At 48.1% G+C, this 57,671-nt stretch carries 52 protein-coding genes and 16 tRNA genes (1 of these 68 running past the window's edge); 13 read left to right on the top strand and 55 right to left on the bottom strand.

The genetic code is table 11. The annotated features are described in order from the left end of the window. Positions 1–653: the 3' portion of a GerAB/ArcD/ProY family transporter gene (locus FHS16_RS24175; RefSeq protein WP_183568981.1), read on the top strand. Its footprint begins 448 nt before the window's first position; 653 of the gene's 1,101 nt are visible here — the last part of the coding sequence; its start codon lies beyond the left edge, outside the window; its stop codon occupies positions 651–653. On the opposite strand, the gene FHS16_RS24170 is transcribed toward FHS16_RS24175, so the two are convergent. The 9 genes from FHS16_RS24170 to FHS16_RS24130 form a co-directional block, all read right to left on the bottom strand. Then, positions 642–872 (bottom strand): hypothetical protein, encoded by a 231-nt coding sequence (locus FHS16_RS24170; protein ID WP_183568979.1) that lies wholly within the window; start codon positions 870–872, stop codon positions 642–644. The genes FHS16_RS24175 and FHS16_RS24170 overlap by 12 nt on opposite strands. Beyond that, on the bottom strand, positions 869–2,050 hold the full coding sequence (locus FHS16_RS24165) for a Ger(x)C family spore germination protein (RefSeq protein WP_246431940.1): 1,182 nt from the start codon (positions 2,048–2,050) through the stop codon (positions 869–871). Before FHS16_RS24165 ends, FHS16_RS24170 begins: the two co-directional genes overlap by 4 nt. A 39-nt stretch (positions 2,051–2,089) precedes the next feature. Next, positions 2,090–3,682, bottom strand: a complete 1,593-nt coding sequence (locus FHS16_RS24160) for a spore germination protein (protein WP_312891066.1) — start codon at positions 3,680–3,682, stop codon at positions 2,090–2,092. 326 nt (positions 3,683–4,008) lie between these two features. Continuing rightward, a complete protein-coding gene (locus tag FHS16_RS24155) occupies positions 4,009–5,172 on the bottom strand; it encodes a trans-sulfuration enzyme family protein (RefSeq protein ID WP_183568975.1) in 1,164 nt (387 codons plus the stop codon). Next, positions 5,169–5,996 carry a carbohydrate ABC transporter permease gene (locus FHS16_RS24150; RefSeq protein ID WP_183568973.1) on the bottom strand — a complete coding sequence of 276 codons (828 nt, stop codon included), beginning with the start codon at positions 5,994–5,996 and terminating at the stop codon, positions 5,169–5,171. The genes FHS16_RS24155 and FHS16_RS24150 overlap by 4 nt, the downstream gene beginning before the upstream one ends. Then, positions 5,996–6,937, bottom strand: coding sequence for a carbohydrate ABC transporter permease (locus tag FHS16_RS24145; protein WP_246431931.1), 942 nt, complete (start codon positions 6,935–6,937; stop codon positions 5,996–5,998). Before FHS16_RS24145 ends, FHS16_RS24150 begins: the two co-directional genes overlap by 1 nt. Positions 6,938–6,951: 14 nt before the next feature. Then, complete coding sequence (locus tag FHS16_RS24140) at positions 6,952–8,265, bottom strand: ABC transporter substrate-binding protein (RefSeq protein ID WP_183568969.1); 1,314 nt, start codon at positions 8,263–8,265, stop codon at positions 6,952–6,954. Positions 8,266–8,373: 108 nt separating this feature from the next. Beyond that, on the bottom strand, positions 8,374–9,051 hold the full coding sequence (locus tag FHS16_RS24135; RefSeq protein ID WP_183568967.1) for a FadR/GntR family transcriptional regulator: 678 nt from the start codon (positions 9,049–9,051) through the stop codon (positions 8,374–8,376). A gap of 314 nt (positions 9,052–9,365) precedes the next feature. Beyond that, the gene (locus tag FHS16_RS24130) at positions 9,366–10,721 is read right to left on the bottom strand and encodes a dipeptidase (protein ID WP_183568965.1); all 1,356 of its coding nucleotides are present in this window, start codon (positions 10,719–10,721) and stop codon (positions 9,366–9,368) included. Between the two features lie 686 nt (positions 10,722–11,407). Between FHS16_RS24130 and FHS16_RS32705 the strand changes: the two genes are divergently transcribed. Both FHS16_RS32705 and FHS16_RS24120 read left to right on the top strand, forming a co-directional pair. Then, complete coding sequence (locus tag FHS16_RS32705; protein ID WP_376769701.1) at positions 11,408–11,542, top strand: matrixin family metalloprotease; 135 nt, start codon at positions 11,408–11,410, stop codon at positions 11,540–11,542. Positions 11,543–11,557: 15 nt separating this feature from the next. Further along, positions 11,558–12,133 (top strand): hypothetical protein, encoded by a 576-nt coding sequence (locus FHS16_RS24120; protein WP_183568961.1) that lies wholly within the window; start codon positions 11,558–11,560, stop codon positions 12,131–12,133. 414 nt (positions 12,134–12,547) lie between these two features. Here FHS16_RS24120 and FHS16_RS24115 read toward each other — a convergent pair whose 3' ends face one another. Together FHS16_RS24115 and FHS16_RS24110 are read right to left on the bottom strand one after the other, a co-directional pair. Continuing rightward, entirely contained in the window at positions 12,548–13,369 is an 822-nt protein-coding gene (locus FHS16_RS24115) for a TrmH family RNA methyltransferase (RefSeq protein ID WP_183568959.1), read from the bottom strand. Positions 13,370–13,376: 7 nt separating this feature from the next. Next, on the bottom strand, positions 13,377–14,102 hold the full coding sequence (locus FHS16_RS24110) for a potassium channel family protein (RefSeq protein WP_221226466.1): 726 nt from the start codon (positions 14,100–14,102) through the stop codon (positions 13,377–13,379). 75 nt (positions 14,103–14,177) lie between these two features. Between FHS16_RS24110 and sspI the strand changes: the two genes are divergently transcribed. Beyond that, complete coding sequence (gene sspI / locus FHS16_RS24105; protein WP_183568956.1) at positions 14,178–14,411, top strand: small acid-soluble spore protein SspI; 234 nt, start codon at positions 14,178–14,180, stop codon at positions 14,409–14,411. Here the strand turns inward: sspI and FHS16_RS24100 are convergent. Both FHS16_RS24100 and FHS16_RS24095 read right to left on the bottom strand, forming a co-directional pair. Then, positions 14,405–15,610: an alpha-D-ribose 1-methylphosphonate 5-triphosphate diphosphatase gene (locus FHS16_RS24100; protein WP_183568954.1), complete on the bottom strand. Its 1,206-nt coding sequence runs from the start codon at positions 15,608–15,610 to the stop codon at positions 14,405–14,407. The genes sspI and FHS16_RS24100 overlap by 7 nt on opposite strands. Positions 15,611–15,796: 186 nt before the next feature. Further along, on the bottom strand, positions 15,797–16,354 hold the full coding sequence (locus FHS16_RS24095; protein ID WP_183568952.1) for a GbsR/MarR family transcriptional regulator: 558 nt from the start codon (positions 16,352–16,354) through the stop codon (positions 15,797–15,799). Positions 16,355–16,595: 241 nt separating this feature from the next. On the opposite strand from FHS16_RS24095, the gene FHS16_RS24090 reads away from it, so the two are divergent. The 3 genes from FHS16_RS24090 to FHS16_RS24080 all read left to right on the top strand — a co-directional run bounded on the left by FHS16_RS24090 (position 16,596) and on the right by FHS16_RS24080 (position 19,560). Beyond that, positions 16,596–17,804, top strand: a complete 1,209-nt coding sequence (locus tag FHS16_RS24090) for a quaternary amine ABC transporter ATP-binding protein (RefSeq protein WP_183568950.1) — start codon at positions 16,596–16,598, stop codon at positions 17,802–17,804. Further along, on the top strand, positions 17,791–18,627 hold the full coding sequence (locus FHS16_RS24085; protein ID WP_183568948.1) for an ABC transporter permease: 837 nt from the start codon (positions 17,791–17,793) through the stop codon (positions 18,625–18,627). The genes FHS16_RS24090 and FHS16_RS24085 overlap by 14 nt, the downstream gene beginning before the upstream one ends. A gap of 63 nt (positions 18,628–18,690) precedes the next feature. Next, the gene (locus tag FHS16_RS24080) at positions 18,691–19,560 is read left to right on the top strand and encodes a glycine betaine ABC transporter substrate-binding protein (RefSeq protein ID WP_246431930.1); all 870 of its coding nucleotides are present in this window, start codon (positions 18,691–18,693) and stop codon (positions 19,558–19,560) included. Between the two features lie 174 nt (positions 19,561–19,734). On the opposite strand, the gene FHS16_RS24075 is transcribed toward FHS16_RS24080, so the two are convergent. The 8 genes from FHS16_RS24075 to FHS16_RS24040 all read right to left on the bottom strand — a co-directional run bounded on the left by FHS16_RS24075 (position 19,735) and on the right by FHS16_RS24040 (position 29,769). Then, entirely contained in the window at positions 19,735–20,835 is a 1,101-nt protein-coding gene (locus tag FHS16_RS24075) for a Gfo/Idh/MocA family protein (protein ID WP_183568944.1), read from the bottom strand. A gap of 46 nt (positions 20,836–20,881) precedes the next feature. Then, on the bottom strand, positions 20,882–21,604 hold the full coding sequence (locus FHS16_RS24070) for a ThuA domain-containing protein (protein ID WP_183568942.1): 723 nt from the start codon (positions 21,602–21,604) through the stop codon (positions 20,882–20,884). A gap of 50 nt (positions 21,605–21,654) precedes the next feature. Next, a complete protein-coding gene (locus tag FHS16_RS24065; protein WP_183568941.1) occupies positions 21,655–22,818 on the bottom strand; it encodes a Gfo/Idh/MocA family protein in 1,164 nt (387 codons plus the stop codon). Between the two features lie 112 nt (positions 22,819–22,930). After that, positions 22,931–23,992 carry a LacI family DNA-binding transcriptional regulator gene (locus FHS16_RS24060; RefSeq protein WP_183568938.1) on the bottom strand — a complete coding sequence of 354 codons (1,062 nt, stop codon included), beginning with the start codon at positions 23,990–23,992 and terminating at the stop codon, positions 22,931–22,933. Positions 23,993–24,384: 392 nt separating this feature from the next. Next, positions 24,385–25,449: an undecaprenyldiphospho-muramoylpentapeptide beta-N-acetylglucosaminyltransferase gene (gene murG / locus FHS16_RS24055; protein ID WP_183568936.1), complete on the bottom strand. Its 1,065-nt coding sequence runs from the start codon at positions 25,447–25,449 to the stop codon at positions 24,385–24,387. Between the two features lie 164 nt (positions 25,450–25,613). Continuing rightward, on the bottom strand, positions 25,614–27,200 hold the full coding sequence (locus FHS16_RS24050) for a peptide chain release factor 3 (RefSeq protein ID WP_183568934.1): 1,587 nt from the start codon (positions 27,198–27,200) through the stop codon (positions 25,614–25,616). 40 nt (positions 27,201–27,240) lie between these two features. Beyond that, a complete protein-coding gene (gene zwf / locus FHS16_RS24045) occupies positions 27,241–28,797 on the bottom strand; it encodes a glucose-6-phosphate dehydrogenase (protein WP_183568932.1) in 1,557 nt (518 codons plus the stop codon). Between the two features lie 138 nt (positions 28,798–28,935). Next, complete coding sequence (locus tag FHS16_RS24040; RefSeq protein WP_183568929.1) at positions 28,936–29,769, bottom strand: YwmB family TATA-box binding protein; 834 nt, start codon at positions 29,767–29,769, stop codon at positions 28,936–28,938. Between the two features lie 105 nt (positions 29,770–29,874). Here FHS16_RS24040 and FHS16_RS24035 point away from each other — a divergent pair, with 105 nt between their 5' ends. Together FHS16_RS24035 and FHS16_RS24030 are read left to right on the top strand one after the other, a co-directional pair. Then, positions 29,875–30,243 carry a hypothetical protein gene (locus FHS16_RS24035; protein ID WP_183568928.1) on the top strand — a complete coding sequence of 123 codons (369 nt, stop codon included), beginning with the start codon at positions 29,875–29,877 and terminating at the stop codon, positions 30,241–30,243. A gap of 139 nt (positions 30,244–30,382) precedes the next feature. Further along, positions 30,383–31,069 carry a hypothetical protein gene (locus FHS16_RS24030; protein WP_183568926.1) on the top strand — a complete coding sequence of 229 codons (687 nt, stop codon included), beginning with the start codon at positions 30,383–30,385 and terminating at the stop codon, positions 31,067–31,069. Positions 31,070–31,572: 503 nt separating this feature from the next. On the opposite strand, the gene FHS16_RS24025 is transcribed toward FHS16_RS24030, so the two are convergent. Then, a complete protein-coding gene (locus FHS16_RS24025; RefSeq protein ID WP_246431929.1) occupies positions 31,573–32,925 on the bottom strand; it encodes a molybdopterin molybdotransferase MoeA in 1,353 nt (450 codons plus the stop codon). A gap of 203 nt (positions 32,926–33,128) precedes the next feature. On the opposite strand from FHS16_RS24025, the gene mobB reads away from it, so the two are divergent. Further along, positions 33,129–33,629: a molybdopterin-guanine dinucleotide biosynthesis protein B gene (mobB, locus tag FHS16_RS24020; RefSeq protein ID WP_183568924.1), complete on the top strand. Its 501-nt coding sequence runs from the start codon at positions 33,129–33,131 to the stop codon at positions 33,627–33,629. A gap of 6 nt (positions 33,630–33,635) precedes the next feature. Here mobB and FHS16_RS24015 read toward each other — a convergent pair whose 3' ends face one another. From FHS16_RS24015 to FHS16_RS23990, 6 genes are all read right to left on the bottom strand, one after another. Beyond that, a complete protein-coding gene (locus tag FHS16_RS24015) occupies positions 33,636–34,295 on the bottom strand; it encodes a response regulator transcription factor (protein ID WP_183568922.1) in 660 nt (219 codons plus the stop codon). A 48-nt stretch (positions 34,296–34,343) separates the two neighbouring features. Then, positions 34,344–35,345 (bottom strand): sensor histidine kinase, encoded by a 1,002-nt coding sequence (locus FHS16_RS24010; protein ID WP_183568920.1) that lies wholly within the window; start codon positions 35,343–35,345, stop codon positions 34,344–34,346. 150 nt (positions 35,346–35,495) lie between these two features. Then, the gene (locus FHS16_RS24005) at positions 35,496–36,203 is read right to left on the bottom strand and encodes a PspA/IM30 family protein (RefSeq protein WP_183568918.1); all 708 of its coding nucleotides are present in this window, start codon (positions 36,201–36,203) and stop codon (positions 35,496–35,498) included. A gap of 1 nt (position 36,204) precedes the next feature. Next, entirely contained in the window at positions 36,205–36,672 is a 468-nt protein-coding gene (locus FHS16_RS24000) for a PspC domain-containing protein (protein WP_183568916.1), read from the bottom strand. Continuing rightward, on the bottom strand, positions 36,660–37,346 hold the full coding sequence (locus tag FHS16_RS23995; RefSeq protein WP_183568913.1) for a PspA/IM30 family protein: 687 nt from the start codon (positions 37,344–37,346) through the stop codon (positions 36,660–36,662). Before FHS16_RS23995 ends, FHS16_RS24000 begins: the two co-directional genes overlap by 13 nt. 76 nt (positions 37,347–37,422) lie before the next feature. After that, a complete protein-coding gene (locus tag FHS16_RS23990; RefSeq protein WP_183568911.1) occupies positions 37,423–37,719 on the bottom strand; it encodes a LiaF transmembrane domain-containing protein in 297 nt (98 codons plus the stop codon). Between the two features lie 263 nt (positions 37,720–37,982). Between FHS16_RS23990 and FHS16_RS23985 the strand changes: the two genes are divergently transcribed. Beyond that, positions 37,983–38,531, top strand: a complete 549-nt coding sequence (locus tag FHS16_RS23985) for a C40 family peptidase (RefSeq protein ID WP_183568909.1) — start codon at positions 37,983–37,985, stop codon at positions 38,529–38,531. A gap of 60 nt (positions 38,532–38,591) precedes the next feature. Here FHS16_RS23985 and FHS16_RS23980 read toward each other — a convergent pair whose 3' ends face one another. The 6 genes from FHS16_RS23980 to FHS16_RS23955 all read right to left on the bottom strand — a co-directional run bounded on the left by FHS16_RS23980 (position 38,592) and on the right by FHS16_RS23955 (position 47,570). After that, positions 38,592–40,154, bottom strand: coding sequence for an ABC transporter substrate-binding protein (locus tag FHS16_RS23980; protein ID WP_183568907.1), 1,563 nt, complete (start codon positions 40,152–40,154; stop codon positions 38,592–38,594). A 352-nt stretch (positions 40,155–40,506) separates the two neighbouring features. Next, positions 40,507–42,054, bottom strand: a complete 1,548-nt coding sequence (locus FHS16_RS23975; RefSeq protein WP_183568905.1) for an ABC transporter substrate-binding protein — start codon at positions 42,052–42,054, stop codon at positions 40,507–40,509. A gap of 85 nt (positions 42,055–42,139) precedes the next feature. Then, positions 42,140–43,078, bottom strand: a complete 939-nt coding sequence (locus FHS16_RS23970) for a carbohydrate ABC transporter permease (protein WP_183568903.1) — start codon at positions 43,076–43,078, stop codon at positions 42,140–42,142. 37 nt (positions 43,079–43,115) lie between these two features. Continuing rightward, positions 43,116–44,093 (bottom strand): ABC transporter permease, encoded by a 978-nt coding sequence (locus FHS16_RS23965; RefSeq protein WP_183568901.1) that lies wholly within the window; start codon positions 44,091–44,093, stop codon positions 43,116–43,118. Positions 44,094–44,212: 119 nt separating this feature from the next. Further along, the gene (locus FHS16_RS23960; RefSeq protein ID WP_183568900.1) at positions 44,213–45,826 is read right to left on the bottom strand and encodes a helix-turn-helix domain-containing protein; all 1,614 of its coding nucleotides are present in this window, start codon (positions 45,824–45,826) and stop codon (positions 44,213–44,215) included. Then, positions 45,819–47,570 (bottom strand): sensor histidine kinase, encoded by a 1,752-nt coding sequence (locus tag FHS16_RS23955; protein ID WP_183568898.1) that lies wholly within the window; start codon positions 47,568–47,570, stop codon positions 45,819–45,821. The genes FHS16_RS23960 and FHS16_RS23955 overlap by 8 nt, the downstream gene beginning before the upstream one ends. 302 nt (positions 47,571–47,872) lie before the next feature. Here FHS16_RS23955 and FHS16_RS23950 point away from each other — a divergent pair, with 302 nt between their 5' ends. Together FHS16_RS23950 and FHS16_RS23945 are read left to right on the top strand one after the other, a co-directional pair. Next, positions 47,873–51,016, top strand: coding sequence for a rhamnogalacturonan lyase family protein (locus FHS16_RS23950; protein ID WP_183568896.1), 3,144 nt, complete (start codon positions 47,873–47,875; stop codon positions 51,014–51,016). A 96-nt stretch (positions 51,017–51,112) separates the two neighbouring features. Continuing rightward, positions 51,113–52,159, top strand: a complete 1,047-nt coding sequence (locus FHS16_RS23945) for an S-layer homology domain-containing protein (protein WP_183568893.1) — start codon at positions 51,113–51,115, stop codon at positions 52,157–52,159. Between the two features lie 57 nt (positions 52,160–52,216). Here FHS16_RS23945 and FHS16_RS23940 read toward each other — a convergent pair whose 3' ends face one another. The 21 genes from FHS16_RS23940 to FHS16_RS23840 all read right to left on the bottom strand — a co-directional run bounded on the left by FHS16_RS23940 (position 52,217) and on the right by FHS16_RS23840 (position 57,480). Next, positions 52,217–52,975, bottom strand: a complete 759-nt coding sequence (locus FHS16_RS23940; protein ID WP_183568891.1) for a hypothetical protein — start codon at positions 52,973–52,975, stop codon at positions 52,217–52,219. Beyond that, on the bottom strand, positions 52,972–53,670 hold the full coding sequence (locus FHS16_RS23935; protein ID WP_183568889.1) for an ABC transporter ATP-binding protein: 699 nt from the start codon (positions 53,668–53,670) through the stop codon (positions 52,972–52,974). The genes FHS16_RS23940 and FHS16_RS23935 overlap by 4 nt, the downstream gene beginning before the upstream one ends. Before the next feature lie 13 nt (positions 53,671–53,683). After that, a complete protein-coding gene (locus FHS16_RS23930) occupies positions 53,684–54,058 on the bottom strand; it encodes a GntR family transcriptional regulator (RefSeq protein WP_183568887.1) in 375 nt (124 codons plus the stop codon). 47 nt (positions 54,059–54,105) lie between these two features. Continuing rightward, a complete protein-coding gene (locus FHS16_RS23925) occupies positions 54,106–54,864 on the bottom strand; it encodes an ABC transporter permease (protein WP_183568885.1) in 759 nt (252 codons plus the stop codon). Further along, positions 54,857–55,810 (bottom strand): ABC transporter ATP-binding protein, encoded by a 954-nt coding sequence (locus FHS16_RS23920; RefSeq protein WP_183568883.1) that lies wholly within the window; start codon positions 55,808–55,810, stop codon positions 54,857–54,859. Before FHS16_RS23920 ends, FHS16_RS23925 begins: the two co-directional genes overlap by 8 nt. 148 nt (positions 55,811–55,958) lie before the next feature. Next, positions 55,959–56,037, bottom strand: a tRNA-Leu gene (locus FHS16_RS23915). Between the two features lie 13 nt (positions 56,038–56,050). Next, a tRNA-Arg gene (locus FHS16_RS23910) sits at positions 56,051–56,127 on the bottom strand. 24 nt (positions 56,128–56,151) lie between these two features. Beyond that, positions 56,152–56,225, bottom strand: a tRNA-Cys gene (locus FHS16_RS23905). A 7-nt stretch (positions 56,226–56,232) separates the two neighbouring features. Then, a tRNA-Gly gene (locus tag FHS16_RS23900) sits at positions 56,233–56,307 on the bottom strand. Positions 56,308–56,314: 7 nt separating this feature from the next. Further along, positions 56,315–56,389 (bottom strand) — tRNA-Gln (locus FHS16_RS23895). A gap of 26 nt (positions 56,390–56,415) precedes the next feature. Further along, positions 56,416–56,491 (bottom strand) — tRNA-His (locus FHS16_RS23890). Between the two features lie 18 nt (positions 56,492–56,509). Then, positions 56,510–56,583: transfer RNA gene (locus FHS16_RS23885), tRNA-Trp, on the bottom strand. Positions 56,584–56,592: 9 nt separating this feature from the next. Next, positions 56,593–56,677, bottom strand: a tRNA-Tyr gene (locus tag FHS16_RS23880). Positions 56,678–56,680: 3 nt separating this feature from the next. Next, a tRNA-Thr gene (locus FHS16_RS23875) sits at positions 56,681–56,756 on the bottom strand. A gap of 33 nt (positions 56,757–56,789) precedes the next feature. Continuing rightward, positions 56,790–56,865 (bottom strand) — tRNA-Phe (locus tag FHS16_RS23870). 14 nt (positions 56,866–56,879) lie between these two features. Beyond that, positions 56,880–56,956: transfer RNA gene (locus tag FHS16_RS23865), tRNA-Asp, on the bottom strand. A gap of 39 nt (positions 56,957–56,995) precedes the next feature. After that, positions 56,996–57,072: transfer RNA gene (locus FHS16_RS23860), tRNA-Met, on the bottom strand. Between the two features lie 15 nt (positions 57,073–57,087). Continuing rightward, positions 57,088–57,163: transfer RNA gene (locus tag FHS16_RS23855), tRNA-Val, on the bottom strand. A 67-nt stretch (positions 57,164–57,230) separates the two neighbouring features. Continuing rightward, positions 57,231–57,305, bottom strand: a tRNA-Glu gene (locus FHS16_RS23850). 4 nt (positions 57,306–57,309) lie between these two features. Continuing rightward, positions 57,310–57,400 (bottom strand) — tRNA-Ser (locus tag FHS16_RS23845). Between the two features lie 4 nt (positions 57,401–57,404). Further along, positions 57,405–57,480: transfer RNA gene (locus tag FHS16_RS23840), tRNA-Asn, on the bottom strand. Positions 57,481–57,671 lie beyond the last annotated feature (191 nt).

Genomic DNA, 57,671 nt, shown 5'->3' with positions numbered 1-57,671 from the left:
TTATCATCTTGTTTTTTTTGATCCCTCTATTAATTCTGTCGGCCGTGCAAGGAGACGCCAATCAACTAAAGCCTATTTTAGGAGAAGGCATGATCCCCGTATTGCAAGGTTCTGTGAGCCCAGCAGGCGGATTTATGAATCAACTCTTTATCCTCGGATGGCTCCTGCCTTACTTGAATCAACCTCAAAAGGCTCGCAAAGCTTCGTTAATTGCGCTCGCCAGTATTTCCGTGCTTATTATCACTGTTATTTTGCTAACGATTACAGTCCTCGGTCCGTTGACGGGCAAACTGACCTATTCCTTCTTAAGCGTGATCCAATATATCGGTATTGCCGGCTCTTTTGAACGCCTGGAAGCACTCGCTGTATCCATTTGGGTGTTGGGATGTTTTGTAAAGGTATCGGTGTCTTTGTTTATTTTATGCTTGTGCGCAAGCCAGCTTTTCGGACTCCGAAATTACAGAGATATCGTATTGCCCATATCGCTGTTGTCCCTCATAGGCTCAGCATGGATATTCAAAAACGCATCGGAGCTTCTGAACTATCTCGCTTTTACTTTCCCGCTCTTGGCTTTTTTCAATCAAAGTCTTTTACCGTTGTCACTGCTAATGATCGATACCATAAAAAGAAAAACGCGCCAATCACTGCTTTAATAGCATTTTTCCGATAGGCTCCAATATCATTTTGGCTGGTTCCGTAAAGCTTGGCAGATCCATTCGTGCGAGTAATAGAGAACCCAATATAGCGGATACGCCCAATAAACTACCGTAAACCGCTGCTTCCTTGTTTTTTTCCTGGCTTGCCAGGGCTTTGATGCGAATAACGGACCATACTGCCAATCCAAGTAAATACCCCGCTATTTCTATGATCATTTTATGGTCTCCTTATCTTTCAATTGCAGAGGAGGACCTGCCATCCCAGCTCCATTAATGCTTAGCCTTACATCGATCGAAATATCTACCATGGGATACTTGCTGTCCCATTGATCCTTCAACGCTTTCCACGCCTTCGGCTTATTCCGGTGTATTTCTTGACCGAAACCGGTACTGTCTACTTTGTATCGCTTTTGGATCTTGGTTAATGCTTTCCTGATTTGTAGCTCAAGCGATTTCTCCAAAGCATGCTGTACAAGCAGAAGATTCTGAGGCCGGCTAATATCCAAACGGGTATTATTTTCGACAAAGCTTCCTTGCCCATGCAATTGAAGGTTGACTTTGATTTTATCCCCGCTTACCTCCGACGTGATTTTTCGCTCTGCATGAGACAAAACGATCCCCACCGTTCCACCACGATCAGGTAACGCGGCGTTGATTCTGCCTAACCTCATTCGATTCGTTGCCCACATCAATCCGCTCGTTTCTGCATCATCTAGAAAACCGATTAATTTTAAGTCTTTAAAAACAGCCGTACCGGTCAGATTGAATATTTTATTTTTGTTTCCTTTTGTGACTTCGGAAGCACTCTCAGGTTCTATGACTCCCATGACTGGACTGATGCCATCACTTGATGCTGCTATAAAAAAGTCTCGCAAAGTAACCGCCAAGCCGCTTCCCGATATTTCCATCTCCTTCACTGCTTCTGTTGGTACTTGTTCAAAAGGATATTTCGTTAGGAGAACGTCCTGGCCTCTCCCCCCTTTTACGATCATGATATAGGTTTTCAATCGTTGACGCGGATCGTGGCTGAAAACATCGAGAACATCATCAATCCCATGCCTGCCTAACGATTCACCTATAAAAATCACGCTGCGATGGGCGGTGAACAACCTGCGGGAGCTTTTATTTTGAATTTTATGAAAAGCCTCATTGGCATTCTTCCCAGTGGCTGATAAGACAAAAAACTTATCCTGCTGACCGCTCCCTCCGCCCCCAGTACCGCCTTGACTGGAAGAAGGGATGGCAATCTGTAACGATAATAAATATTCCCCCTCATCAGATAAATCAAATGCCGCGCCCAAAATAAACGCAAGGTCATTGATTTCTGTGCGGTCCCAACAGCCGCTTGTGATCAATACGGTGAATAATAGCCCGATGCACAGAAATGGTTTCATACTCAAGTCCATATCCCTTTCTTCATCACTTCGAAATGCCTAATTGTTCTCCGACGGCTGTTTCCCTTGGGATGGGCCAGGTTTCTGGCCTGCCGGCTCACGAACCGGATTGCTCATTCCCGTCGCATGCGGACGGCCTGTTTTGGCCCATATCGGCGCTCGGATGATGACATCCTTCAAACTCGCGAGGGTAAGTGGGGCGACGGGCGTAAAATAGGGAACGCCAAATGAACGAAGCATTGCAACATGCAGCAGAATGCCCAGAAACCCAAGTACAATGCCATAAAGTCCAAGCGTGCCCGCCAAAAAAAGCATCGGAAATCGAAGCAGCCTGATTCCGTTCGCAAAGCTGTAACGCGGAATCGTAAATGCCGCGATACCCGTGATCGATACGATGATGACGACAGGAGCAGATATGATTCCCGCTTCCACGGCAGCCTGTCCAATGACCAACGCACCTACAATGCTGACTGCCTGCCCAATTTGTTTCGGCAATCGAATCCCTGCCTCCCGCAACGCCTCAAATATGATTTCCATTAACAGGGCTTCAATCAGTGCCGGAAACGGGACAGCTTCTCTGGAGGACGCAAGGCTTAGGACGAGATTAGTCGGAATCATTTCCTGATGGAAGGTCGTTACCGCAACGTATAGGGGTGGAGCAAATATCGCGATGGCCGTAAATAGAAATCTAACCCACCGTACAAATGTTGCGATGGGCCAGCGCACATAATAATCTTCGCTTGCCTGAAGCCCGGTCCAAAATGTCATAGGAGCAATTAATGCAAATGGGCTGGTATCCACTAGAATGGCTACTTTCCCTTCCAATAGCTCTGCAGCTACAACATCAGGCCGCTCCGTGCTGTGCAAGAGAGGAAAAGGAGAATAAGGACTATCCTCGATAAATTCTTCAATGTAGGCTGAATCAAGAATTCCGTCAATTTGAATGCGCGATACCCTTTTTCGAACTTCCTCAATGAGTGATTCAGAAGCGATGCCAACGATATACGTGAGGATGACTTCCGTTTGGGAAAGCTCCCCAATCGTAATGGATTCCATTTTCAGCCTCGATGATTTAAGTCTGCTCCGTATTAACCCTATATTTGTTGAAATATTCTCGATGAATCCATCTCTCGGACCGCGAATGACAGGTTCAGAGGAAGGCTCTTCTAAGCTTCGCTGTTTATTGCCGTTAACCTTAACCATCATCGCATTGCTGTCCGCTCTCGTAAGAACGATAGCATGGCCTTTTAGCACATGACGAACAATGTCGGTTACATTGGATGACAAATTCGTTGATGCTGCAGAGATGATCTGATCATCCAACTCCTCTGCTTGCGTATCGAATTCTTGCTGTTTTGACGTATTGGAAATCAAAGGTTTCAATATATGTTCGTCAACTATCTGTTCGTCAACTAAACTTTCGAGGAATATGACAAGCCACAGCGCTTGTTCAGCCATCCCAATTTTACGAAATACGATATCGGAGCTGTTGTGGAAAATACGTCTAAAAATCAATTCATTTTGCTCTAAATCCAAAGTCAGCCTGGGGCTCTCTTCATCTTCAGAATGATAATCCTCCGGTATAGTTGGATACTCTGGCTCTTTGTGCATCCATTTCCTAAACCTTTTCACTGATTAGACCTCCCCACGAAAGAACGATACCTATATCTTCCCATTATTCGGAAATAATATGCTATCGCTAGCGAAGGCCATAGTCACAGGCAGGCGGATAAGCTATTTATCAACTCGTATAAGCAAAAAAGCAGCTGACCTATGTAGGATAAATAGTATTGCAAACAATGAAAAGCGATTAACGTGTAGGAATTATATCGTACCCAGGGAGCTTAATAAAAAGAGCAGGCCACCGCAGCGCCCGCTCATCTCTCATCCCATTATGTTAGTTAACTGTTGTTGCCTGAAAAAGCCGCCGATACATGTTACTGTGAGCAATACTGAATCTAATCTTTCAATTGCTCCCAAGCCTGTTCGATATCGGCAACGAGCTCCCGCGGGTCTTCTATGCCGACATATAATCTGACGATCGCGACCGGCTTATTACCGGCTTTGTCGTCGTTCGTATGGCGATTGACCGTAACCAAGCTTTCGAATCCGCCCCAACTTACACCGATTTTGAAATACTTCAGCCGGTTTGCCCAATCCTTCATTCGTTCAGTGGATTCATTCGACAGAAAGGAGAACAAGCTGCTGGCCCCCGACATCTGGCGCCGCCCCAGTTCATGCTGCGGATGGGAGGAGAAGCCCGGATGGTTGACGCGGGTGACAAAGCTTAGCTTGGCGATATGCTCAGCGACATAAAGTCCGCTCTCTTCATGCCGTTGCATGCGCAGCGGCAGCGTCCGAATGCCTTTCGCTACGAGCGCGGCCGATTGCGGAGTCATAATGCCGCCGAGCAGCATATACTCATTATTCGCAATCCGATCTACAAGCTCCTTCGAGCCCAGCACGACGCCGCCGATACAATCGCTGTGTCCGCCGATATATTTAGTGATGGAATGCACCACTAGATCAATACCCAACGTGGTCGGGTTTTGAAAGCATGGTGTTGCCCAAGTATTATCGATAATGGTTACGGCGCCTATGCTATGGGCTAACTCCGCGCAATGCTTTAGGTCCTGCAGTTCAAAGTACAACGTCGTAGGACTCTCCAAATAGAACAGCTTCGTATTGGGACGCACGGCACTGCGCCACTCTTCATTCGAGCTACCGTTGATAAACGTGGTTTCCACGCCGAACCGGCTCATATAAGAGCCGAGAAACTCCTTAGTCGGACCGTATGCTTGATTAACGCAGATGACATGATCGCCTTGCGAAACAACGGACATAATGGCCGAGGAAATGGCAGCCATACCCGATGCAAAACATTTGGCGGATTCGGCTTCTTCCAAATCCGCCAGTTTCATCTCCAAATATTGAACCGTCGGGTTGTTCCCGCGCGAGTAGATGTGATGGTTTTGCTGCGCTTTCATCGCTTCGTCGAACTGTTCGTAGCTCGGAAAGGCAAACAGGCTGTTCTGATAAATCGGTACATGTATAGCGCCATGATGTCTAGCATCCAGCGGATCGTAAGCTGCTTTGGTGAATTTATTCTCTAGTTTGCTCATCCTTTTTCTGCTCCTTGCGTCAAACCTTCCACAATGAATCGTTGTGCGAAAGCAAATAATAAAATGGTTGGAATGATCGATAATACCGCTCCGGCCGACATTGCTCCCCAATCCACGTCAAATTTCAGGATAAATGAGTTCATCGCAACCGGCAGTGTCTTAAGCGCGTCATTATCGATGAACATGACCGCCAGAAACAGCTCATTCCAGTTTTGAACGAAAGCGAATATAAATGTCGAAGCGATCCCCGGCAACATGACCGGAATAATGATTCTCACCAATGCCGTCCACCTCGAGCATCCGTCGATCATCGCTGCTTCTTCCAGACTAGACGGGATTCGCTCGAAGAAACCGCGAAGCATGATGGTTGAGAAAGGGATAAGGCCAACGGTGTACATAAGAACGAGCGAAATCCGGTTATTGATTAACCCCATATTGCTCATCATTAAATATAGCGGAGCAAGGGCAACAAAGCCGGGAAGCATTTGCGTTGCAAAGAATGCAAGCATGATTTGCCTATGTCCCCGAAATTTAAAGCGGGCGAGCACGTAAGCGCTTAATATAGCGATAACGAGCACGATTATCGCCGAAGTAATGGCTACCAGCAAGCTGTTGCCGATGTAAATGTGGAACTTTGATATTTTGAAAATATGAATGTAATTGTCCAATGTAAGTCTTTCAGGCCAATATTTCAGCGGAAATGAGAATATATCCTTCTGCGGCTTGAGCGATGTGATGACGATCCAATACAGCGGGAAAACCATGACCAGCAAATAAATGGCCAGATAAATAACTTTGGACATTCCGAATAGTCGCAGCTTCATTAGAAATCCCCCGCTTTCTCCGCCTTGGTGACTGATAGGAAGAAGATCGTGTAGAGCAGCAAAATAACGATCATAATGATTCCGATGGCAGAGGCCGCTCCGTAATCTCCTGCATAAATAATTTTATCCAGCATCAATGAAGAGAGAATATGCGTGCTGCCTGCAGGTCCCCCGTTCGTCAATCCGTATATAATCGTCGGATCGTTGAATATCCAAATCGCCCTTAACAGCGTGGTCGCAATGATCGTCGGCATAATATAAGGCAGCGTGACATTCCACAGCTTGCGGAAGCTGCTTGCGCCATCCATAACCGCCGCTTCATAAAGCTCGGAAGGCACGGATTGCAAAGCTGCCAAAAGCATAATGGCGAAAAACGCCACACCATACCATACGTTGGCGATAATGACGGATGTCATCGCCCATTTCGGATCCGACAGAAAGCCGATTCGCTCATGAATAATACCTAGTTGGAGCAAAATATCGTTTATGACGCCGATCTGAGAGTTGAACATCCACTTCCATATCATTCCTATCAGGAAGCCGGACAACGCCCAAGAATAAAACACGAAGCCTTGGTAAATCCCCCGCCCTTTGAACGGCTTCTTGAGCAGAAGCGCAAGCGTAAACCCGAATAAAAATTGAAAAATGAGCGAGAAGAATACCCAGTAGGCGCTATTCTGCATAGCCATTAAAAATTTAGGGTCGCTAAAGGCATTCTTAAAGTTTCCCAGCCCGATGAAATGGACATTTCTCAAATCGAAAAGCTTATAATCCTGGAAAGCCATAATGATGCCTTTAAGGAACGGGTAATAGGTGAACGCCAGCACAAGCAGTAAGGCGGGAATCAACCCAGATAGAATAAACACCTTTTGTTTTTTCATTTCCGCACCGCCTTTCGTGGATAAAGTATGATGGGCGGCAACAATTTCGCCACCCATCATACCTATGCACCTTATTATTTTAATTTCGCTTTCTGATCAACCCAGTATTCGTCCCATTTCTTAAGCGTATCGTCAAGGCCTGAACTGCCGAGCAGCAGCGATTGTCCAGATTCCATCGCAACTTGGCCCCATTGTGCGTTGCCTGGGTATTGGAACGCAGGCTTGAAGTTCACGAACACATCCGGATTGTTGGACATTTCAATAAGCGTTTTGTACGGACCGGTTTTGAAAAACTCGTCTTCCGCAGCACTGGAATGGATCGGAATCAATCCGTAATCCTTGGAGAACGCCGTGTTTGCGTCAGGGCTTGAGAGGAATTCAATCAGCTTCCAAGCTTCTTCCTTATGCTCGGAATGGGTTGCGATTCCCCAGCCAGCTCCGCCAGCTGCGAACAGCGCTTTGCCAGTCGGCCCAGTTACGAGTGGAGCCGTTGCCCAAGTGCCTTCGGTCATCTTCTCCTGCAAAGATTGGATAACGTCTGGATCCTGCAGAAGAATGCCGGTTACGCCTGAAGTGAAAGCCTGTACTTGCTCTTGGAAGCCCCAGTTGATTGAATCCGGAGGCGAAGCGTCTTTGTAGAGCTTTAGGTAAAGCTCCATGCCTGCTTTCGCTTCAGGCGTGGAATAAACCGTTGCGCCGTCTTTCGTGAACATGGAATCCTCCAGGTTCACTTTGTCTCCGTTGTAAGCAAGAATGATAGCGTCCGTAGTGCCCGTGGAGCCCGCGCCGCCGCGGAAAGAGAAACCGAAACGGTTTTTGGCAGGATCCGTTAATTTCTTCGAAACTTCATACAGTTCCTCCCAAGTTGTCGGAGGATTTAGACCCGCCTCTTTCAGCCAGTCCGAACGGTAGAACATTTGTCTTTCATAGAGGCCGTTTGGTACAAAATACAGTTTGTCGCCTATCGAGCCGACCGACTTGGATACGGCGCTCACCGTAGCGAAATCGCTCCACTTGTCCGTGTAAGCGTTAAGCGGTTCGAGATACTCGTTGTTCACATACTCGGCAACGTTCAAATCCCGTGCTTCCAGAACGTCAATCTGTTCATTGGATGCGAGCATTGTTCTGATTTTATTGTCCGCCTGATCAAATGGCGGCGAGATAAATTCTACTTTAATGTTCGGATTGGCCTCCTCGAATTTGGTGACCAGTGCTTGAATCAATTCGGTTCTCTTGGGACTTGTCAAACTTTCAATCATGCGAAGCGTGATCTTCTCGCCGTCCGTTTTTCCGCCTTCATCTTCGTTCTTACTGCTGCATCCCGCCAACAGACCGATCGTCAATACGGCACATAACAGCAAAGCCAACACTTTATTGCGCGTTCTCATCGATTAAAATCCCCCTTTAAATCACATGTATCACACAGTCATCCTGTCTGATAGGTAGATTATATTGAAAGCGCTTTATCTTGTCAACACATAATAAAGCGCTCCTTATTAAAAGCTTTTGATCTTTTCTTCGATGCAATCCATCATTTTGTTAAACTCCTCCAGCGCTCCTGCCGTATCATGGGCGGCAACAGCAACGAACATCGTGCGATGATAAGGATACGTCTCGTCGAAAAGCTGTTTTTCGCCTAGCGGCTCATTGAAAAACTTCTCGTATAATCCAGAGAAGGAATCCATCACGGTTTCGAGAATCGGATTATGGGCGGCTTTGATGATGTACCGGTGGAAAGCAAGATCAATCTGAGACGTATCCTTGCTGCTCTCCTTCAAAGCCTGATACCGCTCAAGACATAGCTCCAATTCCTTGATTTGGGCCACCGTAATGTTTTTAGATGCCAGCTCCACCGCCTTGCCTTCCAGCGCTCTGCGAATGTCAAGCGTGTTCAGCAAGTATTGGCGCTCCCGCTCGATTTTAACTTTCCCCGTAAAGCGGAACGTGTCGACATCCCGGACAAAAATGCCCTTGCCGTTTTCCACGCGAACGATATCAATGGCCTCCAAGTATCGCAAAGCTTCCCGCAGCGAGGATCGGCCGACGCCGAACATTTGTGTCATTTCCTCAACGGACGGAAGCTTGTCTCCTTCTTGAAGGTTCTTCTCCTGAATATAATTTTGAATTTCCTGGGATACCAATTCATGCACAAGTAATTTTTGAATTTTCGCCATAGCCTTCTTCCCACTCCTCACCTTACTACCTGTCCGATAGGTTAACCTAAAAGTAAATCTTAAGATACTGTTCTAGGAATGTCAATTGAGGAATCACGCAAACCGCTAAGTTGGAATCCTTTTTCTCATTACCAGCAATAGTGAATTCGTTACGAGAATTAAGCAATAGCCAAATATGGCTTGGATTTCGGTCTTTGCATAGCTGCTCAAGAAATCTTAACTGCATACAACTATATGTGTCGAATACTATATTTCATTGAACAGCCTGCTGGTCAAAAAAAATCGCGAAGCCGGCTGCTTCGCGATTTCCATGCCTATAAACGCTTCAGGAACGATACGATCGTCAGAAGCCCTTTATCGAAATTTTCCAGATTAAAATGTTCATTCGGCGCATGCAGATTCTCGTCCGGAAGACCGAAGCCCATCATCACGACAGGAGCCGCCAGTTCGCGGGAGAAGGTTTCGACGATCGGAATTGAACCGCCGTCTTTCGTAAACAGCGCTCGCGTGCCGTAAACATCTTCATAAGCATCCGCTGCCAGCTGCAGCATTCGGTCGGAAGGATCGATATTGAAAGCGCGGGCCTTCTCGCCGTCTTTGATTTGCAGCTTGGCTCCGGGCTGAATATGCTTCTCCAAATGCCGTTTAATCTTGTCTAGAATGTCCTGCGGGTCCTGGTCACCAACTAGGCGGCACGTAATCTTAGCATGCGCTTCCTTCGGAATGACCGTCTTGGTGCCTTCACCCTGAAATCCGCCGTAAACGCCGTTCAGTTCAAGCGTAGGCCTCGCTCCAACGCGTTCCACAAAGGAGAAGCCATCTTCGCCGTACAACGAATCAAGACCCAGACTTGCCTTCAATTGATCTTCATCCAGCATCTGTTTGGCAAATTCTTCTCTCATGAGCGATGAAAGCTCCGGCACGCCTTCATAGAATCCGTCGACGCTTACGCCTCCCTGATCATCATGCAAAGTCGCAAGCAGCGAGACGAGGGCATGAAGTGCGTTGGGAACGCCTCCGCCGAATGATCCGGAGTGCAAATCCGTATTCGCGGTGTTTACAGTGACCTCAAGCGAGCACAATCCCCGAAGCCCCGTGCTGATGGCGGGCTTGCCCGGCTCGAGCAGCGATGTGTCCGAAATCAGGATAACGTCGGAGGCTAGCTTGTCCCGATTCGCCGTCAAGAAAGGAGGAAGGCTCCGGCTGGAAATTTCTTCTTCGCCTTCGATGCATAGCTTGATATTAACCGGAAGCTTCTCTTCCTGCTTCAATATAGCTTCTATCGCTTTGATATGTAGAAAGACTTGCCCTTTATCGTCCGTCGCTCCTCGGGCATACAGCTTGCCGTCCCGGATATCCGGCTCAAAAGGTGGCGTCGTCCATAAATGCAGCGGATCGACTGGCTGCACGTCATAATGACCGTATACAAGCACGGTTGGTTTACCGGGAGCATGAAGATGATCGGCATACACGATCGGATGACCGCCCGTTTGATGCACTTCCACGTTCTCAAGACCCGCGCGGGTGAGCGTGTCCGCAAGCCATTCGGCCGCTTTGTTCAAATCCGCTTTATGCGCGGACAGTGCGGATATGCTCGGTATGGACAACCATTGCTTCAGCTCATCCAATTGCTGTTCCCTTATGCTTTGAAAATAGGCTTCATAACTCATCTGTGATTCCATCCTCCCGTTCAATTTATGTCCCTATCATATACCCCCGCCAAGTAAATATACCTAAAGCTCAGCATTGATTGTTGGTGTTGTTTTCTTTCATTTAACTTGTCACGAATAATGAAACCATTCTAAGCCTACATGAAGTATAGGAATAATTCAAGAATCCTGTGTGATATAGATGTATAAGAAAAATTTTTCAATTGCTCAATGAATGTGTGCTTGAAGAAAATAAAGTCTGTGGCTATTTGAACTATTCCCTTGATAAATCCATCACCAGAATAGCCGTTTACAAATATGCACAAATATACAAATTCATCCAAGTAGACGAGTTGCCGTTTGCTACCGTCTAAGAAATGTTCGAACTTGCAAAATAGTAGTTTCTAAATTTCCGACCACTCAAATTTATAATTTTACAACAAATATATTGACTCGGTAAATTAGGAATAGTATCCTTTTCTAGCCACAAATGTAAGTAACGAATATATTGAGAGACCGTAATTTAATATTACTAACAACGTTGACAGTTAGTTTGATTGCTTCATCTATCTCTTATAATATACTCTGATTGGTTATATAGCTTAATGGAGGGGTCAAGGACAGGCATTATACGATTAGTTCCGGAAATCACCTCGCAAGCAGTATTGATGCTTCTGTAAGCATACACCCACTATACCTGGCAGAGAATTGCCGCTCACGAGATGAGGCATGCTCTTGGTCTTAAGCATTATCCAGGTTCACTTATGGATGAATCGATCTGTGGCCAGACAACTACAACCATTACTACGGATAATATTGCTGGCATTCGTTCAATTTACTAAGGGAGGACAAATTAAATGTGGAAGGTAAAAATAGTAACTATTCTTTCTCTACTTCTATTGATAACCAGCGCTTGTGGCAAAAACGAGCATGATGGAGGACCAAGTTCTTTAGTAAAGTCTTACACCTCAATGGAGGAACTAACCTCTGAAGCCGAAGTTATTGCCGAGGTAAAAGTAGACAGTCAGGAAACTATTACTCAACTTAATGTCCCTTTCACAATATCATTAGTAACGATAAAGTCGACAATTAAGGGTGCTTTTAAAGAAGGGGACAAAATAAAGATAATCGAAACAGGAGGAGACTTTATTCCTGTTGATAATACTGGAAAGAAATTAAAAGAAACAAGAATGAAATTTAATGGGATTGATGTTCTTAATAAGCATGATCATGCTGTTCTTTTTTTACAAGAATTTGTTGGTCCACAAGTTGAGGGAGCATATGTTCCAATAGGAGTGTATCAAGGTAAATTCAAGGTAGTTAACGAAATGTTAATCCAACAGGCACCCGAATCCGAGAAAATAAAAGACTATAAACCTCTCCGTATTGATTCTTTTAAAGAGAAAGTAAATAAAGAACTACATGAAAAATAATAAGAAATCACTGGTTGTTTGACGCCTCTCTATTTAGCGGAGATAAGAGCTTTTATGAGTCAATGAAACGGCAACTAATACAACTGACAATAGCCTAATCCCCTTTATACAATGCCAGGGGATTAGGCTATTTTAACATTTAAAAACTACGTTGATTTTTTATTCAACTGCCAAAACACTCCATTAGGTCACTTGATGGTTTCCCTCCGACACCTCTATACTAACACAGGGATTGGCTACAGTAAGTTGGACAGATAAATTGAGGGCTAAAAGAATGAGCAAAACAGACAAGGGGCAAAACTACAATGCAGCAAGTAGGCGCACGTTTACAGCTGAATTTAAGAGTCAGATGGTTCAACTTTACGAGTGCGGTAAATCACTTGGGACGGGATTTTTTTTTACAGGAATAATTCGTTAGTTAAACCGCCGCTGCCTCAAACTCTCATAAAGCAAAACGGTTGCCGCCATTGCGACGTTCAGCGATTCGGCTTGTCCCGTCATCGGAATGATGACCGCTTCGTCCATAAGCTCGCGAACGGCCGGAGATAATCCCTCCGATTCGCTTCCCATAAGCAGCCATGTTCCCTGCGTCCAGTCGTAGCCATAACAGGTATGCTTCGCTTGCAAGCTAGTGCCGACAAGCTTCATGCCTTTTGCTTTCGCCTGAGGAATAAGCTCCTTCAGGTCTGCTTCGATAATAGGCAAATGGAAGATGGAGCCCATCGTGGAGCGTACGGTCTTCAGGTTATATAGATCGACGCAGCCTTTGCCAAATATGACCGCATCCGCGCCAACCGCGTCGGCACTGCGAATAATCGTGCCTGCATTGCCCGGATCACGGACCCCGTCCAATACCACGACAAGGCCGCTTTTGCGGAATAAAGCAGATTGATCCGCTGAAAGCTTGGACACTATCGCGAATACAGGAGGCGGGGTATCCGTTCCCGTGCATTTTGACATGACTTGTCGTGAAGCCTGTACCCATTCGAGCCCGAGCGTTGCGGGAGAATCGTTCGTTTCCCGCTCCACTGCAAGCTCTGCAGGAATGCCTCGCTCCGTATCATATACAATTGTCAGTACCTTCGCTTGCCCGTGAAGCGCCTCGAGAACGAGATGAACCCCTTCAATTAGGAACTGGCCGCTCCGATCGCGGTTTTTCTTATCCAGCAGCGAAGCCCACTGTTTAACCTTGTCATTCTGAACCGATGAGAGCAATGGATCGAAGTTTTCATTCATAATGTCATTAACCTTCCGAATATGCGATTTCTAAATTCGTTAAATCCGAGTTTTTCCCAACAATAACCAAAATATCGTCCTTATCGATTAAATCATCCGCATAAGGAGCGATATTCATATGAGAGCCTTTTTTGATTGCCATGACGTTGCATTTATATTTAGCCCGAATATCAAGCTGCTTCAAGCTTTGTCCAATCATCGGAGCCGGAGCCTTAATCTCAATGATGCTGTAATCGTCAGAGATCTCAATATAATCGAGGATGTTCGGCGATACCAAATGATGGGCGACACGCAGCCCCATATCCCGCTCAGGGAATACGACCTTATCCGCGCCTATTTTGTTGACGACCTTCCCATGCAGCTCATTCTGTGCCTTAACGATTAGTGTTTTTACGCCAAGATCCTTTAGAATAAGCGTCGTTAGAATGCTGGATTGAATGTCCTGCCCAATGGCAACGACAACAACATCGAAATTCCGGATGCCAAGCGCTCGAAGCGCTTCCTCGTCCGTTGAATCTGCGGATACCGCATGCGTTACCGTATTCACAACCTCTTGGATGCGCTGCTCATTCGAGTCGATCGCAAGCACCTCGAAGCCCATATCCGTCAATGCCTTTGCAACGCTTGATCCGAAACGCCCCATTCCAATTACCGCGTACTGCTTTTTAGCCATCTTACCAAATCCTCCTTGCCGGATGATTGCTGCAGTTATCTTGTCAGTATACCATAGCATGCTTCTTCGGATGAAAGCGGCAAGCGATGGACATAGTATATAAGTAAATTCGAATGTGCCAGGAGGTTATTAAGTATGGAAGTTATTGATTTGCGCCAAGCCATAGTACGGCGCGTACAGGACAATTCAGCCAAGGAATTATCCGAGGTTATTGAAGATTCAATTGGAGCCGATGAGCGTGCATTGCCTGGGCTTGGGGTTCTGTTCGAAATGATTTGGCAGCAATCCTCAGAGCCGGATCAGGGTAGAATGGTCGACTCTCTTTATAAGCATCTTCATCACAGCGAGCATGCCAATCCGTCTCAATAACGTACGGAAGAGCGATATACGCATTGCCCGCCAATGATCGTATCCGTGACAAAAGGCAAGCCTTCATAATGATCGACAATAACAACATCAGCCGCTTTGCCAACCTCGATAGAGCCAAGCTCACCGTCCACGCCCAGCGCTTGTGCCGGATGTAGAGATGCCATTCTCACTGCGGCTGGCAAAGCGGCAACTTCCTGCTCCGCAAGCTTGAATATAGCAGCAAGCATGGACGAGGGATGATAATCCGAGCATAAAATATCCGCAGCACCGGCTGCTATCGCATCCACTGCCTTCAGATTTTTGTCATGCGACGCTCCTCTAACGACGTTCGGAGCGCCAACGCACACTCGCAATCCGCGCGCTGTTGCAAATTTCGCCGTTTCAAGATTGATCGGAAACTCACAGACAGACACACCGTAATCGATGGACTGTTCTACCTTCTCCACCGAATCGTCATCATGTGAAGCAATCGCAATGCCTTGTGCGGCGGCCAGTCGGCTAAGCTCCTGCAATAGCGAAGCGTTAACCTGTTCTCTTCGATGAATTAAATCATCCACGATGACACGTACTTCCTCTTGGCTTACGCCTTGGTTCTTCATGACATACCGCTCAAAAGAGCCAGGCTCCCTATACTGTCCCTGACCAGGCGAGTGATCCATAAACGATAAATAATCGATTGCTTTCTCTTTTAGAAATCGTTCGACAATCGGCATGCCAGCCATATGAGAAACCTCAAACCGCAGATGAATACGGTTGCGGATGACTGAACGCTTACCACGGTAGTCATTCATATGCTCAACCATTCCCGTAAGCAAATGATCGCCGCGCAGGCTCAGTCCTACGCCGAGCGAAAGTGAGTGATACATCGTTGTAATGCCATGCACGGGCAGCTTTCTTTCGAACTCCAGCAATGCCATATTAAGCGGGAACAATGTATTAGGCCGCGGCTGCACTTCCTTTTCGATCGCGTCGCAATGAATATCGATTAATCCGGGTAGTACATATTTCCCTTCCGCATCTATTATGGCGGCGCTACTATGCTGTCGAAGCCAGCTGTCAACAGCTTCTTCGCCTTGCAGCAACCTATCGATTCTCCCACCTACAACCGCTACGGCTGTATCGGCGACCTGATCTGGCAATACCACTTTTCCATTTGCAACGAGCAGTGGCTTTATATTGGCAAGCAAGCGATCTTCCATCGGCCGGTCGTCTCCTTATCCTTTTGTTATACCCTCAAGCTTACCATATTTCGTCGATTCCATTCACTCGTTTTCGATAAGCAATCCCAATAAATCGCATCATTTGTACGGACATAGCAAAAAGCCTAGACGTAGTCGCCTAGGCTACTTCGCAGCCAGCCGTCAACAAGCTCACGGTTGAATCAGCTATTCTTCTTTCGGTATGAATGTATAAATGTCTCCCGTTTCAAGAGAATCAATCAATCGATCAAGCCATTTGTAATACTTCAGCGCTTCATCGATTTTCTCCTTATCGCTCCCCAGCACGTCAAGAAAAGCTTGATCTTCCGCATATTGCTGCCCCAATGCTTCATTTTCCTTCAATGAACGGTTTAAGGCACTCATATTTTGCTCGACTGCTTTTCTCCACTTAATAGAGAAATAATCCGTGAAATTCTGATGCCAATTCGGTTCAACTTCGTACAAATCTTTGCGTGAGCCCTTGCCCCATACTTTATTTATCATTTTCAAGTCATGCAGCGTTCGCATGCCTGTGCTCATCGATGTCTTGCTCATCCCCATCGTATGGCTCATATCGTCTAGCGTAACCGGCTCACGGTTGAAATACATATTTCCATATAGATGACCAATAGATAATGTTATGCCGTACAAGTCCATATTTTTCCCGATTGATTCGATGACGCGGCGGCGCGTGTTGTTCAGCTTCATGAGCTGCTCTTCGTTTAATGCTGCAAGTTCATTCATGTCGTTCCTCCTGAGGAGTGTCGTGCCCCCTATCATGCCTACATTGATTATTGTAATCAAAGGGCTGTCCATCTGTAAAGAAACCGTTTGGGATGAAAAAGGGAGTTATATCGAGCATACTGTACGTAAAGTACGTAAAGTTATAACTGTACGAAGTATACGCAGGCTCACGCCTTTTGACCATAGCAAAGATAACCAACTAAACTTATGGGAGTCGAAATATTCCACAAGGGGGCACAACATGGCGATTATAGAAGCCAAGAGGCTAACCAAGATTTTCGGAGCCGATCCGAAAAAGGCGATCCCGCTGCTGGATAAAGGATGGTCTAAAGAAAAGATTTTTGCAGACACGAAGCTTACGGTTGGGGTTAACCAAGCAAGCTTCTCCATTGAAGAAGGACAAATATTTGTCATCATGGGCTTGTCCGGCAGCGGCAAGTCGACGCTTGTTCGTCTTCTTAACCGATTGATTGAGCCTACGATTGGCCAAGTATTATTTAACGGAACGGATGTCCTGAAGATGAATCCGGAGCAGCTTCGCAATTTTAGAAGGAAAAACGTCGGCATGGTGTTTCAGAAGTTCGCGCTGTTCCCGCATCGTACCGTCATTCAGAACATCGAGTATGGGCTTGAGGTACAGGGCATCGACAAAAAGAAACGTAAAGAGATGGCGATGAATTCGCTTGAACTCGTCGGATTAAAAGGCTGGGAGAACAGTTACCCGGATCAGCTAAGCGGCGGCATGCAGCAGCGTGTAGGGCTGGCAAGAGGACTTGCCAATGACCCTGACGTTCTTCTTATGGATGAAGCCTTCAGCGCGCTTGATCCGCTTATTCGGAAGGATATGCAGGATGAGCTGCTTGAACTCCAGTCCAAAATGAAAAAAACGATCGTTTTTATCACGCATGACCTTAATGAGGCACTGCGGATTGGCGATCAGATCGCTTTGATGAAAGATGGAAGCATCGTACAAATCGGTTCGCCCGAAGAAATATTAATGCAGCCAGCCAACAAATATGTAGAACGCTTCGTTGAAGACGTCGATTTGTCCAAAGTGCTGACCGCTTCACATGTCATGATCAAGCCAGAGACGATCACGATTGAGAAAGGTCCGCGCGTCGCACTGCAGTTTATGCGTGACCGCGGCGTATCAAGCTTATATGTCGTGGACAAAGGCATGCGGCTGCTCGGCGTAATTACGGCAGAGGATGCGGCAAATGCTATTAAAAACGGATCGAGGCTTGAAGAAGCAATGGAACGGGAAGCGCCATTCGCAACGCCTGATACGATGCTTAATGATTTGTTCGAATTAATGAGCCTATCCAAGTTTCCCGTATCCATTATCGATGATAATGGCCGGCTTAAGGGCATTGTCATCAAAGGCGCGGTTCTGGCCGCATTGTCAGGAAATTCAGGGTTAGAGGCAGGTGCTCGTCATGAATCTGCCTAAAATCCCGTTAGCTGATTGGATTGAATCGCTGGAAGCTTGGCTGGAAGCCCATTTTGACCCGTTTTTCAAATTCATTCGCATGATTGTAGGCGAAACCGTCAATGGGCTGGATACGGCGCTTAATTGGTTCCCGGCACTTGTTCTTATCCTGCTGTTTACAATAATAGCCTGGTCTATCGGTAAGTGGAGAATGGCCTTATTTACGCTAATTGGCTTGCTCATTATCGAAAACCTCGGTTTATGGAGCCAAACGATGCAGACGCTCGCGCTCGTCTTGACCTCGGCCTTCATCTCGGTTCTGATTGGCGTTCCAGTCGGAATCTTATGCGCCAGGTATGGCAGCTTTCAAAAAATCGTTACGCCGCTGCTTGATTTCATGCAGACGATGCCTGCGTTCGTATATTTGCTCCCAGCTGTCACCTTCTTCTCGTTAGGCGTAGTTCCTGGCGTTATCTCTTCTATTATATTCGCGATACCGCCTACGATCAGACTGACGAATCTTGGCATTCGCCAAGTACCGGAAGAGCTCGTGGAAGCGGCTGATGCCTTTGGTTCAACGCCTCTACAGAAGCTCATCAAGCTTCAGCTTCCGATTGCAATGCCGACGATAATGGCCGGTATCAATCAGACCATCATGCTCTCTCTGTCGATGGTCGTCATTGCTTCCATGATTGGCGCTCAAGGCGTTGGCGCTTATGTCTACCGCGCTGTTACGCAGGGCAATACCGGCGTAGGCTTTGAGGCCGGCCTTGCTATCGTTATTTTGGCCATCATATTGGACCGCTTGACGCAGCAGGTTATCCGCAAAAGCAAATCTGTTTAACATCTTGCAGAATAACAACCATGTATCAAGGATATGCCATGCAGAAATTTAAGGAGTGATTTTTTGAAATTCAATCGTATAAGTATAATTGCAGCAGCTGTTCTGGTAATCGCATTAGTAGCAGGCTGCTCCGCCTCGAACGGCAGCAGCAAGAAAAAAGTAACACTGGCTTATGTCGCATGGGATTCGGAAATCGCCAGCACCTATGTCGTAAAAGAAGTGTTGGAACAAAAATTGAATTATGAGGTTGAGCTGATGCAGGTAGACGCTGGACCGATGTGGGCCGGCATTTCCGACGGGAGCGCCGATGCTATGGTAGCTGCTTGGCTGCCTACGACTCATGCTTCATATGTTTCCAAATATAATGGCAAATATGAGGACCTCGGGCCAAACCTTGAGGGTACCAAAATCGGACTTGTCGTACCAAAGTACATGGACATCAACAGCATCGATGAACTAAATGACGCAGTAGGCGATACTGTTGACCATACCATCATCGGCATCGAGCCCGGCGCTGGAATCATGATGTCTACGGAGAAAGTACTTGATTCTTATAAGCTCCGCGACAAATGGACGCTTCTGGAGAGTTCATCGGCAGCGATGACGCAACAGCTCGAGAAGGCATATGCAAACAAAGAGCCGATAGTCGTCACGGGCTGGACGCCTCACTGGATGTTCGCCAAGATGGAGCTTAAATATTTGGAGGATCCCCAAAACGTATACGGCGGGGACGAGCAGATTCATACGATTGCCCGCAAAGGATTAAAGGAGGATCAACCGGAAGCCTTCACATTCCTCGACCAGTTTAACTGGACGCCAGATGATATGGCAGCGGTTATGATTCAAATCCAAGAAGGCGAAACGCCGGAAGCTGCAGCCAAAGCATGGGTTGAACAGAACACGAGCAAAGTAGATGCTTGGGTCGCCGAATAATATGAAAGAAGCAGGGCGAATTCCGCCCTGCTTTTTCTTATTATGCTTGCCCGCTGCGTCTTGGACAGCTTCATCGGCGACAAACATCATTTTAAATATTCATCAGTTATCAATCACAGCTAAAAGAAGCATCTGGCAAGGAGACGATCCTCCCTTCCAAATGCTTCTTTACTATTAATCCAAGCAGTACGGCTGCAAGCCCAGCGGCAATGGGGCCGGACGCTCGCAGGTGCTCTTCATTACGTAGTGGACGCCTTGCTCTGAAGCGTCGTGGAAGCCATGCATCGCTTCCAGCACGTGATAAGCAAGCTCGCCGTTCGCACGATGCTTACGGCCGGTTTGAATCGCCTTCGCCATGTCGGCTGCACCAACGCCGCGCGCATTTTCCGTATAGCCATAAGCTAGCGGGATGCTGGACCATTCATTTGCGCCAGCGCGCCATAGCTTGATTTCGCCGCTGAAGCTGTTCGGATCGGGTACGAGCAGCGTTCCGGTGCTGCCATACACCTCAATGCGCGGAAGGGTGGAGCCGCCTTTAACGTCGAAGCTCGTTAACAGCGTTCCAATCTGTCCCGAGGCAAAGTCCATTACGCCAGCGATATGCGTCGGAACCTCTACCTGAACCTGCTGGCCGTATTTGGGCTTGCTCGTAATCGTACGCTCCGGAAATGATATGCGGGCAGAGCCCGTGACACGAGTAATCGGTCCAAGCAGCGCGACAAGCGCAGTCAAATAATAGGGTCCCATATCGAACATCGGACCGCCGCCTTTTTGATAATAAAACTCTGGCGACGGATGCCAGGATTCGTGTCCGCCTCCGACCATGAAAGCGGTAGCCCCGATCGGAGTTCCGATCCAGCCGTCTTCGAGCAGCTTAATGCTCGTCTGAATGCCGCCGCCGAGGAAGGTGTCAGGCGCGCTTCCGACCAACAGCCCTTTTCTCGCTGCGAGATCCAGCACCTCCTGCGCTTCTTCACGTGTGACCGCGAACGGCTTCTCCACATAGACATGCTTACCGGCTTCCAATGCTCTCAAGCATACGGAGGCATGGGCTTGTGGAATCGTTAAGTTAATAATCAATTGAATCTCGGGATCTGCCAGCAAATCCTCGACCGAGCAGCCGCGAACGCCAAACTCCTCGCCTCGCGCAATGGCCCGTTCCACATCCAAATCCGCGCAAGCCACTACTTGAAGCGCGTCGAAGCGATTTCCGTTTTCAAAATAAATGCCGCTAATATTGCCAGTTCCGATAATGCCCGCTTTAATTTTTTCCATTGTCGCCCGTCCCTCGTCCCATATCCTAGTTTTTAATCACTTTTACTTACAGCTGGTTATCTGCCATGCCGCTGTATGCGGCTGAGGCGGTTCCCGCCTCAAGCGCTCTAGCCTTGCCTTCCGCGCACCAAAGGAATCCGCGGCGCATAAGCTCCTTCACGGTAGGAATTTCAATAATATTCGCCTGGTGCCCAAGCGAGTTGTAATACACGCGTCCCACGCCCCAACGCTTCGTCCATGCAACTGGCATATCGACAGCCTTGTTGAGTGAATGCGGCCCAGGCGAAAGCGGGAAGCGCGTTGTCGCCAGCACCTCTACCGCAGGATCCACATGCAAATAATATTGCTCGGAGCTGACCGTGAAATCGTCGATGCCGTCAGTAAGCGGGCTCGATGAGTTATTGATATTCACGGTATATTCCACTCCGTCATTGCCTGGATGTGCAACCCATTGGCCGCCCGTCATGAACTGCCAATCCACATTCTCGCGGAACGCGTCGCACATGCCTCCGTGACAGCCTGCCAATCCTACCCCGCTTTGGACAGCAGCGGAGACGTTATCGACCAGCTGCTGTTCAATCCGTGCCATCGTCCATACAGGAACGATGAGATCAAGCCCTTTTAACTTCTCGGCATCAGAGAATGCTTCCAGCGTATCTGAAACTTCAACTTCAAAATCCTCGGCAACGAGCACCCCGCGGAAAATTTCAGCGACCTCTTTCGGCTGATGGCCATCCCAGCCGCCCCATACGATTAATGCTTTTTTCATCGAATTCGCCCTGCCTCTCACTTTGATTTCTTCCACTTTATCATTCCATGCTAAGCTAGCTCACTAATTGAAACCCAGCGCCGCTCGGCAATCGAGCGATCAACCGCCTCAAGCACCTCCTGGCATTTCACGCCGTCTACGAAGTTCGGCACAGGCTGACGGTCCTCGGCAAAGGCTTGCATCAGCTCATGCATTTCATGCGTGAACGTATGCTCATAGCCAATCGTATGACCGGCAGGCCACCATGCATCCATGTAAGCATGTGAAGGATCCGTAGCCAGCACCCGCCTGAACCCTTGCACGTCCTCCGCATCGTCTGTGAAATAAACCTGAAGCTCGTTCATCCGTTCGAAATCAAACTTAATACTGCCTTTGCTGCCATTGATTTCGAAGGCATTCGTACAGCGATGGCCTGCCGCAAAGCGCGTCGCCTCGAAGCTGCCGAGCGCGCCGCCGGCAAAACGAGTCATGAATACGGTCGCGTCATCAACGGTAACCGGTCCGCGTGGTCCGTCCTCGCTACCTTTTGCGCTAAGTCCGGTCATTGTCGATGCAATAGGGCGTTCCTTCACGAACGTCTCACTCATGCCAATAACCTCGTCAAACTCGCCGACTAGGAATCGTGCCATGTCGATCAGATGCGCTCCTAAATCTCCATGCGAGCCAGAGCCGGCAATTTCCTTCTGAAGTCGCCAAACGAGCGGGAAGTTCGGATCGATAATCCAATCCTGCAGAAATACGGCGCGGAAATGATAAATCTCTCCAAGACGCCCATCGGAAACGAGTTTCTTGGCAAGCTGCACAGCTGGCGCAAACCGGTAGTTGAAGCCAACCATATGCTTCACGCCGGCCTTCTCTGCCGCTTCCAGCATTTCGCGGGAATCCTCGAGTGTTAGCGCAAGCGGCTTCTCGCAGAAAATATGTTTGCCGGCCTCGGCCGCAGCCAGCGCGATTGCCTTATGCGCATCGCTTGGCGCATTAATATCGATCAAATCGATGTCATCCCGCTTAACAAGCTCCTTCCAATCCGTTTCGGAGCTTTGCCAGCCGAATTGTGTCTTTGCTTGCTCTAATCCCTGCGGATCGCGGCCGCATATCGCCGTCATCTCCGGCTTGATCGAATCCGGGAAAAACATCGGGAGCGCGCGGTATGCATTGCTGTGCGCCTTGCCCATAAATTTATAACCAACCATGCCAACTCTTACTTTATCCATAATCTACCGCCTCTCTTATGCGTAAACGGGTTCCGCAGACGTATGCCGCAATACCCGTTTCGCGATTGTACCAAGGTTTGAAGCCCCTTGCTCTATTTACGCAACTTACCCTTTACTCATAAATTGAAGTTTCTCTAATGACTAACTGTACTGGCAGTAAGCTGTCAGCAGTGTCCTCATCTTCACTTGTATGTGTGTGGTCAAGCAGCCTTGCAGCTGCCAGCTTGCCCATCTCGTAAAAGGGCACCGCAACGGTCGTAAGCTGAGGACTTATGATGCTCGAGCCGTCTGAATCATCGTATCCGACCATTGCATATTGCTTTCCAGCTTCTAAACCGCTCTCCCGTAAACCTTGCATTAATCCAATCGCCATTCGGTCGTTGGCCGCGAATATGGCATCCACGCTTCCTGACTTAATATGCAAAGCAAGCCGCTCAGCCAGCTCATAACCGCTTTTCCTACTGTAATTTCCGACGTAGACCAGCTCTTGGTCATAACGAATATCAGCTTTACCCAGCGCCTTCTTGTAACCCTCAAGCCTGTCCGTACTATTCGAGTATTGCAGCGGTCCGTTGATGAAAGCAATGCTGCGGCAGCCCTGCTCAAGCAAATGACGGACAGCTTCCATGCTGCCGGACACATGATCCGCATCCACAGTAGCATAGGCAGCTTCGTCATATCGCTGGTTAACCAGGCAGAAGGGATAATCCCCCGCTTTAAGCTCAGCCAGCGCCGCACGTTCTTCCGGCACGTCCTGCGAACCAAGCACGACGCAAGCATCAATCTTTTGCGTTCGGAATAGATTCGCGTAATCCCTCGCGCCGTCCTGCTCCCTGAAGATGAGCAGCAGGTCGTAGCCGCAGCGCTTTGCCGTTTCGCCAATCCCGCTTAATATCTCCGAGAAATAATAGGTGGAGAACAGGCGAACCTTTGGCATAAATGGCAGAATAACGCCGATATTCCCGCTTTTCCGTCTAGCGAATTGCTGCGCCAGCGCATTCGGTACATAACCGACAGCAGCTGCAGCCTGCAGCACCCGCTCCCTGGTCTCCTCCTTAAGGGGGCCGACATTGTTTAACACCCTAGACACGGTCGCCTCGGAGACACCTGCCAGCTTCGCTACTTCTTTCCTGCTAATGATCGAATGCCTCCTGATATGACTGATGTAGTGCATCAATACAAAGTTGTCTTTACTCTAATGGTGACTGCATAATGTTTGACGTAAACACGCATTATTCCTTATTCAAGGACATGATCCAACCGCTCAAAACCAAAAAATTCAATCGTTCAACAATTAATGTACACGCGTACATTATTGCATGAAAACGTTTCATCGTCAATGCTCTATTTGGTACAAATTCGCAGCACCTTATCGTTTAGCAGAAAGGAGCTGTCTCAAAGCCGATTTTGAAAAATGCTGTACTCGCTTGTTAAGCGATTTCGGGTTAAAAAAAACCTTCAGCGCCACTTTCATAGTGGTGTTGAAGGCTCATTGGTGCATGTTACGGATTTGGCCGACTGCTTTGCTTCCCCTATTGGGACAGTCTCTTTATACTGACCGTGTTACTACTTCGCGATCTCGATAATCCAATCAAATACGGCGGACAGCGCATTCGCTTCCTCGCTCATATTCATCCGATCCACATAAGCAGCCCGGTTCGTGTACAAGCGATCAACGCTCTCTGCCAGCGTCACTGCGGTCAGCTTCTCTTCATAAAGAATATCGGCGTAGCCCGATTTCTCGAACGACTGCGCGTTCAGAATTTGGTCACCGCGGCTTTGCTCCTTGGTCAGCGGAATGAGCAGCATCGGTTTTTTCAGAGAGAGAAACTCGAAGATGGAGTTGGACCCTGCGCGTGAAATGACCAGATCGGTCATCGCCAGCACATCTGGCAGCTGCTCGTTCACATACTCAAATTGCTTATAGCCAGGCATCGTAAGCGAGGGGTCAACTTGATTTTTTCCGCATAAATGTACGATCTGATATTGCTTAGTAAGAGCCGATAACGACTGCCTGACCGCCGTATTGATCTTCCGCGCCCCTAGGCTGCCGCCCATAATAAGAATAACGGGCTTGCTTCTCGTAAAGCCGCAGAAGGCTCTGCCGCGATCTGCATTTCCTTGCTTTACCTCCTCACGGATGACAGCCCCGACATGCCTGCTTTTATCAGCCTTCAGCATGCCTCCCGTTTCAGGGAAGGTCGTACATACGCCAGTGGCAAACGGGATTGAAATCCGGTTTGCCAGTCCCGGCGTTAAATCGGATTCGTGAATAAGCAGAGGTACCTTGTTCAGCCATGCGCCAAGCACAACTGGCACTGACACAAAGCCGCCTTTGGAGAAAATAACATTCGGTTTGTTCTTCTTAATAAGCCGGTACGCCTGAAAGAGCCCCTTCACAACCTTGAAAGGGTCCTTAATATTTTGCATATCGATGTACCTTCTGAGCTTGCCGGTCGAAATAGGGAAATATTTGACCTCCGGAATCGTTGCGATAAGCTGCCGTTCAATACCGCTCTCCGATCCGATATATTGAACTGACCAGCCCTCTTCCAAAAACCGCGGGATCAAGGCCAAATTAACGGTAACGTGTCCGGCTGAGCCTCCCCCGGTGAACATGATTGTTTTCATGAATGACTAGCCACCTATCGTTTTTTATCCATCTATTATACGGGCAAACCTGTTTTTTAGCACTGCATTTCCTTTAATTGAATGCAAAAGAAAAAGCATCCCCGGCCTCCTGCGCTGCTGCGAGGGTAGGCTGGGGATGCTGCCGGCTACTTGCAACCGAATGCTTAAGGCGCCGTTTCCAAAAACTTTGATGTCGGATTCTTGTCGATAGCGGTACGCATCGCATACTCATTTTCGAACAAGACGACGTAATTGCCCTTTTTATCTTTCACAAGCGTCGTATTGATACGGAATTTGCCGGGATCAATATTGTCATCCACGATCCAGCGCGCGAATTGGAACTGCATGCGGTGCAGTTGAATATCAACGCCGTATTCCGCCTTCATCCGATGCTCGAATACCTCGAACTGCAAATGACCGACCACGCCGAGAATCGTCTCGTCGAAGTTGCCTGTGGAATGGAACACCTGAATTGTGCCCTCTTCCGTCAGCTGGTCAATGCCTTTCTGATACTGCTTATGCTTAAGCGCATTTTTGACGGTGACTTTGGCAAATATCTCGGGGGAAAACGTCGGCAGTTCATCGAATACAACTTCTCCGCCTTGGGATAAAGAATCGCCGATTCGGAATATGCCTGGGTCGAACAAACCGATAATGTCGCCTGGGTATGCCGTATCTACGATATCGCGATCCTGTGCGAGAAATTGCTGCGGCTGCGCCAGCTTGATATCCTTGCCGTTGCGAACATGGCGTACGCTCATGCCTCTTTCGAACTTGCCGGAGCAAATGCGCAAGAAAGCGATCCGATCGCGATGCGCTGGATTCATATTCGCTTGAATTTTGAACACATAGCCGGTGAACTTCTCATTCGTCGGGTCCACCTGTCCAGTCGTGCTGTTGCGTGAGGTCGGCTTAGGCGCCAGCTGCAGGAAGTTCTCAAGAAACGTCTGTACGCCGAAGTTGTTAACCGCGCTTCCGAAGAACACCGGTGTCAGCTCGCCCGCCTGCACTTTCTCGAAGTCGAATTGATCGCCTGCAACATCGAGCAGCTCCAGGTCGCCAATCAACTGGTCCGTCAAATAATCACCAGCCATCTCGCGGATCAATGGATCATTATAATCGCTGACCGAACGCACTTCAATCGTTGTATGGTCATTGCCTTGGAACAGCTCTACTTGGGTCTTCATCCGGTCGTACACGCCGCATAGCTCGCGGCCCATGCCGATCGGCCAGTTCATTGGTACTGCACGGATGCCCAGCACCCGCTCCAGCTCCTCCATTAGTTCAAAGGGGCTTTGGCCTTCACGGTCTAGCTTGTTGATAAAAGTAAATATCGGAATGCCGCGCTTGCGGCAAACTTGGAACAGCTTGATCGTTTGTGCCTCTACGCCTTTGGCCACGTCAATAAGCATAACGGCACTGTCGGCTGCAGTAAGCGTACGGTACGTGTCTTCACTGAAATCTTGGTGACCTGGCGTATCAAGAATATTGACGCGGTGATCCAGATAATCGAACTGCATTACGCTCGACGTTACGGAAATTCCCCGCTGTTTCTCGATCTCCATCCAGTCGGACGTGGCGTGCCGGCTCGCTTTGCGCGCCTTGACTGACCCAGCAAGCCGAATGGCTCCTCCGAATAGGAGGAGCTTCTCAGTTAGGGTTGTTTTCCCTGCATCAGGGTGAGAGATAATCGCGAACGTACGCCGCTTATCTACTTCCTGTTTGATTTCTTCGCTTAACGATTTGCTCATGCTTGACTTCCCTTCATTACGTAAGGTATGCGGGCAGCGGTTATTTGCCGCTGTTCGAAACCCAAATAACTTTATCTTCCTCTTGTCCGTTAACCGGCCACCAATGGAAACCGTCTTCTCCGAGCATTTGGTTGGCTGCATCCGGACCCCATGATCCTGCCGGGTACTGCTTCAGATCGCCTTTGTCCTCGCGCCATGCCTGTGCGATGCGGTCAACGAATGCCCAAGCCTGGGATACTTCATCCCAACGTGTGAAATAGGTTGAATCTCCGCGTACTGCATCATGGATAAGACGCTCATAAGCTTCTGGCGTATTCAAGCCGACCTGGCAGCTCTGGCAGAATTCCATCGCTACCGGCTGTACGGAATTGTTCTCGCCCGGTGTTTTTGCATTTACTTTAATATATATGCCCTCAAGCGGATTTACGCGAATCACGAGCAGGTTCGGAGCGAGATCATGACGCTGCGCGAACAAGACGTTCTGCGGCATCGATTTGAATTCAATGACGATTTCCGTTGTTTTGACTGGAAGACGCTTGCCTGTCCGAATATAGAACGGCACGCCAGCCCAGCGGAAATTATCCACAAATACTTTAGCAGCGAAATAAGTTTCAGTCGTTGAATCCTCGCCGACCGAATCCTCTTGACGATAGCCGGGAAGATCCTTCCCGTGATGGCTGCCTTCGCTGTATTGCCCGCGAACAACATTCTCACGCACTTCATCGCTGGACTTATAGTTGCGCAGGGAGCGAAGAACCTTTACCTTCTCGTCGCGGATATCTTCTCCGTGCAAGCGGCTTGGCGGCTCCATGGCGATCATCGTCAGCATTTGCAGCATATGGTTCTGGCCCATGTCCCGCAAAGCGCCTGACTTATCATAATAACCGCCGCGATCCTCTACGCCCACTGTTTCCGATAGGGTAATTTGAACATTGGCAATATGGTTATTATTCCACAAAGGCTCAAAAAATGCATTTGCAAAACGAATGACTTGAATGTTTTGCACCATTTCCTTGCCGAGGTAATGGTCGATCCGATAAATTTCTTCCTCTTTGAACACTTGGTTAATCTGTTCGTTCAACTTCTGCGCGGATGGCAAATCGTAGCCGAAAGGCTTCTCGATGACGACACGGTGCCAGCCCTTCGATTCAAGCAGCCCGCCGTCGCGCAGATTGAATGAAACCGGCCCGAAAAGCGAAGGCGCCAGCGCCAAGTAAAAGAGACGGTTGCCTGGAATGTCGAACTTGGCATCAAGCTGCTCGGACAATTTGCTAAGCTCCTTGAAGCCTTCCACATCGTTGATATCCAGCGACATGTATACGAAATGTTCGGCAAAACGGTTCCAAAGCTCAGCATCGTCCGCTTTATATCGGCAAAATTCTACGATTGATTCGTATAGGTCAGCACGGAACTGCTCATTTGTGCGAGGACGTCTTGCAAGGCCAACTACGGCAAAGTTCTCCGAAAGCTTGCCTTCTTTATATAAACTGAAAAGGGCTGGGAATAGCTTGCGCCGAGCCAAATCGCCCGTTGCTCCGAACAGATAGTAAACAGAGCCCTCTGCGGAGACGGATTCAAGAGTATTCGTATATGTCATTTGCCTCATTCTTTCCCTATGTATTTTATACAGCTTCACATGTTATGTAGTTTAGCATATCCAACTATAATTCGCTATTCAACTTATCATAAAAAATACTGATAAGATCCGTTACTTATTCTAATCAGAACAGCTATTTCAATCACTTTCAGCCTTGGAAACGCTGTATTCCCCAGTAATAACTGGTATTCCGATCGTTAATTCGGTATTTCCCGTGTCTGTATCTTTATGCAAGGCAACTTGAAAGTTTGCAGATTTCCCATTCTTGACTGGAATGACAGAATGCAGCATGCGGGTATAGAACGTTTCGCTGATCGTGCCTGCATCCTCATAGCGGTCAATGGATTTAGCATCGGTCAGCCTCGTCATTCGTTGGATAGTCTGGTCATGCTTCGTATACCCCTGTACTTTCATGCTGCTTGTAAAAGCAGGCGAAATGAGCGCAATCTTCGACGAAATATCCGCTGATTTTTGCAGCAAGCTCCCCCTCTCGGTACTCGCCGTGCTAGCCGTCTCTAGAAGGATCATGAGCTGCTCGCTTTGATTGTCCTTTTGAATCAGATGCAAAGATACCTTGCCTCCATATTTCGCGACTAAGCCGGAGACCGTTTTCCCTTCATTGGCGACAACCTTATCCACCGCTTCTCCCTTCTCCTCTGCAAATAATTGCAAGGTAAGATCCTGCATTGAGCCTGCTTTTCCTGTCACATCCCAACGAATCGACCAGCTCGCGCCAACTGAACCGCCTTTCACCTGATCATCGCTCCATTCCCATAGTGCCTTCAAATCATGCTGAAGCAGCTGCTCCGCCGATGTCGTTTCCTTTGGAGCTTGGCCTGCTTGCCAAATCGCCCATATCGCGCATACGGAGATCACTGCCAAAGCAAGCAGCACTCCTTGCTTGGTACGCTTGGCGCGCTGCTTTGCCGACAAACGATGCCTTGCCGGTGCGTTTTGATTCGGAATGTACATGATTTTCGCTCCTGTCCTCTCGGAATGGGTAAACATCCATACACGTTCGCCTGTAGGTGAATACACTAGTTGCAGGAATGATCAAATGGAGGTGTCATTAGCAAAATGGAACCTATTTATCCATTGCATGAAGACGTCGTTAATCGGTTTTGCGGCTATCCGGTATGCGTCGTTATGAATGACGGTTCACGCCATGTCGGCATACTTAGCTCATGCAGCGGAGGCAAAGTGCTGCTTAATGCGGAAGCCGGCGAACTTGAGGCCAACGTGACCCAAACGCAGCCAACTGTTTCAAAAAAGAAAAAAAGCGGTAAAGGTAAAAAAGAGCTTTCACCAAAAGCAGCTGTTCCGCAAGCACAAACTCAAGCTTATCCTTATGATCCTTACTACTATGGTCCGCGTCCTTATTATCCATGGGGCGGAGCGCTTGCGCTTGATTTCGCGCTCGTCGCTTTTCTATTCCTGCTGCTGTAATCGACAAAGCGGCTAACCGTTCAGTGTGACGCCGCTTTTTATTTTTAAATCATTCAATGACAAGTTTCGCCAGCCTTTTCATGCTCGGTATAGTATGCTGTCGCTGAACTTGCAGAAGAAGGTAGAGAGGAGATTGCTTATGAGCTCATCTATTCGCTCCATCAGGAGCATTGAACGGTCATCGGCGTATACCCCCGTGCAAGCCGTCAGCTCTTATGCCTATTATCCATATAGGGACGGAGAACCGCAGTTTGCGCCCGAGCATAACGATGAATGGCGTCGCACTTTCCACCAAGCAGCAGGCCATGCAGCCTCCTGGCTTCAGACAGCAAGACAATCCCAGCACGCCTTGCATCAGCTATCCATTAAGCTTGGGCGAGAGCTCGACAATAATGAGCCAATCGAAGACAGCTTAGACCAACTCGCTCTTCTCGTTAGTGATCTCGAAAACCAGTATAAGCAGGGGAAAGGCGATTTAAACCCTGAGCTGTGGCTCACCATTGAGCAAGCTCTTCGCCACCCGGCTGTTCAAGAAATCGGCTTGCACCGACACATACAAAATGGACAGTGGATTATTCAAGGCCAAACTGCGGAGTCGACGGACACTGCGCAGGTGAACGTTGAACGGATGAAGCGGCTGCTGCTTGGAACGAGCGGACTATTGACAGACATTAAGGTAGCTTTGGCCTATACGGAGCAGCAGAAGCCGGAAGACCTGCTTCAGCCCGAGCTAACAGCGACCCTTCCGTATGCAGCCTATTTCAATTCTGTTCAAACCTACTCACCTGTGCCGTACGTCGGGTTAATTATCAATCAATATTTATAATCTAACCAACGCTACATACGGTGAAACGGCTGTCGCCGTCCTTTGGCGGCGCGGCGTGTTTCATTCCGAGAAATATAGAGAAAGGATGGCGAAATCATATCCTTTCCAATTTTTTTAATAAGAAACGACTGACGGCGTCCTTTCCATAGACGCCATCGTTTCGGCGAAACGTATAGAGAAAGGATAAGCAAACTCATATCCTTTCCAATACGTCAAGCGTAAATGGCTGAAGCCGTCCTCTGGCGGTTAAGCTTACGTTTCGCATAGAAATATAGAGAAAGTTGGCGAAATGATATACTTTCCTATATTTTAAAAATGCCCTCTTTCCTGTATAACATGCAGGACGGAGGGCTCTATCCGTTGCACGGTAGAAACTTCGGCAATATGATTGTTATGCGGTTCCAGACAGATCTGGCAAAGAAGCTTATCACTATATTCGCCTTCCCCCCCTCTATTTCCTTCCAGTTAAGTTTATTTATCCCTATGCATGCCTGCTAATATTGCTACGGAATTAAAATAACGTCTACAGCCTCGCCAACTTCCGCTCCTTTTGAACCGGCGGGTATAATAACGAGCCCCTCCGCTTCGGCGATCGAAGCCATCATGCTGGACTTGGCGAATGCGAGCGGATCTGCTGATAGCATGCCGTTCTCCCCTATTACAAGGCGCGCGCGTACAAAACGATCATGAGGGCTCGGCTTCTCAACGGCCGTTAAGAGCCTTGCTCGCACAACTGTCGGCAATGCTTCACGAACGCCTAACAAAAGATGGATCGCCGGACGCACGAACAGCTCGAATCCGACAAAGCATGCTCCCGGATTGCCCGATAAGGCAAATAGAAGCTTCCCGTCTATTACCGCGGCAGAAGTTGGGCTGCCTGGCCTCATTGCAACTTTGTCGAATAAAAGCCGAGATGCTGGCCGCTCTGCAGCCGATTGAAGGCTGCTCAGCTGTACCTTCGTTCGCACCCCGCTGCCGTCCTTGAAGGCTCGAATAAGCTCTGCCATTACATCATAGTCGCCTACGGACACACCGCCTGTCGTTACGATGATGTCGGAGCTCTCCCATGCTTCGGCAAGAGCTGCTTCAACCGCTGCAAGCTCATCCGGTAGTGCACCGAGCAGTAGGGGCTCTGCACCGCTTTGATGAACCATAGCTGCAACCATGCTGCTGTTGCTGTCGCGGACTCGCCCAGGGGCAAGCTGCGCCGCAACCGCCAGCAATTCGCTGCCGGTCGCAAATACCGCTATGCGCGGGCGCTTCCGCACGGCCACCTCGGCATAGCCGAAGGTGCCGAGCAGCGCAACATGGCCCGGCCGCACAAGCGTGCCGGGCACAGCAAGCACGCCCCCGCGGCGGAACTCCTCGCCGCAGGGCGCAATGTGCTGGCCTGCGGCGCCCGCGCGCTTTATCAGCACCGCGCGCGAGCCGTACGCCAGCATCGCCTCCGCGGTCTGCTCGAGCATCACGACCGCGTCTGCGCCTTCAGGCACAGCCGCGCCGGTCATGATGCGCGCGGCCGTGCCCGCCTGCAAGGCCGCGGGGGCCACTTGGCCCGCTGCGACCTCATAGACAACGCGCAGCTCCGCCGGCTTCTCCGGCGACGCTTCCGCGATATCTGCCGCGCGCACGGCGTAGCCGTCGAGGCCCGAGCGCGCGAAGGGCGGCCAATCGCTTGACGCCGTCACCGTCTGCGCAAGCCTGCGGCCGCCGCTCTCGTGCAGCGCGACAAGCTCGCTGCCGACAACCTGCCCCGCAGCGGCCTCGAGAACTCGCCGCTGCGCCTCTTCTACCCGTACGGCTCGCCGATTGAACCGGCTCCCCTGTCCATTCATTCCGCTATGCTTCTTTACCATTGCCATCATCCGCCCTTTTAACTGCCATTGCCATCATCCGCCCTTTTAGCTGCCATTGCCATCATCCGCCTTTTAACGGCCGTTGCCATCATCCGCCCTTTTAGCTGCCAGCTTAGCCCTGACGGCAGCATATCCAGCATTCATTTTACAATGTATGTTAAACTATTGGCAATTACCGTAAACGCATCATAAAGGAGAAAATCATGCCAATTATCATCCAAATCGTCGGATACAAAAATACCGGCAAAACCACATTGGTTTGCCGGCTGACGGAGCATTTAAAGCTTGCAGGTTATAAAGTTGGAACAGTTAAGCGCGATGCGCATGATTTTCAGATCGATACCCCAGGAACCGACACTTGGAAGCACCAAGCGGCCGGGGCAGACATTACGGCAATCACTTCAGCTAATCGCACGGCCATACTAAAGCCGTATTCTGAGCCGCTGGATCAGCTGCTTGCCCATATGTCAGAGGTTGATGTCGTGCTTGTTGAAGGCTTCAAGGACGCCTCCTATCCCAAAATCATTATGATTCGTTCAGCGCAAGACACAGCGCTACTAAACGAGCTTACCAACCCACTTGCTGCAGCCCTATGGCCTGAAATGAGCAATTTCATGGCGGACAACTCGTCCATACCTGCTATTGATGTTAACCAGACCGCGCTCATGTATCAAAAAATAATAGCCTTGCTCCCGCTTTCGTGATGCTTGCTATTCCGCTATTCCTTGCTTCAGCGCATAAATGGCCGCCTGCGTTCGGTCATCTACATCGAGCTTATTAAAAATATTCGTGATATGAAATTTGACGGTTTTGACACCGATAAACAGCTCATCGGCAATTTCCTGATTGGATCTTCCCCGCGCCACACGCTTCAGCACATCCATCTCGCGATCGGTCAGCTCATCATGCAGCGGAGCTTGCTCCTGCTGCTTGGGTTGCCGGAAGCGATTCATCATTTTGGCTGCCACCTGCGACTCCAATACCGATTGTCCCCGCGCAGCAGCACGGATTGCATCTGCGATTTCCGTCGCCCGCGACGTCTTCAGCAAATAGCTGAAGGCTCCCGCTTCAATGACCGGATAAAGCTTGCTGTCATCCAAGTAGCTGGTAAGCACGATAACCTTGCATTCCGGATAAAGCTCGAGCAGCTTTGCTGTCGTCTCCACGCCGTCCATGCCGTCCATGACTAAATCCATCAACACAACATCCGGTTTATAAGCCTGTGCCAGTCGGATTCCATCCATCCCATTGCTCGCTTCGCCGACAACCTCAATGCCGTCTTCGGTATCGAGCACCGCCGCAAGCCCGATCCGTACCATTTCATGATCATCGACAAGCAGCACCTTGATCGGCTGAGTTAATTGTTCCATTGCTTCCACGCCTTACACCGCCTTTTATTTTAGAAAAATAAGCTTGGTTTATACTTTCGTCTCTCGTTGTGAATCGACAGGAATCCATATTTGAATAATGGTGCCTTCTCCAGGCTTAGAAATCATTTGCAGAGATCCGCCCAGCTCCATCACACGCTCCTCCATCGTAAGGAGCCCATAAGAGGTTTGTTTTTTCGCTTCGAGATCAAAACCTACCCCGCTGTCCTGCAGGCTCATATAAACTTGATTATTTATCCGCACCAGCTTAATATCCATACTCTCCGCTTTCGAGTGCCGCAGCGTATTGGACAAAGCCTCTTGGGCAATTCGGAACAGATGGTCCTCTGCATTCGGCGGCAGAACAATCGTCTCGTCCACCTCCAGCATAATCGTCATCGGCACCTTCTGCTTCAGCTCATCCACCAGCACAGTAAGCGCCTGCCCGAGATTTTTTCCGTCCAGGTGGACGGGCCGAAGATGAAGCAGCAAAGCTCGCATCTCTGATTGGGCAACGGCAGCCATCTCCTCGATAAGCTGTACCTGCCGCTTTGCACGCTCCCAATCACGATCAATGGTTCGACTGACGGCAGTCGCCGTCATGGAAATCGCGAATAGCTGCTGGCTTACCGCATCATGCAGCTCGCGCGCCAGCCGCTGACGTTCCTCGATAACGGCTGTGAATTTCACTTTCTCCGTCCATTTCGGATCGACTTGCTCCTGCTCAGAAACCTCGTTGTCCGTTTTCTCGCCATTGCTCAAGGTAACCGTAAAGCGACGTTTCATCTGCTGTTCAGTCATCCGCTTGAGCGTTTCCTTCAGCTTCGAATTTTGCAAATAACCGTTCAACGTGGCTGCCGCAAGTCCGGCTCCAACTATCGTCAGCCCGACGACTGCCCATTTGCCTTGCAGCGTAAACAGCTCCACGTATCCGATGCCTTGCAGGACGATAACGACCAAGCTAATAATAATAAGCAGCCATAACACCGTTTCTGCCACATTGCGCCTGCGGGCCGCATGATTTGGCTGGTCAGCTTTGTTGCCTTGCTCCATACGGCTCACTTCCCTCTATGTACTATTTTAACCTGTATCGCAAGCTTATGTCAGCGTATTTCATTGTTTAATCTTGTTTACTGGCATAATAGCCCAAACGCATGAAAGAGCAGACCGTAAGACGGTCCGCTTCTCTCATCGTTCCACATACTATTCCTCAGTTGATTCCTTCGTAAGCGAAGTCGTAGGATTCAGCTTGTTTTTCAATGCTTGCAGCTGCTCATCAACTTTGATTTGCTTCTCTGCATCAGCAGCGTTGAAGGTGCTTTTCGCGCCGCTGTATGAATACGGAGTGCGAAGAACATCTGCCTCTGCCTCAAGCTGCATAATTTTTTCTTCCATGCGATAGAAGCCGCGTGATGCTGAGCCGCTGTCAATCGTGTGGTTTGCGGTAAGCTGCGCCATCTGCTTCTGCGCTTTGGCAACCTGTGCACGGGAAACGAGCTCATTGCGTTTGTTGCGCAATTGGTAGAACTCTTCCTTCATTGTGTGCAGCTGTTGCATCAATTCTTCTGCTTGGGACTTCGATTGTCCATGAAGCTCGACATATTCCGTTACCTTTTGGTCGAAATAAAGCTTCTCTTCCAGCAATTTGCGTGCGAGCTCCTCTTGGCCAGCTCTAAGTGCCGCTTCCGCTTTCGATTCACGATCAGCTGCGCTGCGCACTGTTTCTTCCAAGCGCTGCTTCATCCGGCGCTCATTAGCCATCTGCTTCGCTACGGTTACCTCGGCTTGATGGATTTCGGACTCCATGTCGCGCAGGTATTGATTCAGCATGACAATCGGATCCTCCATTTTGTCCAATGCCTCATTTAGCGATGCCTTCGTCATATCCTTCATGCGTTTGAAAATTCCCATATTAAAAATCTCCCTTCTCGTATTTAGCAATTTTGGCTTTCAATTCTTCAATTTCACGACGCAATGCTTTTTTCTCCAGGTCATCCATCATACTGTCAAATTGGGATGATGGTGATGGCTGCGGTGCAGGTCCTTGCGTATTCCAAGCGCCTGGCGCTTGCGGCGGGTTTTTGTAAGGTCCTCCGAACGGCGTATTAGGCTGTTGACCATAACCAGGGTTGTAGCTGCCGCCATATCCGTTGCCATAGCCGTTAGGACCGAAGTTAGAGTAAACCGGCGGTTCTTTCGGTACAACTAGACCAGCGATAATATAGATCAGAATAACCGCACCGCTTGTAAATATGGTGACAACTATGAGTAAAATCCTCAGGAGCGTCGCATCAACATTCAACATTTCTGCTAAGCCGCCGCAAAGACCGAATAACTTCTTGTCGCGTGATGAGCGGTAAAATTTCCTCAAGACGTCCATCCTTCTTTCTCAAGCTTTCGCTTCAGCTGCTCAAGCTCGCGTTCTATAACGGATTGTACGGTATTGCCCGCTTCCGTTACGAATTCTTGCCCCATTCTGCGGATGTCGCGCAAGCTCTTGGCTTCATGCTCCATCCCGCTGATCCGATCCTCAAGCCTTCTAAACGCCGCGCCGGATTGTGCCCCATGATCGCCGAACCCGTTTGCGTAACGACTGTTCAAGCGCTGCTGCAATCTTAATGATTCCATGCGGGCCGCATAATATTCGCGCTTGTCGTACACGGCTTGGTATTCGCTGCGCATCTCGCGCAGCTGCTCTTCTAGATCAAGCGTATTCTGGCGGCTTTGCTCGAACAGCTCCCGGTATTGCATGGAACGCTCTTCGCAGCCTGCCTTCTCGTGCAGGGCAATTCTGGCCAGCTGCTCCTCTCCTGCCTTCAAGGCAGTCAAAGCTTGATTCTCACGGCGTTCCTTCTGCTCTTCCGCTTGCAGCCATTGTGCTTTCAGGTGATTGCTATGGCCTGCGTATTGCTGGTACAGTTTCTCCGCTTGTATAATATCTTCTCTTGTAGACCAGAGAAACTGATCAATCATTCGAACCGGATCCTCTGACTTCTCAAGCCGTTCATTTAATGTAGCGACCGTAATGTCGCGTACTCGCTTCATAATACTCATTCCATGTCCTCCTTAGCGTTTTGCGGTGCAAAACCGATCTAATCTTCTCACGTTTCTATCTATTCATTCGCAGTTATTAATAAGCGCTGCGTTTGTCTTTCTTAAAGAGGCTTACACCGCCAACGATCAGCCCGATTGCCAGCAGCAATACGATTACGCCGCCAAGCTTGCCAAGAAGCATCATGCCGCCGATTGCGATAAGTATGCCGCCGATCCATTTCTTGTTGTTCATCCAGCCGACAATCCCGAATCCGACCAGTATGAACGGAAGCAAGAAACCGAGTATCGCTCCGAAATGAACACCTACAAAATTAAGTACCGCGATGCTGCCAACGATGATTAGCAGTACACCTAATGCGCTTTTACCATTCATCTCCAAATCCATCTCCTTTCGACCATTAGAATTTCTTCATTTTTTGTTTCTTGCCTTGCGTGTGTTGCTCTTGCTTATGTACTTAGTTTAGATCAATTTTCCCTTTTGTAAAACGGACTTTCGGCGGTTTTGGCACTGGACTTAGGTCGAGTTGGAAGCCCGCCTTAGGGGGTCAAACGGCCATTCTTACCATATATTACAGCTTAAAGTAGCCATATTCCTGTGTTACGTTATTACCAGTACAGGAGGTGTATACGCTACCAATGAGAAACGTATCCATTAAAAAGCTTATCGCAGCTGGATTATTGTCTGCCGTATTATTTAGTACTGGAAGTGCAACACTCCCCCTTCATGATCATGCGTATGCCGCATCATCAACTACCGAGAAGATCATCTCGACTGGCATGAAATACTTAGGAACGCCTTATGAGTTCGGCTCCAACCGAAGCACAACCAAAACATTTGACTGTTCGGATTTCACCAAACACATATTCAAGGTTGCCGCAGGCGTTACGCTGCCTTCAACCTCCGCAGCCCAAGCTGCTTACGTCAAAAAGAATTCATCCATTAAAACAAATTGGGCAAGCTTGAAACGCGGAGACTTGATGTTCTTTATGTCCTACCGCGGCAGCAGCGCCACCAGCTATGCCAAAGTATCCAAATCCAAGCAAACCGTCACCCATGTAGGCGTTTATCTAGGCAATGGCAAGATGCTCAATACCTTCTCCAAGGAAAGCGGCGGGGTTCGCGTGGACAACATCGACAATAAACAGTGGGAATACCGTTTCTTGTTTGGCGGAAGCGGCCTCTAGCTAACAGGATTGGATAAAAATATGCCGGCGAAGCGATTGTCGCTTGCCGGCCAACTATTCTTATTTATTTGCCAGAAATTGATCGAACTGCTTCTGCTTCTCCGCTATAATCTTCTCAATTCCTGCTGCCTTCAAGCTTTCAATGTACTCCGGCAGCACTTGATCCACATCAACGGAACCCGTTTCAAGCGCCGTTTGATATTGTCTATCGACATTAACGACCGCAGCTACCTCTGCTCTCACCTGAGTCCCGTCGAATACAAAGCCCAGCCCGGGGGAAATTTTCGCATTTTGGTTAAAATCTCTGAATAAGTCCCACTTATCCGCTTTTTCGCTATCCCAAACATAGTTCAAAAACTGATTGCCAAACATCCAATTCGTGCCTGGATTATAACCAGGAGTATTTGGAGTGGGACGAATGACGTGCTCATTAACCTTTTCATAATGCTTGCCTTCAATGCCGTAATTGAGTAGATTATTCAAATAAACATCCGTGTGCAGCATATTAATAAACATCATCGCACGTTCGGGATCCTGGGAAGTTGAAGAAATCGCCAGCATAGATCCCGCCGTTTCCGAGGTTGCTATCGTCTTCACATTAAGAGCAAGCTGTGCCAGCTTGCCTGCCAGGCCTGATTGAATGGCAAGCTCCTCGTCCTTTCCTGGCTTCAACGCGGATGTAATGGAAAACGCGTCCCCCGAACGCAGCGCGTCATTGTTCATCGTTTGATTCGTGGTTGCATCCTTGTTAATGTACCCTTTCTGGTAAAACTGACGCGTAATCCGCAACGTTTTCACGTAGCGCTCTTCCTCATAAGTCGGCTTAATTTGCGTACTTTCACCATCCTTAAGAATGATACCCGGGATCGATGTATCTCCCAGTGCATCGAAATTACCGATGTAATGCGCATTGAAGGTCTCGCCCTGCTTCATGTAAATCGGCGTCATTCCCGGTTTTTTTTCCAAAATGATCTGATAGACTGCATCCAAGTCTTCTATCGTCTTAACCTGCGACATATCGATGCCAAGCTCGTCAGCAATATCCTTCCGATATACGATCCCGCCTTGGGCAGCTAATTCCTTATTCGTCGGTACCGCGTAGTTTTTGCCGTTAATCTTAGCTCCAGCCAGAAAAACCGGGTCGAGCGACTGTAGAATGCCTTGGCCGTATTGATCGAGCAGCTCATCCAGCTCTAAAAATGCGCCTTTCGACACATTCACCGCGTGTTTGTTCCACTGCGCTGTGAACAGTATATCAACCATCTCGCGCGATGCGATCATCAAATTTACTTTGTCATTCCAAGGGCCCCAATCAATGGGTATAAGGTCTATTTTCGCGTTTATTTTGGCCATCAAGTAATCATTAATTGCCGATTCAACCTCTTCTTCATCCTTCTGCGGCGCACCGGTATATACGAATTTAAGCGTGTAGCTTTTCATTGGATAAACGTCTTCGCCTTCCTGAACAGCGGTTAGAGGTGAAGCGCTTTCAATTCCGTTCCCAGCAGCGTTGCTTGTTGACGGGCGTTCCGCCCCTCCTTGATTGGAGCATGCGCATAGAAGAAACAAGCAAGCCAGCAAGAGATTCTTGGCACGAATCGGTCTGCGCGTCCTTCGGGTCATTATCGGATTGCCCCCTCGTGCGATAATGAATTGCATTAACTATGCTTAATTGTAAAGAATACACCAAAAAATGCAAGCACAAGTATAAACACAAGGTGAAACGGCTGTCGCTGTCCTTTGGCGGCGCAGCGCGTTTCATTCCGAGAAATATAGAGAAAGAATGGCGAAATCATATCCTTTCCTATATTTCAAGAAGAAACGGCTTCGCCGTCCTCTGCAAGAGGATGGTGTCCGTTTCTCGTAGAAATAGAAGATACTTTATCGCATGAAACATATAAAGTCTTATATTTGCACAAAAACCCGTGCCTCAGAGGGCACGGGTTTTCGCTATTATTTTAAATGGGCAAGCGTATTACTTGCTTGCAAGGAAAGCGTCGAATTGCTTCTGTTTCTCGGCAACTACCTTTTCTACGCCTGCATCCTTCAGCTTTTTCTCGTAATCTGCCAACGTTTTATCTACGTCAACCGAGCCGGTTTCCAAAGCTCTTTGATACTGGCGAATGACGTTTGCAAGCGCGCCAACCTCTGCTTTGACCGGTTCGCTGTCGAATACGAATCCAAGGCCTGGAGATACCTTTGCATTTTGGTTAAACTCTTTGAATTTCGCCCATTTCTCTGGATCCTCTGTATCCCAAACATAGTTAAGGAACTGATTGCCAAACATCCATGCAGAGCCTGGGTTGTAATTAGCTGTGTTGTCCGTTGCCGTAATGATCTCGCCGTTTCTCGTGAAGTGATCGCCTTCGATACCGAAGTTCAGAATGTTATTGATTTCTTTGTCCGTATGAAGAAGATTGATCAGCATCATTGCGCGAGCAGGATCTTTGGATGTAAAAGATACGCCGAGCATGGATCCAGCTGTTTCTGAAGTTGCAACTGTTTTCTCGCTCATTGAAATTTGTGCAAGCTTGCCCGATAGGCCAGCCGCGCTTGCTACTTCAGCATCCTTGCCTGGTTTCAATGGCTCCAGTGTAGAGAATACCGTTCCTGCTTTCCAAGCATCTGAAGAGGATACTTGAGTTGTTGCTGCATCAGCATTGATATAACCCTTTTTAAAGTAATCGCGAGTAAGGTTCAAAAATTCCTTGTAGCGATCAATTTCCTCAACTGCAGCTACCTTTGTACCGTCCAAATCCTTGAGAATCGCTCCTGGAATCGTTGAATCGCCTAAGAAATCATAGTTAGCGAAGAAATGGGAGTTGAACGCGCCTCCTGTTGTGTACAGCGGAGTCAGATCCGGTCTTTTCGCTTTAATAACCGCGTAGACAGCATCGAGGTCCTGAGGCGTCTTCACATTCGTCATGTCAATGCCAAGCTCATCGGTCACGTCTTTGCGGTATACGATTCCGCCAAGTGCAGCAAGCTCTTTATTGGTTGGAACCCCATAGTTTTTACCGTTGATTTTGGCACCTTCAATAAAGGCAGGATCCAAAGAATCCGTAATGCCTTTGCCATATTGCTCAAGAAGCTCGCCTAGATCAAGGAATGCTCCTTTAGCTACGTATTTGGCATGGCCGTTCCATTGAGCCGTGAACACGATATCCACTTCTTCCTGCGAAGCAACCATCAGATTGATTTTGTCATCCCATGCGCCCCAATCGATCGGTCTGAGGTCGATTGTTGCATTGATTTTTTCAGTAAGGATTTTATTTAATGCTTCTTCGATCTTTTTCTCATCCGTTTGCGGCGTTCCAGGGTAAACAAGTGAAAGCTGGTAAGGCTTCAACTCATTCGCTGGAGGCTCTTCTTCTGTGGCAGCCGGCTTCTCTGTTGCTGCTGCAGGCTCCTTTGTCGCTTCTGCATTGTTTTTGTTGCCGTTTCCCGAGCATCCAGACACGATTAATACGATAGTCATCATCATTAGAAGAAGCATAGATGTTTTTTGTTTAACTTGCTTCATAGCGGGTGGACCTCCCTCAAAAATTTGGTTTTGTATGCTAAACCGGATGTTCCGGTTACAGCCGAGCGCAAGCGTTGCATGTGAGCTAGCCTTTAACGGCACCTACCGTAAGCCCTTTTACGAAATATTTCTGAAAGAATGGATAGGCGAATATGATCGGCCCGATCCCGACGACAACCATCGCCATCCGAACCGTCTCGCTCGGAAATTTGAACGTGCCGCCTGCTGCCGTAATCGCTGCTGCTGCCGTGCTGTTATTGGCGAGAAATTGAATGTTCAGCATCGTCTTGTACATCAGGTATTGCACGGTGATATTGCCATCCTTCGTAATAAACACGAGGCTTAGAAACCAATCATTCCAGTACGTAAGCGTCTGGAACAGAGCTACGGTCGCTAACACTGGAAGCGATAATGGCAGTACAATTTTGAGGAATATGGTAAGCTCTCCCGCTCCGTCTATGTTGGCCGACTCCAGTATTGCTGCCGGAATCGTAGTCTGGAAGAAGGTACGGATAATGAGAACGAAAAACGCAGCAACCAAAAGCGGCATAATAAGCGCCAGAAGCGTATCCTTCAGTTCAAGCGTCTGTGCATAAACCAAGTACCAAGGAACAAGCCCGCCCGAGAACAGCATCGTGAAGAAAACAAAGAAAGTAAAAAACTTGGCATGCGGGAAATCGTTTCTTGATATCGGATAAGCATACAGCGCCATAATAACGAGACTTAACGTCGTACCAACTATCGTTACGAATATGGAAATGCTATACGAACGGAGAATTTGGGTAGCATCTTTAAATAAAAATTGATAAGCGCCTAAATCGAATTTGGCTGGGATGAATTGATAACCATTGCTTATTACAGCCGATTCGTCGGTGACCGATACCATCACGATCAATACGAGCGGAATGACACAAAGCAATGAATAAATAATGAAGAACACATTGATGCCTAAAGAAGCTGGCGTGGACAAATGATTTTTGGGATTAGATCCGGCTCCGGATGCTATGACCTCTGTTGCTTCCATAGGGTCACCTCCATAAATTTTTCATAATTAAAACAACTTAGAACAACGCGTTTTCTTTATTGATTCGTCTTACTACCCAGTTAGACAAGAACACGAGCGTAAACCCGATAACCGATTGCAGCAATCCGGCTGCAGACGACAGCCCAATGTCGCCAACCGTTAGAAACGTTCGATATACGTACGTATCGATTACATTCGTAACCGGAAACAACACGCCTGATTCCCTTGGCACTTGGAAGAAAAGTCCAAAATCCGCATTGAATATTTTCCCGATTTGCAGAAGTGTCATAATGGTGATTACGGGCATAATAAGCGGAACCGTGATGCTCGTCATTTGTTTCCACTTGCTTGCGCCGTCAATCGTGGCGGCTTCGTAATATTCGTCATCAATGCCGATGATCGCTGCCATATAAATGACTGTAAAGTAACCCATGCTCTTCCATGTGTTGACTATCGGCAGCACGTACGGCCACACTTCTTGGGTGAAATACCACTGAATGCTCTCCATGCCTAGCGCAGGAAGGAGTGAACTGTTCAGATAACCGTGCTCATCGCTCATGAATCCGAATACCAAATAGCTGATGACAACCATTGATAGAAAATACGGCAGAAACATTACCGTCTGATGCAGCTTCGCAAGAAAGCGACTTCGAATTTCATTGAGCATGATGGCAAATGAAATCGGAAAGATTAGGTTAAGAATGATAAAACCAGAATTGTACAACAAGGTGTTTCGTGTAATGATCCATGCATCGGACGTTTTGAACAGGTATTCGAAATTTCGGAGACCGCTCCAAGGGCTTCCCAAGATACCGTCCGCATAATTGATGTTCTTGAACGCAATCATAATTCCGAACATCGGAATGTAATTGTTTAATATCAGCAGAACGACAGCAGGCAGCATCATGAAATAGAAGATCCAATATTTTTTGATAATACGAATTTGAGTCATTTTTTTGACCGAGCTCTTTGGAATATAGGCAGCTGTAACCGTATCTGTCGCAGGTTTTGCCATCGCCTTCCCCCTCCTCTTTCTAAAGCACTGTGTTGTTTTTCCTTGTTTTTATTGTATAAAAAAAAGACGCCGACAGCTGTCGGCGCCGTGACCGCATTAACGGTCAAATGACTTTTCAATTATACATTTTGAAATTTTTTGCGATATTCCTGCGGGGTTAGCCCCGTCGTTTTTTTGAAAAGCTTTGAAAAATGCGAGAAGTTTCCGTAGCCCACGTTACTAGCAACGTCGCTGACGCGGTTATTCGTTTTCTCCAGCTCGATCCGCGCCTTCGCAATTCGCAGCCGTACCAAGTAATCCGTCAACGAATAACCTGTTTCTCTCCGAAATAACCGAGACAGGTAGGCAGGATTCAAATAAACGGCATCCGCCACTTGCTCCCTGCTGAACTCCTCGCCAAGGTGCTCCTCCATATAACGCTGTACCTTATCTACAACCTGGGAAACATCCTTCCCGTTCCGGTTGGCATATTCCGTTATTTGCAGGCTCAGCTGCTGCGTCCACGTTCTCATCCTCGGCAGCGATTTAAGGATGTTCTCTCCCGCTTCCCACTCTCTATGCTTGAATACATCGGTCATCTGCACCGATTTTTTGTTAAGCCACTGAAAGAGCATATTCATATACCCGTAATAGAACGAGGCCATATACGTGTAATCAACCTTTAATTGCTGCATTTGATCAAACCACTCATCAATACGCTGCGCCAATTCCGTCTGTTTTCCTGATTCGAGCAGCAGCGACCAATCAGAGAATGGCGCTGCGTGCGGAACGTTTGTCTCCTGTTCATGCGCATGTTCCTGTTCAAGAAGTATCGCACATGTATGGCTGACATTGCTGCGCTCCATCGTCAACAGGGATTGCACCGCTTCTCGAAGCTGTCTCGTTTGTGCGGGTTCTCCGATATAACAAGAAAGAGAACAATGCAGCATGTCCTTGCATTGGTTAATGAATGTTTTGCACCGCTCAGCTATAATGGAAGCCGATTGCAATTCATGCTCTAACGATTCATAAAATAGCACATAAATAATACCGCCGCCATCCTGTACAATATGTCCGTGCTCCCCATGAAGAACAAGCTCCTCGGCTGCATTTTTGATGCCGTAAGTCATGATCTCCTCATCGCGAGCAGACCACTCCTCGCGCCACTGCTCGATACTAATCAGTACAATGCGCAGGAGACTGTCCGACTTCAGCGGCAAGGCATAGGTTTGCAAGGCAGCGTCCAACTGCTGTGGCGCTGCGGATAAACGGTAGTGCAGCACGTCATGCCAGAAGCGCTCGATTAGAATCGGACGCTGCTTGCTCCACTGCTCATAGAACAAGCTGTACGTGTCTTTGATTTTGGCAAGCTGCTCCAAATCAATAACTTTGTTCAGCGCTTCCTTCACGCAAGCCTTCAACGCCTGATGATCAATCGGCTTTAGCAAATAATCGAAGCAATCCAATTGAACAGCCTGCTGCGCATACTTAAAATCCGCATGCCCGGTCAGAAATATCGTTACGCTCGAGGGAGAATGCTCGTTCACCCATTCCAGCAGATCAATACCGCTTAGGTTCGGCATGTCGATGTCTGAGAGCATGATGTGAATGGTATGCTCTATCAGCAAAGCCTGTGCTTCCTCAGCGTCAATTGCTGTATAGATATTCGCGATCGGGAGCGTCGACCAATCGATCCCTTCCACAATGCCGCGAATCGCGATTTCCTCGTCGTCCACGACCAATAGGTTATACAACGGCTTTCACCCCTTCCGTAAACTCAGGAAATACGATCTTGATGATGGCTCCGCTGCCCTCCGTTTGATTCGAGAACGTAATGGAGGTCCGCTCGCCATAGAGCAGCTGAAGCCGATGGATTACGTTCATGATGCCTAGGCTGCTGGATTCCCCTTCCTGCAGAGGTTCCTTGTTCCGCAGCTTCTCAAGCACCGATGGATCAAAGCCTACCCCGTTATCACTGATCGTTAACGTAAAGCCCTGCCCCTCGTTTAACTCAGCTGATATTCGTATGTGGAACTGCTGCCGCCTGTTCTTAAAGCCGTGAATAATGGAATTTTCCACAAACGGCTGGAGCGTCAATGCCGCAATCGGATAATGAAGGAGCTCCTCCATCCCATCGAAATGGCATTGCAGCTTATCTGGAAACCGGATCTTTTGAATGGTCATGTAGTTTTCGATATGCAGCAGCTCTTCCTTCAGCGTAATCGTATCACGGTTTGCTTTCATAATAAAACGGAAGTAGTCGGCTAAGTGGAGCGACATTATTTTGACTGAATCCGTATCGCCGATCGCTGCTAAATTGTAAATGATATTAAGGCTATTCATATAGAAATGCGGGTTGATCTGCGCTTGCAGCTGCTTCAGCTCCCCCTGCTTCACACGCAGCTGCTCCTCGTAGACGTCGATTTTCAACGTTTTAATCTGTTCGGCCATGATGTTGAACGTGTTGCCTAGAAACTCGAATTCGAGTGTCTTGTTCTTTTTCAACCGAACATCCAGCATACCCAGCGATATTTTCTTCATTCCCAGAATGAGCTCGTGCAGCGGTTTAAAAAGCATATTCCGCATAAAGAATAAATAGATGAGCAGGATAGCCAAAAAGCCGATCGGTGCAAACAATGTAGCGTTTCTGAAAAACAACAGATTCTGCAGCAACGTCTCTTCCGGAATCACAACGCGATAAGCAATGTTGACCATATCGCTCACCCGGTTCATCACGAGATAGCTCGCTCCCGTCTTGCGGTCTGTCAGTGACTCGTATGGCTTATCCGATATTTTATAGCTAAGCTCCAGCGGCGCTGAATTTTCAGTCAGGGACTCCACTAGTTGATTCCCCGAACGCAAATAAATGCCATTATGCCCGATGTCGCCATCACTCCATTGAATCGAGAGCAGCGTATTAATGTCTTGGACCTTTATCATGGCGCCCACATATAAGCCTTCAGACACCTTAATGAAGTTGATCAGAAAAAACTTGCCTGGCATGCGCTCATCGGCTCTGACCTCCCAAGTGTGCTGATCGTTCTGCTCCAGATTTTTCACCGTGGTCATCGTATCCATATGCGACTTGATAATTTTTTTGGTATCGTTATAGACGCTGTCCGTCCCGAAAATGATATCGTTCTGATGATATAAAAAAACAGCGTCAATGATATTGTAGACACCGACATCTCTATTCAGCTTGGCATCGATTCGTATTTTCGTAAGCGTGTAGCCATCGCTGTCCATGGGAAACGACATAAGCAGGCCGACGTCAGAATCAAGAACAGACATTTTGTAGAGATAATCATTGATCTGCGATAAATTATGATCGGTCTGACCGACATAAATGTCCAATGTATTTCGATACGTTTCGGATACCTTTTCCCGCACGATATCACGTGAATAGCTGTTATTAATAAGCATGTATGCGACTACCGGCAGCATAACGGCCATAAATCCAATAATAAGACGTGTTCTAATCGATTTGCCAAACCCCACGTGCCGCCTTCCCCCTAACATGTATCAACCCGTGTCTAATTCTACCATTTAAAGCGCTTACGCGAAATCATCTTTAAGAGAAAACAATGACGGAAGAAAGATACGTTTTGTATCATAATTACTGATTTTCAATGTAAAAGCACTGTTTTTCACCTACTCTCTTGCAATCATTGCTTTTATACTGAGTATGAATTTCATAGAAAGCTGCTTGAACAACGGCAATAAAAGCGAGGTGAGGATCAGAACACAAATGTAAGCGCAATCAAATTTAAGGCAAATTCGATAAGGATGGTGACCATTTCATGGGTTGGTACTCGGCCAAAGCATTGAGAAAGGTTTGGACAGCGACAACAGGTCTTGCCCTATTGCTTGGAACGACACTGCATGCTTCCGCTTCTGATTTACCGAATCACGTTGCAGCCAAAAGCAGCTCCGGCGTTCAGCTGGAATATTTGGATCGAGGTTTAGTCGCAGCCGCTACATCGCAAGGTGTGTTTTTAAGCTGGAGGCTGCTAGGCAATGAAGTAACCGGTTATTCTGCTACCGGGATGACCGGCACTAATTTCAATATTTACCGCGATGGCGTCCAAATAGCCACTGTGGAGGATAGCACAAACTATTCCGATACGGCTGGCACGGCTGCTTCGCTCTATTATGTTGCTGCTGTAGTTGACGGCAAAGAAACCGAACAGAGCGAAGCCATAGCACCATGGAGCAATGCTTATTACAATTTACCGTTGCAGAAACCAGCAGACGGAATAACCCCTGTCGGCGAAGCCTATACCTATGCAGCCACGGATATGAGCGTGGGCGATGTTGACGGCGATGGACAGTACGAGTACTTTGTGAAATGGGATCCCTCTAACTCCAAGGACGTATCGCAGAAGGGCTACACGGGTAACGTTTATATCGATGCTTATCGCTTCGACGGCAAGCTGCTCTACCGAATTGATCTCGGGGTGAACATTCGGGCAGGTGCCCACTATACGGAATTTATGGTTTACGACTTTGATGGTGACGGTAAAGCAGAACTCATGTTCAAAACCGCTCCAGGAACAAAAATCAATAAATACGACGCACAGGGTGCCAGGTTATCCGAGCAGTATATTACAATGCCGGATGACGATCTTGCAGCAGGGTACAGTCATTCCGATGATTACCGCGTAAGCCGCCAAGGCTATTTCAATCATGTCGTCGATATGTTTATGGATTGGCATAACCATGCAGAGGTCATCAACGGGAACTGGCCTGCAACGCTCGAAGAGAGCTTCGGTATCGCAAAGCAGTACAACTACCCACTCTCCCGCTTAGATGCCGAAGCGTTGGCTAACTATTTCATGGATGTGTATGCCCCTGGAAGGAGCGCCAACAATAAGCTTCGTGAATTTGAGGGCTTTATTCTCAAAGGGCCTGAATATTTAACCGTATTTGAGGGTGAAACCGGCACAGAGCTGGAAACCATCCACTATAAGCCGGGTCGTACTGACGATGGTCTGTTATGGGGCGATTACGCCATGGGACGAATTGAGCCGGGAAATCGCGTTGATCGTTTTCTTGCTGGTGTCGCTTATTTGGACGGGGCGAAGCCCTATGCCGTCTTTGCGCGAGGCTATTACACGCGAACGACACTCGTCTCTTACGAATGGGACGGCGATCATTTGCAAGAGCATTGGTTCGTTGACAGCGGCTTCGCACCTATGTCGAACCCCTTTAACGATAGTCCGCATGGCAAGCTTGGCACTGATCCGCTGTTAGGCTCATTGAATACGCAAGGCGCGCATTCCTTAAGCACCGCGGACGTTGACGGGGATGGCAAACAAGAAATTGTTTATGGTTCATCCACGATTGATCATGACGGAACCTTGTTGTACAGCTCCTCCGCCGAGCTTCCTGCCGGCAGCGCCAATCCAGGCGTTATCGCAGGCTTAGGCCATGGGGATGCGCTTCATGTTACCGATATTGATCCGGATCGACCTGGGCTTGAAATTTTCATGGTACATGAAGGCGCTACCTATGCACCTTATGGCTATGCGCTGAGAGACGCCGAAACAGGCGAGGTTATTTACGGCGAATATACAGGCAAAGATACTGGCCGAGGCATGGTTGGCGACGTAGACCCCGCCCATAAAGGACTTGAAACATGGGCTGTCGGATTATGGACCGCCTCCGGTACGAGAATCAGCACAACCGCTCCTGGTACGAACATGAATATTAAATGGGCTGCGGACATGACGACACAACTGGTCAATGGCTCGGGCAACAGCACGCCCAGTATCGATGACTGGAAGCGCGGACGCTTGCTGACAGCGACCGATACGAGAACCAATAATGGTACGAAAGGAAATCCGTCCCTGGTGGCTGATATTTTTGGGGATTGGAGAGAAGAATTGCTCTTACGCACCGCAGACAGCTCCTCAATCCGAATCTTCATTAGCACGGAGGTTACGAATCGCAAGCTGTATACGCTCATGCATGATGCGCAATACCGTACCGGCATTGCTTGGCAGAATACAACCTATAATCAGCCAGCTTATCCAAGCTTTTATTTTGCTTCCGATACTTCATTCGCACATGTACCCATCCCGAATTTTTGGACGCCGAGAGTAGACAATGATGGAACAAGCGGAGGTTTCATTAACGGACCCGGTGCAAGTGAAATTGGAGATAGCTTCTCTGTATTCTACGGATTGGCAGAACCGCCGACGGACATAGTTGCTCAGGATGTTACGATTACCTATGATGCGAATTCGCTTGAGCTGGTCGGTTCCCCAACTGCTCTTGATGAGTCGAGAATAACGCTCGTAGATTCCAAAATCGACACGCCTGGGGCAGTCAGGATTCTAGGGGTTCATTTAGGCGAGCAAGCGCTGCATGCAGCTGGTGAGCTTATCAAGCTGACCTTCAAGGTAAAAGATACGGCTCCAGCAGGCATATCGAATATTGCGATCTCTAAGCTCCATGTTGCAAGCAGCACTGGAGCGGAGTCGGAGCTTCAAGGCGAGACGCACGGCGTAGAAATTGGCGTTGATAAAGGCGCATTGACAGCGCTGATCGCAAATGCTCAGCATCAGCATGACACGGCTGTTGAAGGTAATCGCATCGGACAATATCCGATAGGCTCCAAAGCCGATCTCCAAGCAGCGATCAACCTGGCGAAAACAGTTTCCGCAGCTGCTTCTTCTACTCAGGCTCAAATTGCGCAAGCAGCGCTCGACTTGAATGCTGCACTGCAAACCTTCCTTGATCTTGTCATCGAGAAGGTCGAAGGCGATTACAATAACGACAACGCAACCAGCGTCGGCGATCTTGCGCTCATGGCCAAAGCCTATGGCAAAACATCCGCTGATTCCGATTGGAGCATCGTTAAAGCTTTTGATCTGAACAAAGATAATATCATCGATATTCAGGATCTCGTCGTACTAGCAAAACTCATTCTGAATTGGTAACCAACTGCTCGTAACTTCAGCAACCGTTCCGAACCGCGGGAGGAGGAATCCATTTCTTCCTCTCGCGCATTTTTCGTTAAAGGATGGTCCTCGCATATGAAATATAAAACCCTATCGGCATATCTTGTTATTATCTTGCTAATCGGCATTCTATTGCGTCCAGCAATGGCATTTGGTGAAGCTCTGCCTTCGTTTTCACTGGCGATCTCTCAACCAACGGCAGTCGTCAGCCAAGATGTACGCATTACGGTGGAAGGCATACAGCTGGTCGATTTGTATGGCTATGAGCTGCGTTTGCGCTATGATACTTCCAAACTTCGCTTCAAAAGCGCGTCAGCACATGAAACAGGTCTCTCTGTTCCAACTGCAGCCAAGGATGGGGAAATCGTATTCGCGCATACAAAGCTTGGCAAAAGCCCTGGCGATAATGGCAATGCCAGCCTTGCAACCTTAGCCTTCGAAACGATTGCACCCGGTTCGGCTGCCGTTAGCCTAGAGAGAATAAAGCTGGTGGACAGTAAAGCTGCTGCCGTCACAATATCCCCAAAAAACATCAAAGCTATTTTCATCATTAAGCTGCAGAATGATTATCAAGCTCCTCCAGATCTTATGGGCCACTGGGCAGAAGCTAATGTGCTGCGTGCGATTGAGCTTGGCTTCGTCACGGGTTACCCTGATGGAACCTTTCGACCTAATAACTTGGTCACAAGAGCAGAATATACAGCAATGCTAGTACGTGCCGTTCAGCTCCCCATAACCGTTAACAGCGAAGTTACATTAGATTTTACTGATATTGACCTTATCCACAATTGGGCTAAACCTTATATTGCTGAAGCAGCTTCAGCAGGCGTTATATCCGGGTATGAGGACCGTACGTTCCGAGCACAGAACCAAATCAATCGTGCGGAGATGGCGGTTATTCTCGCTCGTACAGCAGGCTTCGATCTAACCAAATCAGTCACAACGCTATTTTCCGACCATGAGCAAATACCGAGCTGGGCTAAAGCAGCGATTATTGAATCTGTTCATAACAGGCTTCTAGAGGGCAGAGGGAACAATCTGTTCGCTCCAAGTGCCTATACCACACGCGCTGAAGCACTAACCGCTATCCTCAAGCTGCGAGATTTGCAGAACATGCAATAGAACAGCAAAAAGGCGCCTTTGGGATCGCATCCCGCAAGCGCCTTTCCTTTATGCTATTTACTGAATCTCTACCTTTTTCTTCAAGAGATAGACTGTAAGATATATGAGGGCTCCCGTAAATAACGTCTCCAGCAAAAACGTGCCGAAAAAATAGTCCACTTTCAGATTCGAGCTTAGCGTCACGCTGGTCGTATCTCCTACATCACTAGTAATAGAAACGAAACCTGCAGACGATTCGTTATCACCAAACAGCAAGTAATCGATCCATATGAGCAAAGAGTGGATCGCAAAGAAGAAAATAATGCCTATCCACGCAGCTCCCTTAAACCGGAAGCATCCTGCGACGGTAATAGATGCAAGAATAGAAATAATGAACAAGGTGTACGCCCACAAAATCTCTACGATAACAATGGCTTTGGCAGCACCTACAAATTTAATGTTATCTTTAATGAAAGACCAATCGTTATTGGAAAAGGCAGCGAAGATTGGGATATGGATAGCTGCTATCAACGTGATTAGGCCTAAAACAATCCAGCATAGCAGGATAGAAGCCCCTATTCCCTTTATTGGATGCTGCGGAAGCAGCCTTCTGCTGTACGATTTTATATTGGTGTCGAATGTCCGCAAGCTATGAATAAACAATAAAATAAACGCAAGCACGTAACCGAATATGCTTAATCCGACAATCAGATTTTCGTCCCAGTCTTTCACTAATCCAACGATGCTAAGCGCGGCTTGCACAATAATCAATATGGCCAGCGTGCTAAGAATACCGTCATTGCTCCGCTTCCAATCGTACTTCAGCAGCTTAATCATTCTCCGAATACCTCCTTGAACATTTCATCGACGCTTTTGCCATGCTTAAGCCGGATGTTCTCTACTTCGTCCTGCAGCACAATTTCTCCCTCGCGAATGAAGACCACTTCATCAAAAATCCGCTCAATATCACGTACAAGGTGAGTCGAGACAAGCAAGCTGCTTTCCTCGTTATAATAGTTAACGATCGCATCTAGTATCTTTGCTCTTGCTACCGGATCAACCCCGCCGATTGGTTCATCGAGCAGATAAAGCTTTGCGTTGCGAGATAATGTAAGCGTAAGCTGCAGACGCTCATTCATTCCCTTTGACAACTCTATAACACGATCCCGTTTGTTCAGTTTCATAAAGCCAAGCATATCCTCTGCTTTCGCCGCATCAAAGTCCGCATAAAACTCTTTGTAAAATAAAACCGCATCCTCAACCCGCATCCATTTCTCAGTCAGCGGCCGATCGGGCATGAAGGAGGTTATTTTTTTCGTTTCTAGCCCTACCTCCATGCCTCCAACTTGAACGGTGCCTGAAGCTGGATGAATGAGGCCCGCTGCTAGCTTCATGAGCGTACTTTTACCGCTGCCGTTGCTGCCAAGCAGTCCGATTATTTTACCTGCGCCTAATTGGAGCGACACCTGTTTCAGCGCCTTCTTGCCGCCATAGGATTTGGATACGTCCTTCAATTGCAATATGCTCTCCACAGTATCATCTCTCCTATTCATTATCCTTATCTTCCACAGCTTGCGAAACGATGTTTACGATATCTTGATTAGCAAAGCCAAGCTCTTGCATCCCATGTATAAAGCGGCCTAGCAGATCGCCAGCCATTTCCTTTTTGATCTCCATAATTTTCGACTCCTCACTCGTCACGTATCTGCCCAGTCCGCGCTTTGTCTCTACGATTTGCTCACGCTCCAGCTCTTGAAAAGCACGCTGAACCGTGTTTGGATTAATTTGAAGTTCAACAGCAAGCTCCCGTACCGCTGGTATTTTATCGCCAGACTTGAGCTTTCCAACTATAATTTCTTTTTTGATATGGTTCATAATTTGCAAGTAGATAGGTAAGTTATTATCGAATTCTATGCTCACAATTCCCCCTGCTCCTCTCCGATGCCATTTTGTTCAGCCTTAGCCTACTAAGCGATGTCACGTTTTTTAAATGAAACAAAACTCACTGCAATAAACAAGCAAACATAAATCGCACTAATGGCGCTTGGAAATACTAAATCATTAATTGTTGAATTTTCACCTGCAAACAACGACAAATCCATATTCATGAATAGAAGATATTTCGAAAACTCATATCGAGAGAGGAGCATTTGGATGAGGCCTTCAAGCAAGACTGCCGTCATTCCAATCCCAATCGTCGCACCCGTCGAACGTGTCAAGATGCCGAACATAAAGGTTAAGCTAACATAAATCAAAGTATAAACCGTTTGAAAAAGAATGCCTTTTGCGACTAGCAGCCATGTACCATCACCTGAGGCCGTTGCGAATCCAAATAATGCTCCGCTCGATGCTAATGCTGCAGCAATCGTAAAAATAATAAGCGAAACCGCAAACAGAATAGCCGCGACATATTTTGATGCCAAGATTTTGCTTCTGCCATGCGCTCTAATAAGCAAAAACTTGATAGTTCCTAGTTGATGCTCCTTAGCGACAATCCCTGCTGTGAAGATGACAGCTATGATCGTAACGATCTGGCCTACCCCGTTCGTCGTCATAATGGAAGCTGTAAAATCAAGCATGGAAGGCAGCTCCTCGCTCGATAGCTGCTTGATCAAAAAAGCGAAGCCTATCACTGTTACGAGCATTACAGCATATCCAATAAAAAAGCTTCGTTTTTTGGACATTTTCAACCATTCATTTGTGATTAATCCGCCGAAGTTATGCAATGCGGCTGCCTCCTGTCCATTTGAGGAATTCCTCTTCAAGTGATAGCTTGGTTTCAGTAATTCGGTATATTTTAATTTTCCCTTCACCCAGCTTTGCAACAACTTGTGGGATCAGCTCATCCTGCAAGGAAAGAACGATTTCATTACGCTCCTTATCGAGTCCTGCAACCTCAACCCCATGAATAGCGGACGATATCTTATACGCGCTGTCCAGCTGATCCACACGAATTTTAACCGTCAGCAGCTGTGACTGCTCCTTTCCTTGATGCAAGTCTCGCTCGGTCACATATTTTCCTTCTTGGATGACAACAACCCGGCTGCACATGAGCTCCATTTCAGATAGCAAGTGGCTCGATACGAGAATTGAAATGCCTTCATGGTCTGCAATATGCTGCAAATACTGGCGCATCTCCCGAATGCCTGCTGGATCTAAACCGTTAGTCGGCTCATCGAGAATTAGCAAGGATGGGTTGCCTAGCAGCGCTTGTGCAATACCCAATCGCTGCCGCATGCCAAGAGAGTACGCCTTGACCTTCTTGTTCATAGCTGCTTCCAAACCAACCAGCTCAGTAACGATCTTGATGCGTTCATCCGTTATTCCGCTGTCCATCCTCTGATACTGTTTTAGATTATCCCACCCACTCATGTACGGATAAAACTCAGGGTTTTCAATAATAGCGCCGATATGACGAATGGCATTGCTGAAATCATTACGGATGCTATGCCCCTGTACGAACACGTCTCCCTCCGACATTTGAATAAGGCCTACCAGCATCCTGATTGTTGTCGTTTTCCCAGCGCCATTCGGACCAAGTAAACCGACTATTTCCCCTTTTTGAATAGTAAACGACATGCGATCAACAATCGTTTTACCGCCAATTCGTTTCGTTACTTGCTGTAAGGAAAGGACAGGCGCAGTTTCTTTTATAGCAGATGTTACAGCCATCTTTGCAACCTCCAGTGTTCTTGTGTGTTAGTTAAATAGTACACTAGTCAAAGAGAGCTGTAAAGAGGCTATTTCATAATTTATAAAACCAAGCACAAAAAAACTCTTAAGATCATAAAGATCTTAAGAGTTTGAGTTTAAAATATGATGCCGATGAGAGGACTCGAACCTCCACGGTTTCCCTCACGATTTTGAGTCGCGCGCGTCTGCCATTCCGCCACATCGGCAAATCAGTAAAGATGGCGTGCCCTAAGAGATTCGAACTCCTGGCCTTTTGATTCGTAGTCAAACGCTCTATCCAGCTGAGCTAAGGGCACATATGTTATTACAAGAGAAGATTGTGGAGGCGCCACCCAGACTCGAACTGGGGGTAGAGCTTTTGCAGAGCTCTGCCTTACCACTTGGCTATGGCGCCAAATAAATGGAGCGGAAGACGGGAATCGAACCCGCGACCCTCGCCTTGGCAAGGCGATGCTCTACCGCTGAGCCACTTCCGCAAATAAATGGCTGGGGATTCAGGGATCGAACCTGAGAATGACGGAGTCAAAGTCCGTTGCCTTACCGCTTGGCTAATCCCCAACATGAAACATCTGTTTTAAAATTAATGGGGCGATCGAGGGGAATTGAACCCCCGAGTGTCGGATCCACAAACCGATGCGTTAACCACTTCGCCACGACCGCCATATTGATATATTTAGTTGGCAGGGGCAGCAGGAATTGAACCCACACCAAAGGTTTTGGAGACCTTTGTTCTACCTTTAAACTATGCCCCTAAGGTAAACTGGTGGAGGATGATGGATTCGAACCACCGAACTCAGAGAGAGCAGATTTACAGTCTGCCGTGTTTAGCCACTTCACTAATCCTCCATGTGGTGCCGTCGAGAGGACTTGAACCCCCAACCTACTGATTACAAGTCAGTTGCTCTACCAGTTGAGCTACAACGGCATATTCACTTGTTTATTGCTTGTACTTCTAAAATGGTGGCTCGGGACGGAATCGAACCGCCGACACGAGGATTTTCAGTCCTCTGCTCTACCGACTGAGCTACCGAGCCTGATGTTTTTTGAATGGCGGAGCTGACGGGATTCGAACCCGCGGTCTCCTGCGTGACAGGCAGGCATGTTGGGCCACTACACCACAGCTCCACATCAAATTCTCGGAAACTTCCGAATGGTAAAGATTTTTGGTTGCGGGGGCAGGATTTGAACCTGCGGCCTTCGGGTTATGAGCCCGACGAGCTACCGGGCTGCTCCACCCCGCGTCGTTACAAAAATAATGGTGGAGGATGACGGGATCGAACCGCCGACCCTCTGCTTGTAAGGCAGATGCTCTCCCAGCTGAGCTAATCCTCCATGTTGAGCGACCTTTATATCTTATCATAGGCACTTTGCTCTTGTCAATAACTTTTTGAAAAGTAAATGGTGACCCGTAGGGGACTCGAACCCCTGTTACCTCCGTGAAAGGGAGGTGTCTTAACCACTTGACCAACGGGCCTTGCTGGCAGAGAGGAAGGGATTCGAACCCTCGAGACCCGGTTAGAGCCTACACGATTTCCAATCGTGCTCCTTCGACCACTCGGACACCTCTCTACAATGGCTCCCCGAACAGGACTCGAACCTGTGACAACTCGATTAACAGTCGAGTGCTCTACCAACTGAGCTATCAGGGAATATAAGCAATTTCAAAGCAAGTTACGCCCTGAAAACTGGATACGAAAGATAAGGTTGCTGAACCTTTACTGCTGCTGTCTACCGGATGTATGGGTCCGAGTAAACGTGTTTAGGATAAGCCCTCGACCGATTAGTATTCGTCAGCTACACACATTGCTGTGCTTCCACCCCGAACCTATCAACCTCGTCG

Source organism: Paenibacillus endophyticus, assembly GCF_014192395.1.
GTDB lineage: Bacteria > Bacillota > Bacilli > Paenibacillales > Paenibacillaceae > Pristimantibacillus > Pristimantibacillus endophyticus.
Note: the sequence above shows the minus strand (reverse complement) of the source record. Positions and strands in the feature narration are given on the sequence as shown.

Coding starts and splice junctions, on each gene's coding strand:
- FHS16_RS24170 (WP_183568979.1), bottom strand. CDS start 872: ATGATCATAGAAATAGCGGGGTATTTACTTGGATTGGCAGTATGGTCC.
- FHS16_RS24165 (WP_246431940.1), bottom strand. CDS start 2,050: ATGAAACCATTTCTGTGCATCGGGCTATTATTCACCGTATTGATCACA.
- FHS16_RS24155 (WP_183568975.1), bottom strand. CDS start 5,172: ATGAGCAAACTAGAGAATAAATTCACCAAAGCAGCTTACGATCCGCTG.
- FHS16_RS24150 (WP_183568973.1), bottom strand. CDS start 5,996: ATGAAGCTGCGACTATTCGGAATGTCCAAAGTTATTTATCTGGCCATT.
- FHS16_RS24145 (WP_246431931.1), bottom strand. CDS start 6,937: ATGATGGGTGGCGAAATTGTTGCCGCCCATCATACTTTATCCACGAAA.
- FHS16_RS24140 (WP_183568969.1), bottom strand. CDS start 8,265: ATGAGAACGCGCAATAAAGTGTTGGCTTTGCTGTTATGTGCCGTATTG.
- FHS16_RS24135 (WP_183568967.1), bottom strand. CDS start 9,051: ATGGCGAAAATTCAAAAATTACTTGTGCATGAATTGGTATCCCAGGAA.
- FHS16_RS24130 (WP_183568965.1), bottom strand. CDS start 10,721: ATGAGTTATGAAGCCTATTTTCAAAGCATAAGGGAACAGCAATTGGAT.
- FHS16_RS24120 (WP_183568961.1), top strand. CDS start 11,558: ATGTGGAAGGTAAAAATAGTAACTATTCTTTCTCTACTTCTATTGATA.
- FHS16_RS24115 (WP_183568959.1), bottom strand. CDS start 13,369: ATGAATGAAAACTTCGATCCATTGCTCTCATCGGTTCAGAATGACAAG.
- FHS16_RS24110 (WP_221226466.1), bottom strand. CDS start 14,102: ATGCTATGGTATACTGACAAGATAACTGCAGCAATCATCCGGCAAGGA.
- sspI (WP_183568956.1), top strand. CDS start 14,178: ATGGAAGTTATTGATTTGCGCCAAGCCATAGTACGGCGCGTACAGGAC.
- FHS16_RS24100 (WP_183568954.1), bottom strand. CDS start 15,610: ATGGAAGATCGCTTGCTTGCCAATATAAAGCCACTGCTCGTTGCAAAT.
- FHS16_RS24095 (WP_183568952.1), bottom strand. CDS start 16,354: ATGAATGAACTTGCAGCATTAAACGAAGAGCAGCTCATGAAGCTGAAC.
- FHS16_RS24090 (WP_183568950.1), top strand. CDS start 16,596: ATGGCGATTATAGAAGCCAAGAGGCTAACCAAGATTTTCGGAGCCGAT.
- FHS16_RS24085 (WP_183568948.1), top strand. CDS start 17,791: ATGAATCTGCCTAAAATCCCGTTAGCTGATTGGATTGAATCGCTGGAA.
- FHS16_RS24075 (WP_183568944.1), bottom strand. CDS start 20,835: ATGGAAAAAATTAAAGCGGGCATTATCGGAACTGGCAATATTAGCGGC.
- FHS16_RS24070 (WP_183568942.1), bottom strand. CDS start 21,604: ATGAAAAAAGCATTAATCGTATGGGGCGGCTGGGATGGCCATCAGCCG.
- FHS16_RS24065 (WP_183568941.1), bottom strand. CDS start 22,818: ATGGATAAAGTAAGAGTTGGCATGGTTGGTTATAAATTTATGGGCAAG.
- FHS16_RS24060 (WP_183568938.1), bottom strand. CDS start 23,992: ATGCACTACATCAGTCATATCAGGAGGCATTCGATCATTAGCAGGAAA.
- murG (WP_183568936.1), bottom strand. CDS start 25,449: ATGAAAACAATCATGTTCACCGGGGGAGGCTCAGCCGGACACGTTACC.
- FHS16_RS24050 (WP_183568934.1), bottom strand. CDS start 27,200: ATGAGCAAATCGTTAAGCGAAGAAATCAAACAGGAAGTAGATAAGCGG.
- zwf (WP_183568932.1), bottom strand. CDS start 28,797: ATGACATATACGAATACTCTTGAATCCGTCTCCGCAGAGGGCTCTGTT.
- FHS16_RS24040 (WP_183568929.1), bottom strand. CDS start 29,769: ATGTACATTCCGAATCAAAACGCACCGGCAAGGCATCGTTTGTCGGCA.
- FHS16_RS24035 (WP_183568928.1), top strand. CDS start 29,875: ATGGAACCTATTTATCCATTGCATGAAGACGTCGTTAATCGGTTTTGC.
- FHS16_RS24030 (WP_183568926.1), top strand. CDS start 30,383: ATGAGCTCATCTATTCGCTCCATCAGGAGCATTGAACGGTCATCGGCG.
- FHS16_RS24025 (WP_246431929.1), bottom strand. CDS start 32,925: ATGGTAAAGAAGCATAGCGGAATGAATGGACAGGGGAGCCGGTTCAAT.
- mobB (WP_183568924.1), top strand. CDS start 33,129: ATGCCAATTATCATCCAAATCGTCGGATACAAAAATACCGGCAAAACC.
- FHS16_RS24015 (WP_183568922.1), bottom strand. CDS start 34,295: ATGGAACAATTAACTCAGCCGATCAAGGTGCTGCTTGTCGATGATCAT.
- FHS16_RS24010 (WP_183568920.1), bottom strand. CDS start 35,345: ATGGAGCAAGGCAACAAAGCTGACCAGCCAAATCATGCGGCCCGCAGG.
- FHS16_RS24005 (WP_183568918.1), bottom strand. CDS start 36,203: ATGGGAATTTTCAAACGCATGAAGGATATGACGAAGGCATCGCTAAAT.
- FHS16_RS24000 (WP_183568916.1), bottom strand. CDS start 36,672: ATGGACGTCTTGAGGAAATTTTACCGCTCATCACGCGACAAGAAGTTA.
- FHS16_RS23995 (WP_183568913.1), bottom strand. CDS start 37,346: ATGAGTATTATGAAGCGAGTACGCGACATTACGGTCGCTACATTAAAT.
- FHS16_RS23990 (WP_183568911.1), bottom strand. CDS start 37,719: ATGAATGGTAAAAGCGCATTAGGTGTACTGCTAATCATCGTTGGCAGC.
- FHS16_RS23985 (WP_183568909.1), top strand. CDS start 37,983: ATGAGAAACGTATCCATTAAAAAGCTTATCGCAGCTGGATTATTGTCT.
- FHS16_RS23980 (WP_183568907.1), bottom strand. CDS start 40,154: ATGACCCGAAGGACGCGCAGACCGATTCGTGCCAAGAATCTCTTGCTG.
- FHS16_RS23975 (WP_183568905.1), bottom strand. CDS start 42,054: ATGAAGCAAGTTAAACAAAAAACATCTATGCTTCTTCTAATGATGATG.
- FHS16_RS23970 (WP_183568903.1), bottom strand. CDS start 43,078: ATGGAAGCAACAGAGGTCATAGCATCCGGAGCCGGATCTAATCCCAAA.
- FHS16_RS23965 (WP_183568901.1), bottom strand. CDS start 44,093: ATGGCAAAACCTGCGACAGATACGGTTACAGCTGCCTATATTCCAAAG.
- FHS16_RS23950 (WP_183568896.1), top strand. CDS start 47,873: ATGGGTTGGTACTCGGCCAAAGCATTGAGAAAGGTTTGGACAGCGACA.
- FHS16_RS23945 (WP_183568893.1), top strand. CDS start 51,113: ATGAAATATAAAACCCTATCGGCATATCTTGTTATTATCTTGCTAATC.
- FHS16_RS23940 (WP_183568891.1), bottom strand. CDS start 52,975: ATGATTAAGCTGCTGAAGTACGATTGGAAGCGGAGCAATGACGGTATT.
- FHS16_RS23920 (WP_183568883.1), bottom strand. CDS start 55,810: ATGGCTGTAACATCTGCTATAAAAGAAACTGCGCCTGTCCTTTCCTTA.